At 68.2% G+C, this 56,263-nt stretch carries 52 protein-coding genes (1 of these 52 cut by a window edge); 31 read left to right on the top strand and 21 right to left on the bottom strand.

Annotated features, from left to right (window positions below):
* Together ABIC51_RS14660 and ABIC51_RS14665 are read right to left on the bottom strand one after the other, a co-directional pair.
* Window positions 1-1,679, bottom strand: a 1,679-nt coding sequence (locus tag ABIC51_RS14660) for a DUF802 domain-containing protein (RefSeq protein WP_354006531.1), incomplete at its 3' end; no start/stop codon positions are given.
* 10 nt (window positions 1,680-1,689) lie between these two features.
* Entirely contained in the window at window positions 1,690-2,481 is a 792-nt protein-coding gene (locus tag ABIC51_RS14665) for a DUF3348 domain-containing protein (RefSeq protein WP_027790871.1), read from the bottom strand.
* 338 nt (window positions 2,482-2,819) lie between these two features.
* Between ABIC51_RS14665 and ABIC51_RS14670 the strand changes: the two genes are divergently transcribed.
* Complete coding sequence (locus ABIC51_RS14670; protein ID WP_027790870.1) at window positions 2,820-4,031, top strand: DUF1444 domain-containing protein; 1,212 nt, start codon at window positions 2,820-2,822, stop codon at window positions 4,029-4,031.
* Between the two features lie 79 nt (window positions 4,032-4,110).
* Here the strand turns inward: ABIC51_RS14670 and ABIC51_RS14675 are convergent, their stop codons facing one another.
* Entirely contained in the window at window positions 4,111-4,749 is a 639-nt protein-coding gene (locus ABIC51_RS14675; protein WP_027790869.1) for a LysE family translocator, read from the bottom strand.
* A 273-nt stretch (window positions 4,750-5,022) separates the two neighbouring features.
* Between ABIC51_RS14675 and ABIC51_RS14680 the strand changes: the two genes are divergently transcribed.
* The gene (locus tag ABIC51_RS14680) at window positions 5,023-5,601 is read left to right on the top strand and encodes a hypothetical protein (RefSeq protein WP_146252522.1); all 579 of its coding nucleotides are present in this window, start codon (window positions 5,023-5,025) and stop codon (window positions 5,599-5,601) included.
* A gap of 107 nt (window positions 5,602-5,708) precedes the next feature.
* On the opposite strand, the gene ABIC51_RS14685 is transcribed toward ABIC51_RS14680, so the two are convergent.
* Complete coding sequence (locus ABIC51_RS14685) at window positions 5,709-8,003, bottom strand: Hint domain-containing protein (protein WP_034196023.1); 2,295 nt, start codon at window positions 8,001-8,003, stop codon at window positions 5,709-5,711.
* A gap of 73 nt (window positions 8,004-8,076) precedes the next feature.
* Window positions 8,077-10,554 carry a phage tail family protein gene (locus tag ABIC51_RS14690; RefSeq protein ID WP_027790865.1) on the bottom strand — a complete coding sequence of 826 codons (2,478 nt, stop codon included), beginning with the start codon at window positions 10,552-10,554 and terminating at the stop codon, window positions 8,077-8,079.
* 212 nt (window positions 10,555-10,766) lie between these two features.
* Here ABIC51_RS14690 and ABIC51_RS14695 point away from each other — a divergent pair, with 212 nt between their 5' ends.
* The 3 genes from ABIC51_RS14695 (at window position 10,767) to ABIC51_RS14705 (ending at window position 12,820) form a co-directional block, all read left to right on the top strand.
* Window positions 10,767-11,135, top strand: a complete 369-nt coding sequence (locus ABIC51_RS14695) for a hypothetical protein (RefSeq protein ID WP_175899402.1) — start codon at window positions 10,767-10,769, stop codon at window positions 11,133-11,135.
* A 172-nt stretch (window positions 11,136-11,307) separates the two neighbouring features.
* Complete coding sequence (locus ABIC51_RS14700) at window positions 11,308-12,687, top strand: FAD-containing oxidoreductase (protein WP_175899400.1); 1,380 nt, start codon at window positions 11,308-11,310, stop codon at window positions 12,685-12,687.
* A 37-nt stretch (window positions 12,688-12,724) separates the two neighbouring features.
* Entirely contained in the window at window positions 12,725-12,820 is a 96-nt protein-coding gene (locus tag ABIC51_RS14705; RefSeq protein ID WP_370448776.1) for a zinc-binding dehydrogenase, read from the top strand.
* A 59-nt stretch (window positions 12,821-12,879) separates the two neighbouring features.
* Here ABIC51_RS14705 and ABIC51_RS14710 read toward each other — a convergent pair whose 3' ends face one another.
* Window positions 12,880-13,773 carry an SDR family oxidoreductase gene (locus ABIC51_RS14710; RefSeq protein ID WP_060317093.1) on the bottom strand — a complete coding sequence of 298 codons (894 nt, stop codon included), beginning with the start codon at window positions 13,771-13,773 and terminating at the stop codon, window positions 12,880-12,882.
* A gap of 95 nt (window positions 13,774-13,868) precedes the next feature.
* Between ABIC51_RS14710 and ABIC51_RS14715 the strand changes: the two genes are divergently transcribed.
* From ABIC51_RS14715 to ABIC51_RS14725, 3 genes are all read left to right on the top strand, one after another.
* Window positions 13,869-14,708, top strand: coding sequence for a helix-turn-helix transcriptional regulator (locus ABIC51_RS14715; RefSeq protein WP_027790862.1), 840 nt, complete (start codon window positions 13,869-13,871; stop codon window positions 14,706-14,708).
* Window positions 14,709-15,017: 309 nt separating this feature from the next.
* The gene (locus ABIC51_RS14720) at window positions 15,018-16,247 is read left to right on the top strand and encodes a cyanate transporter (RefSeq protein WP_175899398.1); all 1,230 of its coding nucleotides are present in this window, start codon (window positions 15,018-15,020) and stop codon (window positions 16,245-16,247) included.
* Between the two features lie 144 nt (window positions 16,248-16,391).
* Window positions 16,392-17,162 (top strand): ABC transporter substrate-binding protein, encoded by a 771-nt coding sequence (locus tag ABIC51_RS14725; RefSeq protein ID WP_175899396.1) that lies wholly within the window; start codon window positions 16,392-16,394, stop codon window positions 17,160-17,162.
* 78 nt (window positions 17,163-17,240) lie between these two features.
* On the opposite strand, the gene ABIC51_RS14730 is transcribed toward ABIC51_RS14725, so the two are convergent.
* Window positions 17,241-17,624 carry a hypothetical protein gene (locus ABIC51_RS14730; protein WP_027790859.1) on the bottom strand — a complete coding sequence of 128 codons (384 nt, stop codon included), beginning with the start codon at window positions 17,622-17,624 and terminating at the stop codon, window positions 17,241-17,243.
* 223 nt (window positions 17,625-17,847) lie between these two features.
* On the opposite strand from ABIC51_RS14730, the gene ABIC51_RS14735 reads away from it, so the two are divergent.
* Complete coding sequence (locus tag ABIC51_RS14735) at window positions 17,848-18,369, top strand: GNAT family N-acetyltransferase (RefSeq protein ID WP_027790858.1); 522 nt, start codon at window positions 17,848-17,850, stop codon at window positions 18,367-18,369.
* Between the two features lie 36 nt (window positions 18,370-18,405).
* Here the strand turns inward: ABIC51_RS14735 and ABIC51_RS14740 are convergent, their stop codons facing one another.
* A complete protein-coding gene (locus ABIC51_RS14740) occupies window positions 18,406-19,068 on the bottom strand; it encodes a hypothetical protein (protein WP_138143386.1) in 663 nt (220 codons plus the stop codon).
* Between the two features lie 258 nt (window positions 19,069-19,326).
* On the opposite strand from ABIC51_RS14740, the gene ABIC51_RS14745 reads away from it, so the two are divergent.
* Window positions 19,327-20,406, top strand: coding sequence for a DUF1176 domain-containing protein (locus tag ABIC51_RS14745; protein ID WP_027790856.1), 1,080 nt, complete (start codon window positions 19,327-19,329; stop codon window positions 20,404-20,406).
* A gap of 158 nt (window positions 20,407-20,564) precedes the next feature.
* Here ABIC51_RS14745 and ABIC51_RS14750 read toward each other — a convergent pair whose 3' ends face one another.
* The 5 genes from ABIC51_RS14750 to ABIC51_RS14770 all read right to left on the bottom strand — a co-directional run bounded on the left by ABIC51_RS14750 (window position 20,565) and on the right by ABIC51_RS14770 (window position 26,233).
* Window positions 20,565-22,022, bottom strand: coding sequence for an amidohydrolase family protein (locus ABIC51_RS14750; RefSeq protein WP_027790855.1), 1,458 nt, complete (start codon window positions 22,020-22,022; stop codon window positions 20,565-20,567).
* A 150-nt stretch (window positions 22,023-22,172) separates the two neighbouring features.
* Entirely contained in the window at window positions 22,173-23,651 is a 1,479-nt protein-coding gene (locus tag ABIC51_RS14755; protein WP_146252516.1) for a sodium:solute symporter family protein, read from the bottom strand.
* Window positions 23,648-23,878, bottom strand: coding sequence for a DUF3311 domain-containing protein (locus ABIC51_RS14760; protein ID WP_027790853.1), 231 nt, complete (start codon window positions 23,876-23,878; stop codon window positions 23,648-23,650). The genes ABIC51_RS14755 and ABIC51_RS14760 overlap by 4 nt, the downstream gene beginning before the upstream one ends.
* 39 nt (window positions 23,879-23,917) lie before the next feature.
* Entirely contained in the window at window positions 23,918-25,042 is a 1,125-nt protein-coding gene (locus ABIC51_RS14765) for a porin (RefSeq protein WP_175862834.1), read from the bottom strand.
* A gap of 303 nt (window positions 25,043-25,345) precedes the next feature.
* Entirely contained in the window at window positions 25,346-26,233 is an 888-nt protein-coding gene (locus ABIC51_RS14770) for an IclR family transcriptional regulator (RefSeq protein ID WP_027790851.1), read from the bottom strand.
* Between the two features lie 294 nt (window positions 26,234-26,527).
* Between ABIC51_RS14770 and ABIC51_RS14775 the strand changes: the two genes are divergently transcribed.
* From ABIC51_RS14775 to ABIC51_RS14810, 8 genes are all read left to right on the top strand, one after another.
* A complete protein-coding gene (locus ABIC51_RS14775; RefSeq protein WP_027790850.1) occupies window positions 26,528-27,610 on the top strand; it encodes an ABC transporter ATP-binding protein in 1,083 nt (360 codons plus the stop codon).
* On the top strand, window positions 27,611-28,594 hold the full coding sequence (locus tag ABIC51_RS14780; RefSeq protein ID WP_027790849.1) for an ABC transporter permease: 984 nt from the start codon (window positions 27,611-27,613) through the stop codon (window positions 28,592-28,594).
* On the top strand, window positions 28,591-29,385 hold the full coding sequence (locus ABIC51_RS14785; RefSeq protein ID WP_027790848.1) for an ABC transporter permease: 795 nt from the start codon (window positions 28,591-28,593) through the stop codon (window positions 29,383-29,385). Before ABIC51_RS14780 ends, ABIC51_RS14785 begins: the two co-directional genes overlap by 4 nt.
* On the top strand, window positions 29,385-29,732 hold the full coding sequence (locus ABIC51_RS14790; protein ID WP_027790847.1) for a (2Fe-2S)-binding protein: 348 nt from the start codon (window positions 29,385-29,387) through the stop codon (window positions 29,730-29,732). The genes ABIC51_RS14785 and ABIC51_RS14790 overlap by 1 nt, the downstream gene beginning before the upstream one ends.
* Window positions 29,729-31,162: an FAD/NAD(P)-dependent oxidoreductase gene (locus ABIC51_RS14795; RefSeq protein ID WP_060373500.1), complete on the top strand. Its 1,434-nt coding sequence runs from the start codon at window positions 29,729-29,731 to the stop codon at window positions 31,160-31,162. The genes ABIC51_RS14790 and ABIC51_RS14795 overlap by 4 nt, the downstream gene beginning before the upstream one ends.
* Window positions 31,155-32,306, top strand: a complete 1,152-nt coding sequence (locus ABIC51_RS14800) for an NAD(P)/FAD-dependent oxidoreductase (RefSeq protein ID WP_027790845.1) — start codon at window positions 31,155-31,157, stop codon at window positions 32,304-32,306. The genes ABIC51_RS14795 and ABIC51_RS14800 overlap by 8 nt, the downstream gene beginning before the upstream one ends.
* Window positions 32,303-33,349: an ABC transporter substrate-binding protein gene (locus ABIC51_RS14805; protein WP_175899394.1), complete on the top strand. Its 1,047-nt coding sequence runs from the start codon at window positions 32,303-32,305 to the stop codon at window positions 33,347-33,349. The genes ABIC51_RS14800 and ABIC51_RS14805 overlap by 4 nt, the downstream gene beginning before the upstream one ends.
* 164 nt (window positions 33,350-33,513) lie before the next feature.
* Window positions 33,514-34,878, top strand: coding sequence for an MFS transporter (locus ABIC51_RS14810; RefSeq protein WP_175899392.1), 1,365 nt, complete (start codon window positions 33,514-33,516; stop codon window positions 34,876-34,878).
* Window positions 34,879-35,000: 122 nt separating this feature from the next.
* Here the strand turns inward: ABIC51_RS14810 and ABIC51_RS14815 are convergent, their stop codons facing one another.
* Both ABIC51_RS14815 and ABIC51_RS14820 read right to left on the bottom strand, forming a co-directional pair.
* The gene (locus ABIC51_RS14815) at window positions 35,001-36,011 is read right to left on the bottom strand and encodes a 3-hydroxybutyryl-CoA dehydrogenase (protein ID WP_175899390.1); all 1,011 of its coding nucleotides are present in this window, start codon (window positions 36,009-36,011) and stop codon (window positions 35,001-35,003) included.
* Window positions 36,008-37,114: an NAD/NADP-dependent octopine/nopaline dehydrogenase family protein gene (locus ABIC51_RS14820; protein ID WP_175899388.1), complete on the bottom strand. Its 1,107-nt coding sequence runs from the start codon at window positions 37,112-37,114 to the stop codon at window positions 36,008-36,010. The genes ABIC51_RS14815 and ABIC51_RS14820 overlap by 4 nt, the downstream gene beginning before the upstream one ends.
* 149 nt (window positions 37,115-37,263) lie before the next feature.
* Between ABIC51_RS14820 and ABIC51_RS14825 the strand changes: the two genes are divergently transcribed.
* Together ABIC51_RS14825 and ABIC51_RS14830 are read left to right on the top strand one after the other, a co-directional pair.
* Window positions 37,264-38,238 (top strand): AraC family transcriptional regulator, encoded by a 975-nt coding sequence (locus ABIC51_RS14825; protein ID WP_175899386.1) that lies wholly within the window; start codon window positions 37,264-37,266, stop codon window positions 38,236-38,238.
* Window positions 38,235-39,269, top strand: coding sequence for a LysR family transcriptional regulator (locus ABIC51_RS14830; RefSeq protein ID WP_175899383.1), 1,035 nt, complete (start codon window positions 38,235-38,237; stop codon window positions 39,267-39,269). Before ABIC51_RS14825 ends, ABIC51_RS14830 begins: the two co-directional genes overlap by 4 nt.
* A 38-nt stretch (window positions 39,270-39,307) precedes the next feature.
* Here ABIC51_RS14830 and ABIC51_RS14835 read toward each other — a convergent pair whose 3' ends face one another.
* Window positions 39,308-40,426 (bottom strand): porin, encoded by a 1,119-nt coding sequence (locus tag ABIC51_RS14835; protein WP_146252503.1) that lies wholly within the window; start codon window positions 40,424-40,426, stop codon window positions 39,308-39,310.
* 411 nt (window positions 40,427-40,837) lie between these two features.
* On the opposite strand from ABIC51_RS14835, the gene ABIC51_RS14840 reads away from it, so the two are divergent.
* Window positions 40,838-42,235 carry a spinster family MFS transporter gene (locus ABIC51_RS14840; RefSeq protein ID WP_175899381.1) on the top strand — a complete coding sequence of 466 codons (1,398 nt, stop codon included), beginning with the start codon at window positions 40,838-40,840 and terminating at the stop codon, window positions 42,233-42,235.
* A gap of 156 nt (window positions 42,236-42,391) precedes the next feature.
* Window positions 42,392-43,366 (top strand): PDR/VanB family oxidoreductase, encoded by a 975-nt coding sequence (locus ABIC51_RS14845; RefSeq protein ID WP_175899380.1) that lies wholly within the window; start codon window positions 42,392-42,394, stop codon window positions 43,364-43,366.
* 25 nt (window positions 43,367-43,391) lie between these two features.
* Here ABIC51_RS14845 and ABIC51_RS14850 read toward each other — a convergent pair whose 3' ends face one another.
* Window positions 43,392-44,312: a LysR family transcriptional regulator gene (locus tag ABIC51_RS14850; protein WP_027790835.1), complete on the bottom strand. Its 921-nt coding sequence runs from the start codon at window positions 44,310-44,312 to the stop codon at window positions 43,392-43,394.
* Window positions 44,313-44,450: 138 nt separating this feature from the next.
* Between ABIC51_RS14850 and ABIC51_RS14855 the strand changes: the two genes are divergently transcribed.
* The 3 genes from ABIC51_RS14855 (at window position 44,451) to ABIC51_RS14865 (ending at window position 46,686) form a co-directional block, all read left to right on the top strand.
* Window positions 44,451-45,734, top strand: a complete 1,284-nt coding sequence (locus ABIC51_RS14855; RefSeq protein ID WP_027790834.1) for an aromatic ring-hydroxylating oxygenase subunit alpha — start codon at window positions 44,451-44,453, stop codon at window positions 45,732-45,734.
* Window positions 45,731-46,234, top strand: coding sequence for an aromatic-ring-hydroxylating dioxygenase subunit beta (locus ABIC51_RS14860; RefSeq protein ID WP_027790833.1), 504 nt, complete (start codon window positions 45,731-45,733; stop codon window positions 46,232-46,234). The genes ABIC51_RS14855 and ABIC51_RS14860 overlap by 4 nt, the downstream gene beginning before the upstream one ends.
* 65 nt (window positions 46,235-46,299) lie before the next feature.
* Window positions 46,300-46,686 carry a 2-hydroxymuconate tautomerase family protein gene (locus tag ABIC51_RS14865; RefSeq protein WP_044845361.1) on the top strand — a complete coding sequence of 129 codons (387 nt, stop codon included), beginning with the start codon at window positions 46,300-46,302 and terminating at the stop codon, window positions 46,684-46,686.
* 92 nt (window positions 46,687-46,778) lie between these two features.
* On the opposite strand, the gene ABIC51_RS14870 is transcribed toward ABIC51_RS14865, so the two are convergent.
* On the bottom strand, window positions 46,779-48,326 hold the full coding sequence (locus tag ABIC51_RS14870) for an ATP-binding protein (RefSeq protein ID WP_146252500.1): 1,548 nt from the start codon (window positions 48,324-48,326) through the stop codon (window positions 46,779-46,781).
* A 166-nt stretch (window positions 48,327-48,492) separates the two neighbouring features.
* Here ABIC51_RS14870 and ABIC51_RS14875 point away from each other — a divergent pair, with 166 nt between their 5' ends.
* The 5 genes from ABIC51_RS14875 to ABIC51_RS14895 all read left to right on the top strand — a co-directional run bounded on the left by ABIC51_RS14875 (window position 48,493) and on the right by ABIC51_RS14895 (window position 52,666).
* A complete protein-coding gene (locus ABIC51_RS14875) occupies window positions 48,493-49,686 on the top strand; it encodes an acyl-CoA dehydrogenase family protein (RefSeq protein WP_175899378.1) in 1,194 nt (397 codons plus the stop codon).
* 113 nt (window positions 49,687-49,799) lie between these two features.
* Window positions 49,800-50,177, top strand: a complete 378-nt coding sequence (locus ABIC51_RS14880) for a hypothetical protein (protein ID WP_175852258.1) — start codon at window positions 49,800-49,802, stop codon at window positions 50,175-50,177.
* 8 nt (window positions 50,178-50,185) lie between these two features.
* On the top strand, window positions 50,186-50,707 hold the full coding sequence (locus tag ABIC51_RS14885; protein ID WP_175899375.1) for a nuclear transport factor 2 family protein: 522 nt from the start codon (window positions 50,186-50,188) through the stop codon (window positions 50,705-50,707).
* A 31-nt stretch (window positions 50,708-50,738) separates the two neighbouring features.
* Window positions 50,739-51,863 carry an amidase gene (locus ABIC51_RS14890; protein ID WP_175899373.1) on the top strand — a complete coding sequence of 375 codons (1,125 nt, stop codon included), beginning with the start codon at window positions 50,739-50,741 and terminating at the stop codon, window positions 51,861-51,863.
* 59 nt (window positions 51,864-51,922) lie between these two features.
* Window positions 51,923-52,666, top strand: coding sequence for an SDR family NAD(P)-dependent oxidoreductase (locus ABIC51_RS14895; protein ID WP_021161076.1), 744 nt, complete (start codon window positions 51,923-51,925; stop codon window positions 52,664-52,666).
* A gap of 97 nt (window positions 52,667-52,763) precedes the next feature.
* Here ABIC51_RS14895 and ABIC51_RS14900 read toward each other — a convergent pair whose 3' ends face one another.
* Entirely contained in the window at window positions 52,764-53,396 is a 633-nt protein-coding gene (locus ABIC51_RS14900; RefSeq protein ID WP_027790826.1) for a response regulator transcription factor, read from the bottom strand.
* A gap of 353 nt (window positions 53,397-53,749) precedes the next feature.
* Here ABIC51_RS14900 and hpaC point away from each other — a divergent pair, with 353 nt between their 5' ends.
* Complete coding sequence (gene hpaC, locus ABIC51_RS14905) at window positions 53,750-54,295, top strand: 4-hydroxyphenylacetate 3-monooxygenase, reductase component (RefSeq protein WP_027790825.1); 546 nt, start codon at window positions 53,750-53,752, stop codon at window positions 54,293-54,295.
* Between the two features lie 11 nt (window positions 54,296-54,306).
* Here hpaC and ABIC51_RS14910 read toward each other — a convergent pair whose 3' ends face one another.
* Together ABIC51_RS14910 and ABIC51_RS14915 are read right to left on the bottom strand one after the other, a co-directional pair.
* Window positions 54,307-55,575, bottom strand: a complete 1,269-nt coding sequence (locus ABIC51_RS14910) for a YbfB/YjiJ family MFS transporter (protein ID WP_175862826.1) — start codon at window positions 55,573-55,575, stop codon at window positions 54,307-54,309.
* Window positions 55,576-55,759: 184 nt separating this feature from the next.
* On the bottom strand, window positions 55,760-56,263 hold the 3' portion of the coding sequence (locus ABIC51_RS14915; RefSeq protein WP_146252495.1) for an RBBP9/YdeN family alpha/beta hydrolase. The gene runs 42 nt beyond the window's last position; only the last 504 of its 546 coding nucleotides appear in the window; the start codon falls outside the window, past its right edge — the gene reads right to left on this strand; it ends in the stop codon at window positions 55,760-55,762.

Genomic DNA, 56,263 nt, shown 5'->3' on the forward strand with positions numbered 1-56,263 from the left:
TGCTGACGGCCCGCGCTGTGCTCGCCTGCGCGTTGCCATTCGTCGCCCAGCTTCGCGGCCATCGCGGCGAGCGATTCGTTCCACGCGGTGAGGCGTTCTTCGTCACGCGCCGCCAGTTGCGTCTGCAGGCCCGTGTGCGACTCGCGAATCGTCGACAGCAGGTCGTTCGAGCGCTGTTCGAAAGCCGAAGCCTGCGCGGACAGGTCGCGCGTCGTTTGCGCCAGTGCATCGCAGATTTCCTGCTGACGGCCCGCGCTGTGCTCGCCTGCGCGTTGCCATTCGTCGCCCAGCTTCGCGGCCATCGCGGCGAGCGATTCGTTCCACGCGGTGAGGCGCCGTTCGTCGCGCGCGGCCAGCTCGGTCTGCAGCCCCGCGTGCGACTCGCGCATCGCGGCAAGCGTCGCGCCCGAATGGCGTTCGAACGTCGCGGCGGCCTCGCCCAGCGCACGCGCATGCTGGCCGGCCAGCGTCTCGCCGACCTGCTCCTGGCGCGCCAGCGCATCGCGCCAGGCATCCGACAGGCGGCTTTCGGTCGATTCGAGGCGCGTCGCGACGCCGTCGAGCAGGTCCGTCGAACGCTGCGCGAAGGTCTCGGTGAACTGGCCGAGCGTCGTCTGCAACTGCTGCGCGACGGCGTCGCCCGCGCGGCGCTGTTCGTCGAGCGCGCGGCTCCAGACGGCCGTCACGTTGCCGGTGGTCTTCTCGAAGCCGTCCGTCAGCCCGTCGAGCTGACGCTGCACGGCGCCCGTCACGGTGTCGCGCAGCGCGGCCATCTCCTGCGCGAGCCCCGTCATCGTCGCGGCGACGACCGGCTGCAGCGCGGCACCGGCCACGCGCGCGCTTTCGGCGGCGCTTTCCTTCAGTGCGTCCCCGACATTCGACGCGAGGCCCGCATACGCACGCTCGGTCCGATCGAAAAACGCTTGCTGGCTTTCGATCTGGCGATCGTGCAGCGCGACGCTGCGCGCCTCGAGCGACGTCATCATCGTCTGCAGGCGGTCGACCAGCGCCGGCATCACGTCGGCCTGGCGCTGCAGCAGCCGGAACGACTCGTCGCGCTGATGCGCGGACGAGTGCACACGCAGCGTCGTCGCGATCTTCGCGTCGAGCTGCTGGGCCGCGTCGATCCGCTCGCGGCGCACGAGCGCGGACAGCAGGCCGAGCATCGCGGACGCCGCGACGCCGGCAATCGACGTGCCGAATGCGAAGCCGAGGCCCTTCACCGGCGCGATCAGCGACGCGCGGATCGCGTCGAGATCGGTCGCGCTTTCGAGCGCGGCGCCCGTGCCCTTCAGCGTGACGACCATCCCGAGCAACGTGCCGAGCATGCCGAGCAGCACGAGCAGGCCGACGAGATAAGGCGTGAGCGACGGGCCCGGCAGCGCGACGCGCGCGCCTTCGACCCGCGCGCGCACGGCGCCGCGCAGGCCCGGGTGCAGCGTATCGAGCCACGTGTCGAGCTTCGCGGGCGCCTCGGTCAGGCCGGCGACCGCGTGCGACAGCGTGGCGGTGGCCTGCCGGTAGCGCAGCAGTTCCCATGCGCCGGCGACGTAGCACGCGGCGATCAGCAGCGTGACGGCCGACGCCAGCGGGTTCGACGCGACATAGCCGACGCCGATCCAGCCCACAGCGAGCAGACCGGCGACGAAGACAACGAGATCAAGGCGAATTCTGGACATAGCGTGTTGATTAGCAGGTGCGAAGGGCCGCGAGCAGCCCGTCTACCGTTTGAAACCGGACTTCGAGTTCGGCAAGCAGGATGCTTTGCATCTCGTCGCGAAACGTATCGAGCCATGCGCCGGGCACGATCGCCGCGACGGCCGGGCTGTTGACGATCGCCGCGCCGTCATCGGCGGGATCGGCCGTGGCCGCGGATTCCGCTGCGGCTGCGGCCGCGGCTTCGGCATCGGCCAGCGCCTGCCGCTCCGCGTCGCGCAGCCGCCCGAAGCGCGTACCGAGCAGCGCGGGCACGGCCGACAGCAGGCTGCGCTCGCGCGCGCCGAGCACGCGCTCCATGATCGCGTCGAGCGTCGCGAGCCGCGCCATCCCGGACGAGCACGCGGCGAGCGCGACCCGCAGGCGCCCACGCAACTGGCCGATCGCCGTTTCCATGTCCTGCTGCAGGGACAGGTAACGCTGGCGGAAGTCCGCGAAATCGGCCGTGTCGGCGGCCGGCGGCGGCGGATCGCCGGGCCGGCGCCGCGCACGCGGCCGGTTGGCGGCCGTGATCGCCTGCGCGAGCTCGTGGCGCACGCGCGCGCAGTCGCGCTCCGCGTCGTAACCGCGCACGCCGGCCGCGACGCCGGGCGGACTCGCATTCAGCGCGGACGACAGCGTGATCGCATCGGTCCAGCCGAGCCACTGGCTCAGCCGGTCGGACAGCGTCTGCCGGGATTCCGCGACGTCGGCATCGGCCAGGCGCGCGAGCAGCCGGACGAGCGCCGGGCCGCTCAGCGCCGGGCGCGAAGGTGCTTGCACCATGCTGCAAACCGTCAAAAAAGGCAGCAGTTTACACGTCGCCGGGAGGTCGACCGCCAGAATCGGGGAAGCGCCACCGCCCGGTGGCGCGTGCGGCACTCGCGAACGCCCGCCACACAAGGCTTGGCGGGCGGCCGAGGGCTGCTGCCGCGACGGTTCTGCCGCCCTTGCCCGCCGCCGCATCGCCCGCCGGTTGCGAATTCGGGCCGCCGAGACCCGCCGCGTTGCGCTACCATCGCAGCACCCGTCGGGCCACGCGTGCCGGCCGCGGGCTGCGCCCCCGAGACCGGGTGCCACCGACCCACAACGAACAACAAACGGGCCCGGCCCGACCGCACACGATGCTTGCCAACCTCGTCACGCGCCTGCGCGACCGTTTCGGCAAACCGCCGACCCCGCAGGCCTTCGCCGAACGCCTGATCGCCACGCTGCGCGCATCGGGCGACACGCGCACCTGGCGCCACGAGGACGAGAAGGGCTGTCTCGTCCAGTCGGATGCTCCGTCGACCATCATCAACCTGCACAACCTGTTCCGCGACTACGCGGCCGCGAAGCCGTCCGAGCGCGACACCGTGCTGAAACGGCAAGCGAGCGCGATGATGCAGCACGAGATCCCCGAGGATTTCGCCGCGGCACGCGCGAAGCTGCGGCCCGTGATCCGCAGCGCGACCGAGCGCGGCGTGACCGCGCTGCAACTGGCCGGGCAGCCCGGCGTAACGGAACTGGCATTCCGGCCGCTGTGCGAGAACATCGAAATCGGCATCGCGTACGACGGCGAGTTCAACATCGCGCGCCTGCCGACCTCGACGCTCGACGAATGGGGCATCTCGTTCGACGACGCATGCGAGATCGCGATCGACAACCTGCGGGCCGAATCGTCGGCGCCGTGGGCCGCGCTGCCGAACGGGGTGTTCCTGTCGCAATTCAACGATTCCTACGACGCGGCGCGGCTGCTGCTGACCGACCTGCTCCACCGGCAGCCGATCGCCGGCGCGCCGGTCGTAATGGCACCGAACCGCGCGGTGCTGCTGCTCACCGGCGACCGCAATCCGGCCGGGCTCGCCGCCATGGTCGACCTCGCCGAACAGGCGCAGGCGCAGCCGCGCCCGCTGCCGCCGCTGATGCTGCGCTGGGACGGCACCGCGTGGCGGCGTTTCGTGCCGGAAGGGCTCGAAACGAAGCTGGCCGCGCTGCGCATCGGCGAGCTCGCGGGCGACTACCAGGATCAGCGGATGCTCCTCGACGACGTGCATGAACGCGACGGCACCGACGTTTTCGTGGCGACCTACTCGGTGTACAAGCGCCAGGACGGCAGCCTGTTCAGCGTCGGCGTATGGAGCGACGGCGTGCACACGCTGCTGCCCGAGACGGATATCGTCGCGCTCCATCGCGAGTCGACCGGACAGTCGGCCTACGTGCCGATGGCCGAGCTGCTGAACACGTGCGGCGACCTGATGACGGCCACCGGGCATCGCCCGGTGCGTTATGAAGTGAAGGTGTTTCCCGACGACGCGCGGTTCGCGGCGCTGCTGGAGCGGTTCAGCGAAGCCTGATGCCGACGCGCGATGCGCGCCGGCGGCCGGCCGCTGGAATGGCCGGCCGCCGTGCGATGCAGAACAGGAATGGAAGCGCTCAGATTCCCGCTTTCGGCGCGTTCAGGATCAGCCGCAGCCCGAGCAGCGTGATCGCGCCGGCCGCGACGCGGTCGACCCACTTCTTCGCGCGCAGGTAGAGCTCGCGCGGCCGGCGCGTGGAGAAGCACAGCGCGACGATCGTGTACCAGCCGAACTCGACGCCGAACACGAGCGGCGGCAGCGCCAGATAGCACCACAGCGGCGGATGCTGCGGGAGCAGCGCCGCGAAGATGCTGCCGTACCAGATCGCCGTCTTCGGGTTGCTGAGCTGGGTCGTGAGGCCCGTCCAGAACGACTTGCGCGCGCTGCCGCCGCCCATCGCCTGCGGATCGTCCATCGCGATCGGCCGGTCGGCGCCGCGCCAGATCTTCGACGCCATGTAGATCAGGTACGCGCCGCCCGCCACCTTGAGGCCCACGTACAGCCATTCGACGGCCTGCAGCAGCGTGTAGAGCCCGGCCAGCGCGACGCCGCCGAACACGATGCCGCCGATGCCCATGCCGAGCGCGGTGGCCAGCCCGTCGCGGCGCGACAGCCCGATCGCATTGCGTGCCACCAGCACGAAGCTCGGGCCCGGAATCATCGCGCCGAGAAACAGCGCAGCCAGGATGGCGAGTACGGCAGCCGATGCGGTCATCGAAGTCTCCTTGTCGAGCGACGCCGAAGCGCCGGCGCCTGCGTGTCGTGTCCGACGGTCGAGCCGCCGATTCTGGCACGCTTCGCGCATGGCCGAAAGCCGCCTTGCGCTGCTATGCTGGCCCTCTTTCCCGTCAGTCGCGCCGACCACCATGATCGAGATCCGCGCCGCCCGTCGCGTTCAATCCGGTGCCGGGCACCGCGTTTCGCGGGCGGGAGTTGTCGCCCCGTGCGATCGGCCACCCTCTTCCTCTTTTCGACCGGACACCCCGTCATGCGCGTTTTCCACCTGCCCATCGTGCTCGCCCCGCTGCTCGCCGTGCTTTCGCTCGACGCCCGCGCTGGCGACCTGCCGAAGTCGATCGCCGCGCAGCTGCCAGCCGGCTACCAGCCGCTGCTCGCGCAAGCCGGGCCGGATCTCGACAACGGACGGCACAGCTTCCTCGTCGTCGTGCACCGGGCGGTCGATACGCGCGAGCAGCCGTCGCCGCGCCCGCTGCTGATCTTCGAGGAGCAGGCCGACCACGCGTTCCGGCTCGCCGCGCGCAATGACCAGGTCGTGCTGCGCGCGAACGAAGGCGGCCAGTGCGATCCGTTCGATCCCGACGATGCCGCCGACAACGGCTTCGCGGTGAAAGGCCGCTATTTCACCGTGCAGAACTTCGTCGCGTGCGGACAGCACTGGACCGACTACGTGACGTTCCGCTACGACCCGCACACGCATGGCTGGGTGTTTTCGAACCGGATCGTCACCGAATCGTTTCCGCTCGACGACCAGCCCGATCACGTCACCGTCACGCGCGCAGACGCGCACCGGCCGGTGTCGTTCGGTCAGTGGAAGCGCAAGGACTGAGAACGGCGCGAACAGCGGAAGGTCGACTGCATGCCCGGCGCGCTCGCCTGCGCGCTCTGCCCGCGTTCCGCTCTGGAACGGACAGCATCAGCAATCCAGGAACTTCATCATCTGCCGGCCAAGCCTTCGAGCGTCGTGAGTATCGGCGCGACCATTGCTGTCCCGAGCGCGTTGGAATATGCCAGGGCTGCCTCCTCTGTCCAAAGACCGCTGTGTGCCAATTCGTCCTCGGCCGTCCGCCGCGTAAGCAAGCGAGTATCGAATCGGATCGTGCCGACGGCCGTTCCGGCCGCGTCGAAAAGCTGTGCCGACTGGAAGCAATGGGCTCGATCGCCGATGACGAGGGGAGCCGCACCTGACAACGCCGGAACGGAGGCGCCATCCATCACGACCGCGAAAGTCAGGCCGCCCGTCGCGCCCAGTTTGGCTCTGTCGAGGTGAATCAACTGATCGAAATAGTGATGAAAACGGGTGTTCGCCCTGCCGCTGCGGTTCCACATCGTCGTGGATGCGGATTCGCTCTGTCCTTGCGCGCGAACTTCCATCCGGATTTGGCTGGCGGTCTGGACAGGCGTGCCGGGCGCCAGCGCCATATCGAATATCGTGACCACGACGATCTCGCCGGAGGGCTCGGCCGGTTTTCTCCAGCCCAATGCCACCGATGCCGTCAGCCACGTGACGATGGTGGACATGAATCCGTCGAAGAATGCCGCGATCGCACTGGCGCCGACGACGTCGACCGAACCGAGATCCCGATACAGCTTGTCGATCCGCTCGAATAGTGGCCGCACGGGCGTCGGCGAGCCAAACGAGGGCACCGTGCGAAGTGCTGCGTCGAGCCCGGCATCGAAAATCGCCGCGCCAAATCGATGCACGAGTTCCCGCGTTGTCACCGGCCAACCGGAGAGCGTCGGGCCGCCCGCAGCAATCAGCCCCTCTAGCGCGGCAACCACCGCGACGGCAGCCGCGCCCGCCTGAGCCAGCACGGGGAATTCCGGCGACACGAGATAGAACCGGCCGTCCTTGCCGGCCCAGAATTCCTGTCTGGCGCCTGTCGTGACAAGAAGATTCAGGTCGTACAAGTAGTCGTCGCCAGTTCCCCGGGGCACCGGCTCTACCGTGGTCACGTCCACCGGAAACGACTCGCTTGACTCGGGACGACGGCCGGTCAACACACATCCCGTGGTCAGTTTTCCTATGCCGTCTTCGCTCAGTGTCGGTACCATCCAGGCCAGATGTGACGGATCGGCGGCAAGAATCGCGGGGGCCGTTGCACGGGAATCGGACGCGGACGCATTCAGGAAAGGATGCGTATCGGTAAACACGGGGCCACCGCCGTTGATCCGATAGAGTTTCCGTTCGCCGAGTTGAGGTCGAGCGACAAAAGCCACGACAGCCGCACCGTCACGCGTCATCACGGTATCGCCCGGTTTTACCTGATTCAGCGGCACCGGAACCCCTGCCCCCGAGAGGACTTCCGTGTCGCCGGTCAAGCAGCAACTGCTTGGCGGAGCCCGAAAGGGACTTCCCGGCTGACCACCGGCGGTGAACTCATAGCAGTTGCCATTCGGCATCCGTGCGGGCATGCCTCGACCATAGCTGGGAAGATAAGTGGTTTCCTGAATGGGTTTCGCCGTATCGCCGCCGACATCGTCGAGGTCGATATCGGGTTTGTCGCGCAGTGCTTCGGCATAGCCTCGCCAGTTGCTGCGATTGACCTGTGGCGGGATCGGCAGGCCCGCTGCAGTCAGTTCATCGATCAATGCATCCACTTGGGCGTCATCCGCGCCTAATGCGATGTATTTCGCATATTGGTTGAACATCTCCCAATCCGGGCTTGTCCACATACCCGCCTGGTACCACAGCTGCCGATTGATGACGTTGCCGAGCAACGCGTCGTGAAACTGCTGTCTGGCCGTTGCATGGTCGACCTGATTCAACAAATTGATCAACGGCGGAAAACTGGCTGCGAGGACGCGTGCGTAGGGCCGCGCGCAGCGGCCGCGCACCGTCGCGTTGAACGAAGCAACGTCATGATTGATTTTGTCCGCTCTCATTTGCCCTCGAATCCGACTGCCAAGATCCTGAATCGACTGGCACAGTACCGCGACAGAGAAATTCGCCCACCAGCCGTCATCGAGACCCATGTCGGACATGAGCGGCAGCAGTGGATCCGGTTGGTAATCGGCGAAGAAAATGCTGCGAAACGACGGCCCCGTTCCGAATATCTGTGAATAATTGCCGGGCAGCGCTCCCTTCAGCCGATTGACCAGTAGCGCATGCAGACGGCGGCCACCGCTGTAGTCAGGCAGTAAGTTGACCAATTGCTCGATAACGGAGTCGGGAGCCGAGTCGGAAGACCCGCTCAGCCGAATCGCGGTTCGTTGAACGGTAAGCAGCAAGGCAATCTCCTGGCAACGTGCGATTGAAAGAGAGTGGGGGTCGAGCCGCCGTGCGGGGGCTCGACACTTGCCGTTACGCGGAAACAGCGAACCCTTGGTTGACCATCGGGCCGTTGACGAACTCGGTGATCGGATCCGGTGCCGGGGTAGGCGGTTCGATCAGGTTCCAGATGAACTGCACGAGGATGACAATGACGCCGACCACTGCAATGGCGAGACCCACCGGCCCTGCCCAGCCGACGCTGAACAACTCGAGTCCGATGAACACGACGTCCGCCAGCGCAAAAAACGTATTCAACGCTTCAAAGACAATCTCTCTCACCGCGCCCGATTTGATTGCGTCGTAAAGCATGAAGGACGACAGGATCATACCGACGACGGCCAACGCCGGCCCGATTCGCCGTGCCATGAATTCGGCGCTACTCTCTCCGAAAATGGTCACGAATGCTTTCCCGAGTTTGCCCTCGGGAACGATCTTCCCGCCCGCCTTGAACCATGTGGCAATGTCTCCGGCGAAAGCGCGAAACGCCCCGCCTTCCGCTGCCTTGGAAAAATTCTCGAGAAATCTTCCAACGCCAATGGACATCATCTTCTGCACGCCCTTGACCAATGTCGCGAGCGCAAGCAAGCCGAGATTGATTTTCTCGATGATTTCCTTCGGTGTAAGTGGCCTGCCGGGGTTGTCGGCAAGCGAGTAAATAAGGTATCCAGCCGAGGCGCCGTAAAACACGACTGTCAACACGCCGCCGACTTTGCCTTTCCTCGAGAGTTCGCCCCATGCCTTGTATTGCTGGCCGTCCAGCCTTTGACCAATCATTCCCTGCAGCTCGGGATCCTGCGCGATCCGTGATAGGGGCTGGTTTCCCTTCTTCAATTGGTACTCGGTAATCGCGGCGGCGATGCCGTCCACCAGATTGTGAATCGAATCCGTTGTCGTGATCAGCGTCTTGAGCAGTTCCTGATTTTCCAACGCCGCTTGTTGCTGGATCTGATCCATGAGTGTCGGATCGACCTTGCCGGCGATCGCTTGCTCGATGAGGCTCGTGAGGAATGGTTTCAGATCGTCGGACCAACGTGACTTCGAGTAATTGACACCGAGCAGCGCCGCATAAGCGATGGTCATGAAACGCTGGCCGTAATTGCCGTCCGGATCCAGAACCTGCAATTTCACGTACCACTCGTACATGCGCTGGCGGACGTTATCGAACATCTTGCTGGCGACCTGGATCGACCAGGTCAACAGGTTGGCCTCGTCCGAGAGCCACGCGAAGTAGTCCGCTGCCCACTTCTTGGGGTTGTCCTGCAAGTACGGTTGCATTTCCGGAACGCCGTCGCGATAGCCCTCGATGTAGAGCGCGTTGCTCGCCTCCTGATACGCGAGGCTCTCGTCTTTGTCGCCGCCCTTGGTATCGCCCAGCGATTTCCAGCTCTGCTTCATCGCATCGCCCTTGATGCGCTTTATCAGGTCGGCGTAAGTCGGACTGGTGCCCAGGTTGTCATACAGCATTTGCCCGGTGCCGAGGACTGCCTTCTTCTGGAAAAAGCTCTTCTTGTCGTTGAATACTTTCTGGACGCCGCCCGGAAGCGAATAGGCATGCCCGTATATCCCTTCAATCCACTTGCTGTCCAGCGCGTTGACCAGGCATTTGTTGAAGTATCCGCCGCAGGTCGTCTGCGCGTGATCGATGGTCATCCGGTTGCCGTCCTTGTCGGTGACGACAGTCAGTGACGATATGTTGTCGAGATCCTGCAGCGTGCGCGTGGCGGCATCGCCTTCGAGAGGCGTCGAGATGCGCGCAGTCGTTGCCAGCGCCGCAGCACCCTCGCGCACTTCCGCGAAAACCCTGGACCGCTGCTCGGATATCGATGGCGTGGAACTGCCGAACCAGCAATACGCTTCTTCGTCGTCAGACGTGTATTCGCCGCCAAAGGTTCGGTTTCCGGAGTAAAGCGTGATAACGAAGCTGTCTTGCGGTCCTGGTGGATCAAGTTGAGGAACCATCTCCAGCGTGGTTTCGCCTTTTTTGCGATCGACGGCTGTGACGCGAACCCGGTTGCTGACATCGACGTGGCCCAGTAAATAGGTAACGGTCAGAACATTGTCAATCCACTGCGCCTTGATGCTGAATTGATCCCAGGCAACAGACGGTGCATTCGGATCGCATTTGACAGCCGGATCGTCTTTGGTTTTCGGTTTGGGTCTGAGATACCGTTTCGTGTCGAAGACATTCGCGAGCGCAACGCCCCGGATTGCCTGAGGTGCGTCACCCGCAACCGCCAGCGTTCCCACGAAGGCCGAGCCGCATTCCGTCAGATTCAAGCGAGCGTTATAGCGTTGCCGACCGGTGCCGCCCTGCAATACCAATGAATGGTTGGAACCGTTGTACCCGATATTGTGCGCATGCACACCGTTGTGGGTCACCGCGTCTTCCAGAACAACCATCTGCCCATGCGCGACCCATGACGTGCCGTCGTAGATCTCGGTTTCGTAGATATTCTGATGGGCGCACTTGCAGTCACTTAACGAATGCTCGACTCTCGTGAGAAACATTGCAGTTCTCCTTCATTGTGAAGTGGCAAATGACGTGCGCGCAACCGTCCCTCGCGATGTTTCAGTCGCACTCACGGGAACGACGCAAAAACCCGTCGAGGTTTTGCGTCGAAACATACGCGTGAATCAATGCTGCTTTTTCAGAAATCGGGAAATCAGGGGAGTCGGAAGGCGACTCGAGAAAGGCGGGCAAGACAAAGGAAGGGCACCCCGTGGAACCCTCGTTTGAATCCATCCTCGATTATTTAATTGTCGCAATTATGCGGAACGGAATGTCCGGGCAATTGTTGTATCGTGCCGAGAAAAAGTCAATCGAAGTCGTCGCGAAATGCATTTCCCCATGCGAATCGTCATGCGTTGATGCGAGCGTCACGATTATGGCAACGGTCTGGATGATTCATGCATTTTCGGAAACTGAATTTCAAACATCCGCCGCACCTTGCCAATCGTCGTCATCGCTATCATCCCTCGACAACCAGCCTGAAAAACAGGCAGGACAGGTTGATTGCCCGGCTCGATTTGCAGTCGGCGTGAGCAAGACCGCGCCGACGCGAAAGAAAGCCGGGCGGTCGAAGAATTGACACCCCGCCGCCCCGGGCGATCGATGCGGGGACGCATCGCGCGAATCGGGACCGCTCGCGACGCCCCGTCAACAGGTCTACCATAGGCGCTCGTCGCCCGTCGGGCGACCGCCGGCACGGCATACACCCTGCGCCCGCCCCTTCCCTCGCTGCACCCGCACAGGAGGACGTCATGACGCAACACTTCGACGCGATCGTCATCGGCACCGGGCAAGCCGGGCCGCCACTCGCCGCGCGGCTGTCCGCCGCTGGAATGAAGGTCGCGATCATCGAGCGCGGCCGCTTCGGCGGCACCTGCGTGAACACCGGCTGCATCCCGACCAAGACGCTGATCGCGAGCGCGTACGCCGCGCACCTCGCGCGGCGGGCCGGCGAATACGGCGTGTCGGTCGGCGGCCGCGTCACCGTCGACATGAAAGCCGTGAAGGCGCGCAAGGACCAGATCTCCGGCCGCTCGAACCACGGCGTCGAGCAATGGGTGCGCGGACTCGCGAACACCACCGTGTTTCAGGGTCACGCCCGCTTCGAGCGCGCCGATGCGGTGCGCGTGGGCGACGCGCTGCTCGAGGCGGAACGCATCTTCATCAACGTCGGCGGGCGCGCGCAGGTGCCCGCGATGCCGGGCCTCGACACGGTGCCGTACCTGACCAACTCGACGATGATGGACGTCGACTTCCTGCCCGCGCACCTCGTGATCGTCGGCGGCAGCTACGTCGGGCTCGAATTCGGCCAGATGTATCGCCGCTTCGGGTCGCGAGTCACGATCGTCGAGAAGGGCCCGCGCCTGATCCGCCGCGAGGACGAGGACGTGTCGCAGGCCGTGCGCGAGATCCTCGAAGGCGAAGGGATCGACGTGCAGCTCGATGCGACCTGCCTGAGCGCACGGCGCGACGGCGACGGCATCGCGGTCGGCCTCGACTGCGCGGGCGGCGGCCGCGAAGTCGCGGGCTCGCACCTGCTGCTCGCGGTCGGACGCGTGCCGAATACTGACGATCTCGGGCTCGACCGTGCGGGCGTCGCGACCGATGCACGCGGTTATATCGAGGTCGACGAGCAGTTGCGCACGAACGTGCCCGGCATCTGGGCGCTCGGCGACTGCAACGGGCGCGGCGCGTTCACGCATACCGCATACAACGACTATGAGATCGTCGCGGCCAACCTGCTCGATAACGACCCGCGCAAGGTGTCCGACCGCATCACGGCGTACGCGATGTATGTCGATCCGCCGCTCGGCCGCGTCGGCATGACGCTCGCGGAAGCGAAGCAGACGGGCCGCCGGCTGCTCGTCGGCACGCGCCCGATGACACGCGTCGGCCGCGCGGTGGAAAAAGGCGAAAGCCTGGGGTTCATGAAGGTGATCGTCGACGCGGACAGCCATGCGATCCTCGGCGCGACGATCCTCGGCGTGACGGGCGACGAAGTCGTGCACGGGATGCTCGACGTAATGGCCGCGGGCGCGCCGTACACGACCATCAGCCGCGCGATGCACATCCATCCGACCGTGTCGGAGCTCGTGCCGACACTGCTTCAGGATCTGCATCCGGTCGAATGATGCGCGACCCGGCGGGCGGCCGCGCAAGCTGAAGCCGCTGATCGATCGCACGTTCGCGTTCGACGACATCGTGCACGCGCATCGATACGGGGAAGCCGGCGTGCAGGCCGGGAAGATCGTCGTCGCGGTCTGAAAGGGGTCACGCGGGCGGCAAGCGCGGCCGTTGCAAACGGCCGCACGACCGCCGCCGGCTCAGCCTTCGAAATACCGCGGCCGGTCGATATCGGCCAGCAGCCCCGGCTGCGTCGGTGCCCAGCCGAGCGATGCGCGCGTGCGCTCGCTCGTTGCCGGCGCATCCATCCCCGCGAACATCGCGAACCAGCCGAAGTGCTCGCCGGCTTCGGCCGCCGTTTTCGCGACGACCGGCACGTCGAGCCGCCGGCCGATCACGTCCGCGATGTCGCGGAACGGCACGCCCGTATCGTCGACCGCGTGATAACGCGCGCCGGCCGCGCCGCGTTCGACCGCGAGCCGGTACACGCGCGCCGCATCGAGCCGGTGCACGGCAGGCCAGCGGTTGCCGCCATCGCCGACAAAGGCCGATACCCCCTTCTCCCTCGCGAACGCGATCAGGCGCGGCACGAAGGCGTGATCGCCGTCGCCGTGCACCGACGGCGGCAGACGCACGACCGATGCGTGCACGCCGCTCGCCTCCAGTGCGACCGCGGCCGCTTCCGACGCACGCGGATAGACCGACGACACCGGCACGTGCGGATCGTCTTCCGTCGCCGCACGGCCGGGCGCGACGAGCGCGAGGCCCGACGTGACGACCAGCGGCCGCGCCGAGCCCGCGAGTGCCGCGCCGATCGTCTCGATTGCGCGACGGTCGAGTTCGCAGTTCTGCGCGAAGCGCGAGAAGTCGTGATTGAATCCCGTGTGGATCACCGCATCGGCGGCTTCGGCGCCGCGCGTGAGGCTGTCGAGATCCTCCAGCGACCCGCGATGGACGTCGGCCCCCGCCGCCGCAACCGACGCGGCAGCCGCGTCGGACCGCGCGAGACCGAGCACCGAGTGCCCGGCGGCCACGAGTTCGGCAACCACGGCAGAGCCGACGAATCCCGACGCTCCAGTAACAAAGACACGCATGTTCAGTACCTCCGGATGGCATGGAGGCTTACTATCTGTCGACGGCCGCTCGCGGTGAAGTCGTGACGGTTTACCGGTAAACGAACTAACAGGATATGGCTGACGCCCCCGACAACCTGCTCGGCGCGTACCTGCGGGACCGCCGCGAGAAACTCGACCCCGCCGCGCTCGGGCTGCCGGCCACGCGGCGCCGCACGCCGGGCCTGCGGCGCGAGGAAGTCGCGCAGCGCGCGCATGTGAGTGCCGCGTGGTACACGTGGCTCGAACAGGGGCGCGGCGGCGCGCCGTCGGCCGACGTGCTCGACCGGCTCGCCCGCGCGCTGCTGCTGAACGACGCCGAACGCGAGCACCTGTTCCTGATCGGTGTCGGACATCCGCCCGAGGTGCGCTATCACGCGACCGACCACGTGTCGCCGCGCGTGCAGCACGTGCTCGATTCGCTCGATGCGAGCCCCGCGATCGTGCGCTCGGCGACGTGGGACGTCGTCGCGTGGAACAACGCGGCGGCCGCGACGCTGACCGACTACGCGACGCTATCGCCGGAACGGCGCAACATCCTGCGGCTCATCTTCGTCGATCCGCACGTGCGCGGCGTGCAAGCGAATTGGGCACGCGTCGCGCAGTTCGCGGTGGGCGCGTTTCGCGCCGACGTCGCGCGCGGCGGCGCGACGCAGGCCGTGCAGGCATTCGTGGACGAGATGCGCGCGACGAGCGCCGAGTTCGACGCGCTGTGGCGCGACCACGATATCCGCTCGCACGAGGAGGGGACCAAGGAGATCCACCATCCTGCCGTCGGGCGAATCGCGCTCGAATACTCGGCGTTCGCCGTGAGCGGCCGGCCCGACCAGACGCTCGTGATCTTTACGCCGGAGACGGCGGACGATCGCGCGCGCATTCGGGCGCTTGTCGCGGCCCGCGAGAAATACGAAATTTAGCGATCCGCGTAACAATCGCCCTCTTCAACAAACGACGAATCTCCTTGATTGTGCGACGCGCCGTCACTATCGGCGCGTCGATTGTCAGCCTCGGGGCTGCGATCCCGGGTTCTGACGGGCAACACCTCCAACGCCAAAGCCAACGCCAAAGCCAATCGAGCCTCGATGACCGACGGCAAGCCCACTCCGCCTGGCCATCGCATTCCGCACTGATTCCCAGTCGAATATTTAATTTTCACCTGGCGTAGCGCGCGCTTACCCTTTCGGCATCGCATCACAGGGCCAACGGCCCCTCCCTGGAGCATCCCGATGTCCGACCCCGGCACCGCGCAAGCTGTCCGCCGCCCGCATGCGGCTTCCGTGTCCTATGGCGCGCTCGCGCTGCTGGTGCTGGCCGGCCTCAACCTGCGTCCGTTCCTGACCGCGTTCGGCCCCGTGCTCGACGTCGTGCGCGCCGACACCGGCCTCGGCTTTCGCGCGGCCGCGCTGCTGACCACGCTGCCGTTCGTGCTGATGGGTATCGTCGCCGGAGTCGGTGTCGGGCTCGCGCGACGCGTCGGCGAGCAGCGTGCGCTGACCGTCGCGCTGGCGCTGATCGCGGCAGGCTGCACGGCGCGCCTGTGGACGGACGGCAGCGCCGGCCTGATCGCGACCGCCATCGTCGCGGGCGCCGGCGTCGCCGTGATCCAGGCGCTCGTGCCCGGCCTCGCGAAGCGCTGGTTCGCCGGCCGGCTGCCGCTCGCGATGGGCCTCTATTCGGCCGCGCTGGTGGGCGGCGGCGCCTTCGGCGCGGTCGCGAGCCCGTGGCTCGCCGCGCACGGCGGCTGGCATCTCGCGCTCGCCGTGTGGGCCGTGCCCGCGCTCGTCACGCTCGCGCTGTGGCGCGCGAAGGCACCGCGCGACGCCGTGCACACGACGGCCGCGACAGCGCCGCTCACCGCGTTCGCCCGCATTCCGCGCGCGTGGCAGCTCGCGCTGTTCTTCGGGCTCAGCAACAGCGGCTACGCCAGCCTCGTCGCATGGCTGCCCGCGTTCTACCGCAGCATCGGCATGAGCCCGCAAGCGAGCGGCAACCTGCTCGCGTGGATGGCGCTGTTCCAGGCAACCGGCGCGCTCGCGATGCCGCTGCTCGCCAAAGGTTCGCCCGACCGCCGCGCCGTGCTGTGGCTCACGCTCGCGCTGCAGGCGGCCGGCTTCGCCGGGTTCGCGACGCTGCCGGCGTTCGCGCCGTGGTTCTGGGTCGCATGCGTCGGCCTCGGTCTCGGCGGTTTCTTCTCGATGAGCCTGATCGTCACGCTCGACCACCTGCCCGATGCGCGGCTCGCGGGCGCGCTCGCCGCGTTCGTGCAGGGCATCGGCTTCCTGACCGTCGCGGCGAGCCCCTGGCTGATCGGCTGGCTGCGCGACGCGGGCGGCGGCTTCGCGACCGCCTGGTGGATGCATCTCGGCGTGATCGTCGCGATGGCCGCGCTGAACGCCGCGTTCTCGCCCGCCGGCTACCGGCACAGCATGGCGCGCCTCACCGGCGCCGCCCGCTAAAGCCCCCTTTCGAATCCGGACGCTTCGCCGGCCGCTTCCGGCAAAGCGTCCAGCCGCCCGCGCGTGGCCGGGCGCGGGCAGTCACGCCTGTCGGCCGCCAGTTCGCTTCACCACATACAACATCGACCGGTATTGGAGACAATCATGAAAAAGCTCGTTCTCGCCATTGCGCTCGCGCTGACGGCAGGCGCCGCCGCCGCGAAGGACCCGGCAGTCCTGCGCCTCGGCGTCGACCCCAGTTATGCGCCGTTCGAATCGCTCGCGCCCGACGGCAAGCTCGTCGGTTTCGACATCGATCTCGGCAATGCGATCTGCGAACGGATGAAGGTGCGCTGCGTGTGGGTCGAGAACGCGTTCGACGGGATGATCCCGGCGCTGAAGGCGCGCAAGTTCGACGGCGTGCTGTCGTCGATGAGCGTGACCGAGAAGCGCCTCGCGCAGATCGCATTCACCGACAAGATCAACAACGTTCCGCCCCGGCTCGTCGCGCGGCGCGGCTCGAACCTGCAGCCGACGCCCGAATCGCTGCGGGGCAAGAGCGTCGGCGTCGAGCAGGGTTCGACGCAGGAGACTTACGCGCGCACGTACTGGGAGCCGAAGGGCGTGATCGTCCGCACGTACCAGACGCAGGATCTCGTCTACCAGGACCTGCTGTCGGGACGGCTCGATGCATCGCTGCAATCGTCGGTGCAGGCCGACCTCGGTTTCCTGAAAACCGCGAAGGGCGCGAACTTCGAATTCGCGGGGCCGCCGCTGCACGACCCGAAGACGCTCGGCGTGGGTTCCGCGATCGGCGTGCGCAAGGATGACGACGCGCTGCGTATGCAGATCAACCAGGCACTCGCGAGCCTGATCCAGGACGGGACGTACCAGCGGATCGCGAAGAAGTATTTCTCGTTCGATATCTACAACTGACGGACGCGTAGCGGACAACACGAAGAGGCGTCACGCATGAATGCGCACGCCTCTTCTTCGTTAACCGAACGATATCGACTACGCCGCTCGCTGCAACAAATCCGTCGCGAAAGACCTCGCATGCTCGACGGCTTCCTGCGCGTCGCCGAACACACCGAGCTGATCCCAGTGTTCCTCGGCCGCATACGTCCCCTTCACGGCAAGCGCCCGCTGAACGCTCAGCTGCGCTGCGTACTTGCCATCCTCAAGCGGTCGAGCCGTCGCCACCACCTTGTGCGGCGGGCTCGCGCGCTCCGGCTGAATCAGTTCGACAGCACCGCCGGCCGTGTCGACGTACATCAACTCGTTCCTGGCTTTGCAGTCCGGGCAGTAGAAGCACCAGCCCGCGTCCTCCTGACGGGGCCTGACCTGCCCGCGAGCGAGCACGGCGCGGCATTCAACGTTTTCGCAGATGAACGGCATGGCAGTCTCCGAGGTTGTTTGCGGAAAATCCTAGCATGTCCGCCGAAGGTCAACCACCGTCTTCGTCATCGACATGGCCACGGAGCATGTGACGCGGATCGCCGAGACGGTCAGGCTCCCCCCAACCTTTCACACGCCGTACACGCGGGTCGACCGGATGCGCGCGAGCCCGACGTCACCCGGGCTAAACTGTCTGCCCGACCAACGAACCGAGCCATCCTTCATGTTGATCCGCGTTGCAACCCTGTCCGATGCCATCCCGCTTGCCGAATTGAAGCGCGACACGTTCCGCGAAACCTTTCTTCAGGACGGGTTCGGCATCGACTACCCGCCGAACGACCTGGCTGCGTACGAGGCTCGAACCTACTCGGTAGAAACGATCACGGACCAGCTCAACGATCCCGAATGCCGCACATGGGTCGCTGAAAGCGACGACGGCACGCTGGTGGGCTATGCGCACGCGGGGCCGTGCAAGCTCCCGCACCCGGACGTCGCAGAAGGTTCGGGCGAGATCCATCAGATCTACCTTCGGCGGGGTACGCAAGGAACCGGCGCCGGGCGCGCCCTGTTCGACTCCGCGCTGGACTATCTGGCAACGGAACGGCCCGGCCCGGTATGGCTGGGCGTGTGGTCCGGCAACGCGAAGGCGATTGCCTTCTATGAGAAGGCAGGGTTCACGCGTGTCGGTACGTACGATTTCAAGGTCGGGGAATCGACCGATCTGGAATTCATCTATCGGCGCTGAGGCGGTGGATCGAGACGCGGTGCGATTGACGCGCCTTCAGTAACCGCGCGGATAAGGCGCCGGCGTCATTCGCGGATCGTCGATAGGCATGTCGACATTCAGCAAGGACAGAAGCTGCCGATCAAGGCAATGCTGCGGAAAGAAGTGATTGAAATAGGAAACGTCCTCGCGTCGGTCCGCCCTCTGGAACATCGCTTCGATCGGCCCCCAGTAGTATTGCCAGGACAACCTGTCCATCTCGCGTTGTCGATCGCCCGGAAGTGCATCGATCGCAATCGTGCGCAGCCCGTCATGCGTGAATTGATAGACACGCCAGAGCCGGTCGCTCAGGAAATTCGGCGCACTCGGCGAAAACGCGACATAGTCCGCACCGGCTTCGTCCCGATACCCCGCAATGCGGGTGAATGCCTGAAAGGACGGAATGCCGGCCATGCTGTCCGGATCGCGTAATTCGAGCTGGTAGAAATAGAACAGCGTCTCCGTGGCTTCGTCGTACCGGATCACCAGTTTGTTGCCGGGATGGTGATACCACCCGGTTGCCGGATCCACGAATCCGCCCTGACTGTCCGGCTGCAGCCCCGGCTTACCACCCAGGATGCATCGAACATCGTCGATCAGCGCATCACCCCAGTCGGCATAGAATCGGCTCAACTGTGTCCTGCCAATCGATACAGAAGCATAGATACCTACCGGCTCCATGGGTTTGCTCCGTCAGGGTTGCTCCGATTCATCACCGCGCATGTTACAACCGGCCCCGGCTCGGGCGTGCCGGCGCGTTGTAATCAATCGAACGGTATCCGGAGTTTGCGACGTAACCGGAACGAGAAATGGGCAGGCGCACGTGTGTAAAACGATTCGACCTTTGCGTCGACTCAGGCAGCACCACTCCGGGATGCTTTCATTTCCGGCGCATCACTTGCGTTACGATTCACGTCATCGTCAACTCCGCGGAAGCACATGAAGACTCGTGCTATTGCGCCGAGCGCAGCACTCGTTGCGCTTTTCGCCAGCGCAACCGTACCGCTCGCCGCCAGCGCAGCGCCTGCCCAGGCACCCGGCGCGCCCAGCTACGACACCTACAAGTCATGGCTGGTCGCCTGCGACAACGGTTTGACCTGCGAGGCGAAGGGTCTCGCGAACGGTGGCGAGACCGGCGCAGACTTGCGCTTCATTCGCTCAGCCGGGCCGAACGGCGCGCTCACGGTACGGCTGAGCGTCGCCACCAACACCAGCATCAATCTCGATGACCTGCGCGTCGACGACGCGCCGCTGCGGCTGGACGACTCGGCCTGGAGCGAGAAATTCGACGACGGGATAGCGACTTTGTCGACCACGCGACCGGCAGCCGTGGCGGCCTTCGTCTCACGGCTTCGCAACGGCACGAAGCTTCAGTTCGGCGAGGATGCAGACGCTTATGTTCCGCTCGATGGCATGGTCGCCGCGCTGCTGCGTATCGATGACCGGCAAGGGCGCATCGGGGGAACTACCGCGTTGATCCGCAAGGGGCCTGCCCCTGCGTCGCAGGTCACACCTGCTCCGTCACTGCCCGTCGTACCGAAGCGGAAGATCACGTCGCAGTTGTCCGATCAAGAAGAAGAACACCTGATCGCGCGCGTGAAACGAATCCGGGATGCCAGCAGTTGCGAGGAGAATGCGTCGCGCTATCTCCATGAAGCAGCGTATGCACTCGACAAGCACAACGCGCTCGTGTTTCTTCCATGCATCATGGGCGCCTACCAGGGTTCGTCGGATGTGTTCATCGCCCCGCGTATCGGCGGCGGAAAACCGGAGCCCGTCAAGCTGCCGATTCCTGAAGGGGGCTTTTCAGACCCTTCATTGGTCGAACCGGACTTCGACCCGGCTACCGGCACGCTGTCCACCTTCGGCAAGGGACGCGGGCTGGCCGATTGCGGCTTTCAGGCCAGCTGGATCTGGGACGGCCATGCGTTCCGGATGTCGACTGTGTCGCAGCAGAAAACGTGTGGCGGCGTTCAAGGAGGCGACTGGCCGACGCTCTATCGGTCGCGAACGAAGTAGGCCAACGATCGCTCTCGATGGCGCAGGTTCCATGCGGTCGTTATTTCAACCACACTGGAGTCGGCCAACCCGGGCATCGCCAACGATTCGGCGGCGTTGCCGAACGAACAGGCCGGCCACGCCGGCCCGCCACCGCACGACAACGCCCACCTGCCCGCTCAATAGCGGCTGCGCCCCCACAGCGTCTTCGGCTCCTCGAGCAAATGACGCAACCCGCTGCGCTCGATCGTGATTGCCGCGACTTCGTTCACCCGTTCGAGCACCGCGTTCTCGTCGACCGACAACACGCGCCGATCCTCCATCAGCACCCGTCCGCCCACCATCGTCATGCACACGTCGGCCGCGTTCGCGAAGCAGGTCACGCGATACACGGGCATGTTCATCGGCATCATGTGCGGCCGGAACAGGTCGACGAGGATGAGGTCCGCGAGCTTGCCGGCTTCGAGCGAACCGGCCTCGTGCTCGATCGACAGCGCCTTCGCCGCGTCGATCGTCACCATCTCCAGCACCTTGCCGTGCGGCAGCACGTCCGGGTCGCGGAAATGCCGGCGGTGGTAATGCATGCACTGCCACATGTGACGGAACATGTCATAGCCGCGATCGGGCGCCGCACCGTCCGACGCGATCGCCACCGTCACGCCCGCATCGATCAGCTCGGGCACCGGGCAGCGCCCGATGATCGACATGATCGCGCTCGGGTTGTGGACGATCGCGGTGCCCGTCTCGACGCACGCCGCGATGTCGTCGTCGGTCAGGTCGATGCTGTGCGACATGAACGACGTCGGGCCGAGCAAGCCGAGCTCGCGATGCGCGAACGCGAGCGTGCCCGCGCGGTGGCCGTCCTGCGTGAACGTCAGCCCGCGCTCGCGTGCGAGCGCGCCGTAGCGTGCGGCCTGGTCGCGAAAGTCGTGCTCGTACCGCGCAAGCTCGGGATCGTGTTCGGGCCCGTACACGGGCAGCGTGAGCGCGATGCGGATCCGGCCGTCGGCATCGCCGTGGCATTCGTCGACGATGCGCTCGCATACGTCGAACATCGTGTCGAAACCGATGTCGCGCGTGTCGCTGCCCTCCGGCGTGTGGCGCGTATAGGCACGCGGCGCGGGCGGCCGCGACGGGCCGACCGCGACGATCGAGCGCGTACCGGTGCGCACGACCGCGTCGCAATGGCGCCGCGCGTAGACCGGATCGTCGACGCGCATGATCGAATTGCCGCCGCCGAGCAGCGACACGCCGGTCGTCACGCCGGCCTTCAGGCGTTCGAGCGCGGCGAGATGCGATTCGGCTTCCCAGAACGCCTCGTCGGACGCGCGCGTGTAGATCGTCTCGGCCGCGGCCGACCACGCATCGCCGTCCGCGCCGCCGATCGTGCGCAGCATCGCGTGGCCCGCGTGCGCATGCGCATCGATCAGGCCCGGCAGCACGGCCTTGCGGCGCGCATCGATCGTGCGCGCGGCACGGTAACGCGCCTGCAGTTCATCGGTGCCGCCCACGGCGACGATGCGCTCGCCCTTGACCGCGACCGCGCCGTTCTCGATCACGCGCCGCTGCGGGTCCATCGTAATCACGCAGCCGTTCGCGATCAGCGTATCGATCGCTTCGCGGTCGTCCTCTCGCATGCCCTCTCGCTTGCCCTCGTTAATCATTGTTCAGTGTCCTGTTGTGGTTCGATTGGCCTTGCTGCCATCCAGTGGCCGAGAGTGGCCGAGCGGCCGGGCCGCCGGGCAAAACCCCGGCGGCCCGGCGACGGCGTCATGCACGAAAAACCGTCACGCCGAACCGACCGGCGCGGCGACCCGCGCCTTCAGCTTGCGCTGCACCGCGCTGATCACGACGAACACCACCGCGTTCACCGCGAGCGCGACGAGCCCCGGGTTGATCGACGTCAGCGTGTTCGATGCGCCCGGGAACAGCGACGCGAGCGTCACGCCATAGTAGTTCGTCATCGCGATCACGATCGCGCCGGCGACGATGCCCGCGAACGCGCCTTCGCGCGTGCCGAACGGCCGCTTCAGGAAGCTCGAGGCGAGCATCGGCACGAGCTGCGTGAGCAGGCTCGACGAGAAGATCGCGAGCGTGACGAAGGTCGCGCCGCCGCGCAGCACGAAGTAGACGACCACCAGCGTGAAGATCGGCAGCGCGATGCGCGCGACGCGCGTCACCTCGCGGTCGGTCGCGTTCGGCGCGAAGCCTTCGCGGTAGATGTTGCGCGCGATCGTCGTCGATGCGTTCAGCATGATCAGCGACCCCGGCACCAGTGCGGTGAGCAGCCCCGTGCCGCCGACGATGCCGACGAACCACGCAGGGAACGTCTGCTTCACGAGCCGCAGCAAAGCGAGATCGGTCTGCGCGCCTTCGAGTCCGTGCACGGTCATCACGGCCGCGAAGCCGACGAGGAACAGGAACGCGATCAGCACCTGGTACAGCGGCATCAGGATCACGTTGCGGCGCAGCGCGCGCTCGTCCTTCGCGACGTAGATCGCGGTGAAGCCGTGCGGATACAGGTAGTAGCCGAGCGACGTGAGCAGGATCGTCGAGTTGTACCAGCTCAGGTTGAAGCCGTGCTCCGGCATGCGCAGCAGTTCGGGATGCGCGGCGTCGATCTTCGCGAACATCTCGCCGAGCCCGCCGTAGTAGTGCATCGGCAGGTACAGGCCGAGGAAGATCGCGATCGCGAGGATCAGAACGTCCTTGAAGATCGCGATGCTCGCCGAGCCGTGGATGCCCGACACGACCATGTACACGGCCATCAGCGTCGCGGCGATCCAGATCGCGGCCGCCTGCGGAATCAGCCCGTACGACATCTCCGACACGATCACGCCGAGCCCGCGCAACTGGATCATCAGCAGCGACACCATCGCGAACACTGCGACGATCGACACCAGCACGCCGATCGCGCGGCTGTCGTACTTCGACGCGAAGTAGTCGGCGAACGACACGAGCCCGCGCGCCTTCGCGTAACGCCAGATCGCCGGCAACATCCAGTAGCCGATCACGAACGCGAGGCAGCCGTATGACAGGATGTAGAACGCGGGCACGCCCTTGCTGTAGGTCCAGCCGCTCGCGCCGAGGAACGAGAACGTCGAGAACGCCTCGCCGGCCATCAGCAGGAACGTGAGCAGCGAGCCGAAGCCGCGCCCGCCGACCGCCCACTGCTCGAGCGTGAGCTTGCGGCCGCGGCGCGCCATCACGCCGATGGCGAGCGCGAACACGGCGAACGCCGCGATGATGACGATCGACGCGTTCATCGCGCGTCTCCCGAACGGCCGGCGCGGGCCGCGTCGCGCGCGTCTCGCTCATCGCGCTCGTCGAGATGGAACAGGATCGCGAGAATCGCGGCCGTGGCCGCCATCCAGACCAGGTTCCAGACGAGCAGGAACGGCAGCCCGAACAGCAGCGGACGCGCCTCGGCAAGCGAGCCGCCCGCATACATCCCGACGAACGGCAACGCCGCCAGCAACAGTTTCAGTTTCATGAGTGCCTCCTCCGGAAGACGCGCGTGTGCGTCAGAACATCAGAACTTCTGGCGGATGCCGACCACCACCGCCACCTGCGACGTCGTCGTCGACGCGCTGTCGGTGCCGTCGATCCATGCCTGGCCGACACCCGACGACGCCTTCTGGTAGAAGCCGTTCACGTACACGTCGGTGCGCTTGGACAGCAGGTACTGCACGCCGGCCGATACCTGGTGGTAATGGCCGCTTTCGCCGGCACGCGCGACCTGTGTATAGGTGTAGCCGGCCGCCGCCATCAGCGCGGGCGTGACCATGTAGCGCAGGCTGCCTTCGTAGTTGTTGAAACGCAGCGCGCCGCCCGTCGCCTGGCCGAAGTTCGAGCCCGTATACAGCAGGCCGAGCGTTGCCGGCCCGATCGCGTAGCTGCCGCCCGCCCCCCAGATCTGCTGGCGGATCGCGCTCCCGAGGCGCGCACCGAACACCGATGCCGACGCCGGATAGTAGTTATCCGAAGCAACTGCGCCGCTCGCGCTGACCGCCGGATGGTTCACGCGCGCATACGCGGCGCCCGCGTTGAGCGGCCCGTTCACGTACGTGACGCCCGCGCTCCAGCTGTTGTCGTTCGCGAAGCCGGTCGAGTTCGAGAAGCCGTACACGAGGTTCGCCTGCAGGCCCGCGATCGTCGGCGACACGTACTTCACCGCGTTGTTGAGACGGAACGTGTTGTTGATGTCGTCGTTGTCGAACGGGTGCGTCGAGTACTGCGCAAGGAAGCTGCTCATCTGCAGCGAACCGAGGATATCCTGCGTCGAGTTGTACTGGCGGCCGAGCGTCACCGCGCCCCAGTTCGCGCCGCTCAGGCCGACCCACGCCGAACGCCCGAACATCCGGCCGCCCTGCCCGAGCGCGCCGTTCGCGACGTTGAAGCCGTTCTCGAGGCGGAAGTTCACCTTCAGGCCGCCGCCGAGATCCTCGGAGCCGATCAAGCCCCAGCGCGGCCCCGATTCGTTGCCGCCCGTGAACTGCCACAGCGAATGGCCCTTCGCGTTGTTCGTGTAGGTCACGCCCGCGTCGACGATCCCGTACAACGTCACCGTCGACTGCGCGTGCGCGGCGCCGACGAGCAGCATTGCGATCGCGGCGCCCGTCGCCACCCCCGTCTTCCCACCCTTCATTCGCACCATCTCCGTCATCTCCTCTCCAAACCTGCTCATCGATGTTGTGTTTTGTTGGTCCTGCCCATGCATCCCGACCGGGTTGTATAGACAGTCGCTGGATGGTATCCAGCCGCAATCACATCAAGAAATGAAATGTTCAACTGGCCGGCAGTTGAAAATCGAATGAGAGGCGATGGAGGGGAAATGAGCGGGGGTCGCGCGACCCCGCAAGGGAAACGAAAGCACGCAGGCCCGCTGGACGCGGTACGTTTTGATCGGACGTGAATGGCTTGCGTAAGCAAGCTGACGAAACGGCGACGCGCGAGGCGGCTATACGGTTTTCCCTGATAGCCCGTGCATCGGCCGCCGCAACGCGGCATCGAACGGATTGGTACGTGGCCCGATCGCGTCGGCCTGGCGCCGCAGCAGTTCGACGACCATCGGCATCCGGTCGTCACCGAGGCGTGACGCGAGCGTGCCGACGCTCAACGCGCCGACCGGATAGCCAGTGCGATCGAGGATCGGCACCGCGACACCGGCCATCCCGTCGAGCACGCCGCTGTTGCGGCCCGCGTAGCCGAGCTGCCGCACGCGTTCGATCTCGGTACGCAGGTACACCTCGTCGAGCACACCGTAGCCGCGAATGCGCGGCACGTTGAAGCGGATCACTTCCTCGCGTTCGGCTTCCGGCAGGAACGCGAGGATCGCAAGGCTGCCTTGTCCGACACCGAGCGCGATGCGGCCGCCGATGTCACCGGTAAACGAACGGATCGGAAACGGCCCTTCGCACAGGTCGAGACACACGGCGTCGAAGCCGCTCTTCACCAGCAGGAAGATGGTCTCGCCGAGGCTTGCGCACAGCCTCAGCAGCGCGGGACGGCACAACGTGCGCATGCTGCTCGGGTTGCCGGCCTGCGCGGCGAGCGCGAAGAAATCGACACTCAGGCGGTACAGCTTCGACTGCTCGTCCTGTTCGACCATCCCTTCCGCGATCAGCGATTGCAGGATCCGGTGCGCGGTGCCCTGCGTGAGGCCGACGGCCTTTGCCAGATGCGTGACGCGCACGCCGTCCTGCTGCATGCCGGCCAGCGCGCGCAGGATCGCGAACGCGCGCTGCAGCATGCCGGTGCCCGGTGCGCCGGCCGCATCGACGGCGTCCTCGTCCGGGCGCGGCGCGCGTGCGACCGGCGACGTTCCGGTCGAATGGGATTCCTGCATGCCGGCTCTCCTCGATGATTTCATTGAACGGAATACGGTAGCCGCCATTGTCGTCCCGCCGAAATTCCACGGGCATCCGGGTGTGCACGGGATTGACGCGTGCATTTCGCGGCTCGACCACGCCTCATTCAACGGAACGATCCGCCCGCGATTTCACCAACCGTTCCGGTCAATGGAATTTTTCCGAAATTCCTCCCGTTCATCAGAATTCGAAATTGACGCGCCGAAATATGGCTGGCTAGAGTCCGCCACATCGGTACACCGGCCACGCGGTGTGCGAACCCGGAGCTTCCCATGTCGTTTCTCACGCTTACGGATCTGACGAAAACCTTCGGCGAGCTCACCGCCGTCGCCGACGTCAACCTGTCGGTCGAACAAGGCGAATTCGTGTCGCTGCTCGGGCCGTCCGGCTGCGGCAAGACCACCACGCTGCAGATGATCGCGGGCTTCGTCGACGTCACGCGCGGCCGCATCGCGCTCGACGGGCAGGACATCACGCACCTGAAGCCGAACCGGCGCGGGCTCGGCATCGTGTTCCAGAGCTATGCGCTGTTTCCGCACATGAGCGTCGCCGAGAACGTCGGCTTCGGCCTCGACATGCGCGGCGTCGACAAGGCCGAGCGTGCCGAGCGCATCCGCGCGGCCCTCGCGCTCGTGCGTCTCGACGCGCTCGCGCCTCGCTTCCCGCGCGAGCTGTCGGGCGGCCAGCGGCAGCGCGTCGCGATCGCGCGCGCGGTCGTGATCGAGCCGCCGGTGCTGCTGCTCGACGAACCGATGTCGAACCTCGACGCGAAGCTGCGCGAGGACATGCAGTTCGAGCTGCGCGCGATCCAGCGCAAGATCGGAACGACGACGATCATGGTCACGCACGATCAGTCGGAAGCGCTGTCGATCAGCGATCGCGTGGTCGTGATGGAAGCCGGCCGCATCACGCAGACCGATACGCCGTATCGCGCGTACGAGCGCCCGGAGAACCGTTTCGTGTCGCAGTTCATCGGCAAGGCGAACCTGCTGCCCGGCACGATCGTCGCGCACGACGGCGATGCGATCCGCATCGACCTCGGTCACGATCTCGCCGAGACCGGCCGCACCGCGCATCTGCCGCCGCGCGAGCGCGACGTGCGCGTGGGCGATGCGGTGTCGGTCTGCATCCGCCCCGAAAAGCTGCGGCTCTGCGCGCCCGACGCGGGCCGCTTCGCCGCGACCGTCACGAGCCGCTTCTTCCTCGGCAGCCAGTGGCTGTACCGCGTCGACAGCGCGCTCGGCGAAGTGCTCGTGTGCTGCCAGAACGAAGGGGCGGAGCCGCTCGCGGAAGGCGCGCCGGTCGGGATCGACTGGCACAGCGACGCGGTGCGCGTGATGCGCCGGGAGGCCTGAATGGGACAGCCTACCCGTCCGCTCCCGACCGACGGCGCGCCGGCCGCGCTCGCCCGCCCGGTCGCGGTTTCCGCTGACGCCGCACCGGCACGCGCCGCCGCCGCGCACACGATGCGCGCGACGTGGCGCGCGCATGCGCCGCTGTGGCTGATGTGCGCGCCCGCGTTCGCGCTGTTTGCCGCGCTCGTGCTCGTGCCGCTCGCGATGACGTTCATGCTGACGTTCTACCGCTTCGATCCGGCCACCGGCCCGATCGCCGCGTTCCAGTTCGGCAACTACGCGGAAGTGCTCGGCTCGTCGTACTTCCACACGATCTTCGCGCGCACGTTCGGCATCGCCGCGCTGACCACCGCGATCTGCGTCGCGATCGGCACGCCGGAGGCGTACGTGCTGTCGAAAATGCGTGACCCGTGGCGCTCGCTGTTCCTGCTCGCGATCCTCGCGCCGCTGCTGGTGTCGGTCGTCGTGCGCGCGTTCGGTTGGAGCATGTTGCTGAACACGAGCGGGCTCGTGAACCAGGCGCTCGGGCTCGTCGGCCTCGGGCCGTACAAGCTCGAATACACGACCTTCGCGATCGTGATCGCGCTGGTGCACGTGATGCTGCCGTTCATGGTGATCCCGGTGTGGACCGCGCTGCAGCGGCTCGATCCGCAGACCGAGCATGCGGCGCTGTCGCTCGGCGCATCGCCGTTCACGACGCTGCGCCGCATCGTGCTGCCGCAGCTGATGCCGGGCGTGCTGTCGGGCAGCCTGATGGTGTTCGGGCTGTCGGCGAGCGCGTTCGCGATTCCCGGCCTGCTCGGCGGACGCCGGCTGAAGGTCGCGGCCACGGCCGTCTACGACGAATTCCTCGGCTCGCTGAACTGGCCGCTCGGCGCGACGATCGCCGTGCTGCTGCTGGTCGCGAACCTCGTCGTGATGCTCACTTACTACCGCGTGCTCGAACGCCGCTACGCGCGCAGCCTCGGAGGCGCATCGCGATGAGAAAGAACGGCCCCTTTGCCCTCGCCTTCCACACGCTCGTGATCCTGTTCGTGCTCGCGCCGCTCGTGATCGTCGTGCTCGTCGCGTTCACGCCCGACGAAACGCTGACACTGCCGACACACGGGTTGTCGCTGCGCTGGTTCCGCGCGATCCTCGACTATCCCGACTTCGTCACCGCGTTCTTCAACAGCGTGAAGCTCGCGTTCGCGTCGGCGACGCTGTCGCTCGCGATCGCGCTGCCGGCGGGCCTCGCCATCGGCCGCGCGACGTTTCCCGGCCGCGCGTTCCTGAACGGGCTGCTGCTGTCGCCGCTCGTGATTCCCGGCCTCGTGCTCGGCATCGCGCTGCTGCGCTTCTTCGCGCTGATCGGCGCGACCGGCTCGTTCGCATGGCTCGTGCTCGCGCACATGGTCGTCATCACGCCGTTCGTGATGCGGCTCGTGCTCGCGTCCGTCGCGGGCCTCGACCGCAGCATCGAGCAAGCCGCATGCTCGCTCGGCGCGGACCCGTGGACGACCTTCCGCCGCATCACGCTGCCGATGATCGTGCCCGGCATCACCGGCGGCTGGCTGCTCGCGTTCATCAACAGCTTCGACGAACTGACGATGTCGATCTTCGTCACGTCGCCGCAGACGGTCACGCTGCCGGTGCGCATGTACATGTATGCGACCGAGTCGATCGACCCGATGATGGCGTCGGTGTCGGCGCTCGTCATCTTCATCACCGCCGGCGCGATGCTGCTGCTCGATCGCGTGTACGGCCTGAACCGCATCCTGATCGGCCAACACTGATGACGACTTCCGTTTCCCGTTCCACCGGCATCCCGGACGACGGCGCGCAGTTCGTGCGCGTCGCCGAACGCGAACGTGCCGCCGTCGCGTTCACGCTGGACGGCCGCCCCGCGCTCGCGCTCGCCGGCGACACCGTGCTCACCGCGATCCTCGTTGCGCAGCGCCGCGTGCGCGTGAGCGAATTCAGCGGCCAGCCGCGCGCGGGCTTCTGCCTGATCGGCGCGTGCCAGGACTGCTGGGTGCGCACCGAAACCGGTGCGCGCGTGCGCGCATGCTCGACGCCGATCGCCGAAGGCATGCGGATTCTCACGTCCGCCCGGCCGGCCGCGACCGGAGACGCATCGTGACCGCCGCACTGCAACCGGTGATCGTCGGCGCGGGGCCGGCCGGCGTACGCGCGGCCGAAGCGCTGGTCGACGCGGGGCTGCGCCCGGTCGTGATCGACGAGAACGCGCGCTGGGGCGGACAGATCTACCGGCAGCCGCCGGCCGACGGCGCCTTCGCGCGCGGCAAGCGCACGCTGTACGGCTTCGAGGCCGCGAAGGCCGACGCCGTGCACCGGACGATGGCCGCGCTGCTGCCGCATGTCGACTACCGGCCGAATACGCTTGCCTGGTCATGCGGTGCAGGCCGCGTCGACACGCTGCAGGATGGCCGCGAAGTGACGGTGCCCTACTCGCACCTGATCATTGCGAGCGGCGCGACCGACCGCCTGTTGCCCGTGCCGGGCTGGACGCTCGCGGGCGTCTATACGCTCGGCGGCGCGCAAGTGGCGCTGAAGGCGCAGGGCTGCGCGATCGGCCGGCGCATCGTGTTCGCGGGCACGGGCCCGCTGCTTTACCTCGTCGCTTACCAGTATGCGAAGGCCGGCGCGCAGGTCGCGGCCGTGCTCGACACGAGCCCGCTGCGCCGCCAGGCCGCTGCCGCGCCCGCGCTGCTGCGCATGCCGTCGACCTTCGCGAAGGGGCTCTATTACATCGGCTGGCTGCGCGCGCACGGCGTCGCGATCGAAACGGGCGTCACGCTCGAGCGCGTGCTCGGCGACCCGCACGTGACGGGAATCGCATGGCGCGCCGCCGGTGACGGCGCACCGCCGCGCCTGCTCGACTGCGACGCGCTCGGTCTCGGCTTCGGCCTGCGCTCCGAAACGCAGCTGGCCGATCTCGCCGGCTGCCGGTTCGGGTTCGACCCGCTCAACCGCGCATGGCTGCCCGAGCGCGACGCGGCCGGCCGTACGTCGGTGCGCGGCCTCTACGTCGCCGGCGACGGCGCGGGCATCGCGGGCGCCGACGCGGCCGAGGCATCGGGCCGGCGCGCGGCACTCGCGTTGCTCGACGACGCCGGCATCGCGTCGCCCGCGCCCGCCGGCAAACCCGACGGGGCGACGCTCGAACGCACGCTCGCGCGCGTCGGCGCATTCCGGGCGGGCCTCGAAGCGGCGTTCGCGCCGCCGGTCGAGCAGGCCGCACGCTGCGCGGACGACACGATCGTGTGCCGCTGCGAGGAGGTCGATGCAGGGACGCTGCGCCGCTGCGTCCGCGACGGCGCGGCAACCGAGCTGAACCGGCTGAAGGCGCTGACGCGCGTCGGAATGGGCCGCTGCCAGGGCCGCATGTGCGGCGACGCGGCCGCGCTCTTGCTGGCCGCCGAAACCGGTCGCCCGCTCGCCGACGTCGGCCGGTTGCGTGCGCAACCGCCCGTGAAGCCGTTCCCGATCTCGGCCGCGCTGGCGGGCGACGATGTCGCGGCGATTCCCGACGAGGCACGCGATGAATGAGACCCGGCATTACGACGTCGCGATCGTCGGCGGCGGCCTCGTCGGCGCGTCGGCCGCACTCGCGCTGACGCGACGCGGCTTGCGCACCGGGCTGTTCGAGCGGCGCGATTGCGGTGCGCAGGCGAGCGGCGTGAACTACGGTGGCGTGCGCTGCCAGGGCCGGCCCGCCGAGCAGCTGCCGCTCGCGCTGCGTGCGCGGCGCATCTGGGATCGCCTGCCCGAACTGATCGGCATCGACGGCGAATTCGTCGTGTCGGGCCACCTGCGGCTCGCGCGCAGCGACGCCGATCTCGACGCGCTCGATGCCTACGCGACGCTCGCCGGCGAATACGGTCTGCCGCTGCAGGTGATGCGCGGCGATGCGTTCCGGCGCCGCTACCCGTGGCTCGGCCGTGCGGCGCTCGGCGGCTCGCTGTGCGAGACCGACGGTCACGCCAACCCGCGCCTCGTGTCGCCCGCGTTCGCGCGCGCGGCCCGCGCGGCGGGCGCGGACGTGTTCGAGCACACCCCCGTCGACGACGTTCACCACGACGGCACGCGCTTTCACTTTCAGGCAGGCGGCCGCGCCTGCACCGCGACGTGGCTGATCAACTCGGCCGGCGCGTGGGCGAACACGATCGCCGAACGCTTCGGCGAAGCCGTGCCGATGGAGCCGATCTACCCGAACATGTGGGTGACCGAACCGCTGCCGCCGTTCATCACGCACAACCTCGGCGTGTACGGCGGCGGCGTGTATGCGCGGCAAGTCGCGCGCGGCAACTGCGTGATCGGCGGCGGGCGCGGCCGCGGCGACGGCGAATTCGGCCAGCCGTCGGTCGATACGACGCGCGCGGTGATGCGCGATGCCTGCGCGCTGCTGCCTGCGCTGCGTGACGCACTGCTGATCCGCACGTGGAGCGGCGTCGAAGGCTGCACGCCCGACCACAACCCGATCATCGGCGCGAGCCGCACGACGCCGCGCCTGCTTCATGCGTTCGGCTTTTCCGGCGGCGGCTTCCTGCTCGCGCCGGGCGTCGGCGACGTGCTCGCCGATCTCGTCACGACCGGCGAAACCGCCACCCCGCTCGATGCATTCTCGATCGGCCGCTTCTTCCGCGAAGCCGAGCCGACCGCCCCTTTCCGTCAAGAGGAGACCCACAAATGAAACTGCCCGCAACGATCGCGGCGGCCGCCGCCCTCTGCATCGCAGGTGCCGGCTCGCCCGCGTTCGCGCAAACGAAGACGATCTACGTCGGCATGAATGGCGGCCCGATGGAGAAGGCCTACACGAGCCAGGTGCTGCCCGACTTCGAGAAGGCGAACAACGTGAAGGTCGTCGTCGTGCCCGGCACGTCGTCGGACGTGCTCGCGAAACTGCTCGCGAACCGCAACAAGCCGCAGATCCACGTCGCGTTCCTCGACGACGGCGTGATGGCGCGCGCGGTCAGCCTCGGCGTGTGCCAGAAGCTCGACGATTCGCCGGTGCTGAAGGAGTTGTATCCGTTCGCGCGGATGAAGGACGACGTCGGCGCGGGCGTGCAGCTCGGGATGACCGGCATCGCGTACAACAGGAAGCTGTTCGCCGAGAAAGGCTGGACGCCGCCGACGTCGTGGATGGATTTCGCCGATCCGAAATACAAGGGCAAGGTCGTGTTCCAGTCGGCGTCGAGCAGCACGTTCGGGCTGCACGGCTTCCTCGCGATCAACCGGCTGCTCGGCGGCAACGAGCAGAACGTCGAGCCCGGCTTCAGCAAGTGGGCAAGCACGGTCGGGCCGAACGTCGTCGAGTACATCCCGAACTCGGCGAAGATCTCGGAGATGGTGCAGACCGGCGAAGCCGGCCTGTTCCCGCTCACGCCGACCGGCGTCGGCGACCTGCAGGACAAGGGCATCCCCGTCGCCTACGCGAACCCGAAGGAAGGCCCCGTGCTGCTGCTCGTCGACCTGTGCGTGGTCGCGAACAATCCCGATCCGCAGCTCGCGCAGAAGCTCGCGCAGTTCCTGCTGTCCGCGCCCGCGCAGACGAAGGCGGCCGAGGCCGGCAAGCAGATTCCGACCAACCGTCTCGCGAAGATGCCCGCCGCGATGCAACAGAGCCTCGGCAATGTCGACGATCTCGTGCGCAAGGTGACCGTGGTCGACTGGACCGCGATCAACGCGCGCCGCGCGCAGTGGGATACGCGCTGGAACCGGCAGATCGAGCGGTGACGGCATGCCGGGCGCGCGGGCACGGCCGCGCGCCGCATGACCATCATTTGCGGGAGTGATGACACTCCCCTTTTTCTGCGGATTTGACCGGGGACACGGGGCCGACAACACTAGCCCGCAGTGCCGCAAAGACGGCACGCGCCCGCCCCCCTTCAGAGTCCGCCATGTACCCGACCGACACCGTGCAATCCCCGAGCGCCGCCCGGCCGCTCGCCGACCGGCAGCTGCGCCGGATCGTCATCGCCTCCGTCGCCGGCAACGCGATGGAGTGGTACGACTTCTTCGTGTACGGCACGGCCGCGGCGCTCGTGTTCGGCCACGTGTTCTTTCCGCCCGGCGCGTCGCCGCTCGCGGGCAGCCTCGCCGCATTCGCGGCGTTCGCACTCGGCTTCGTCGCGCGGCCGCTCGGCGGGATCGTGTTCGGCCACGTCGGCGATCGTTACGGGCGCAAGGCATCGCTCGTGTGGACGCTGCTGATCATGGGCGCGTCGACCTTCGCGATCGGCCTGCTGCCGACCTATGCGCAGGTCGGCCTGTGGGCGCCGGCGGCGCTCGTCGTGCTGCGCCTGCTGCAAGGCATCGCGTCCGGCGGCGAATGGGGCGGCGGCGTGCTGATGATCAGCGAGAACGCGCCGCCCGAGCAGCGCGGCTACTACGCGGCGTGGAGCCAGCTCGGCGTGGGCGGCGGCTTCGTGCTGTCGTCGGCCGCGTTTCTCGCCGCACAGGCGCTGCCGGACGATATGTTCCGCACCTGGGGCTGGCGGCTGCCGTTCCTCGCGAGCATCGCGATCTTCGCGATCGGCATCTATATCCGCCGTCATCTGCCCGAAAGCCGCGACTTCGAGCAGGCCGGCCGGCGCGGCGCGCACACGCATCTGCCGATCGTCGAGTGCATCCGCCGCCATCCGAAGGAAATCCTGCTCGCGATGGGGCTGCGCGTGGCCGAGAACGGCGGCGCCTACATCTTTCTCGCGTTCTCGCTGGTCTACGGCAAATACGTCGGCATCCCGAACGGCGTGATGCTGACCGGCGTGATGATCGCGATGATCGTCGAGATGGGCGCGATGCTCGCGTGGGGCCGGCTGTCCGACCGAATCGGCCGCAAGCCCGTGTATCTGATCGGCGCGCTGAGCCTCGTCGCGTGCGCATTCCCGTTCTTCTGGCTGCTCGACACGCGCGCGACGCCGCTCGTGTGGCTCGCGCTGACGATCGGCACGGCCGTCAGCCACGGCGCGATGATCGGCACGCTGCCCGCGCTCGTCGGCGAGCTGTTCAGCACCGAGGTGCGTTACTCCGGCGTCGCACTCGGGCATGAAGTCGCGTCGATCTTCGCCGGCGGGATGTCGCCGCTGATCGCCACCGCGCTGCTCGCGCGCTATCACGCATCGTGGCCCGTGTCGCTGTTTCTCGTCGCGCTCGGCCTCGTCACCGTCGCGACGCTGTGCGTGATGCGCGAAACGCGGATCGTGAGGGCCGCTTCCGCTGCTCCCGCCGCTCCCGCTACCGGCACGCGCGGCGACACGGCGTGACCACCACGCTGCGATCCGCGCAAGCGGGCCGATCCGCACCGGCAGGCGGCGAACACGGCGGCGGCCGGCGCGGCCGTTCCGGGCGCGTGCCACCGGCCGCGCCCGCCAACCCGGCGCGCCGCCTAGTTGCCGCCCTCCCGCCGCGCGCCGTCGAACGCCGGCGCCAGCCCCAGGTGATCGAGCAGCCGCCCGAATTCGCCGAGCCGCTGCCGCATGTACGCGGGCACGTCGACCGCCGCGTAGTCGTGGAAGCCCACGCCCGTGCGCACGCCGTCGCGCCCGGCTTCCATGTTGCGCACGACGCTCGCGGCCGGCGCGAAGCGCGGGCCGATCTCGCCGGCCAGGTACCGCGACGCGTAGTACAGGATGTCGCAGCCGCCCCAGTCGATGAATTCGAGCAACCCGAGCACCGCGAAGCGCGGGCCGAAACCGGTGCGGATCGCCGTGTCGATGTCCGCCGCGCTCGCGACGCCCTCCTCGACCATCCGCGCGGCTTCGTTCATCGCGAGCGCCTGGATGCGCGGCACGATATAACCGGGCGCCGGCCCGCAGATCACCGGCTTCTTGCCGACACGTTCGAGCAACGCGGCGAGCGACTCGACGACGGCCGGATCGGTCGCATCGCTGCGGCTGATCTCGACGAGCGGCATCAGCAGCGCGGGGTTCAGCCAGTGCGCATTCAGCATCCGCGCCGGATGCGCGACGTGGCGCTGCAGCTCGGTGACGACGAACGTCGACGTCGTCGACGCGATCGTTGCATGCGCACCGACATGCGCGCCGAGCCAGCGCAGCGCGTCGGCCTTCGCATCGAGCACTTCGGGCAACGCCTCGAACACGATGCCGGCCTGCCGCACCGCATCGGCCGCACCGTCCCGGGCGACGAGCGCGATGCGCGCGACCACGGCTTCGGCCTGCGCGGCGTCGATGCGGCCGAGCGCGACCTGCGCGTGCAGCGGCCTCTCGATCTCGTCGCGCGTGCGTGCCTCGAAGGCGCGCCATCCGGCCGCGTCGCGCGGCTTGAAGTCGACCAGCGTCACGTCGAGCCCCGCGAACGCGAACACGAGCGCGATCCCCTGCCCCATGCGCCCCGCGCCGAGCACGTGGACGCGCGTCACATCGGCGCCCGCCTTCATGCCGCGTACCCCGCGTCGAGCAGCGCGCGCATCGCGTCCTTCGACAGCGCGGCGAGCCCGAGCCGCTCCAGCGTGCGGCCTTCCGCATACAGGTCGCGCACCGCAACCGCGCTCGCAATGCTCAGCAGCCCCTGCGCGACAGGCGTCGGCACACCGGCCCGGCGCCCGCACGACACGATGAACGACAGCCCGAGCCGGGTGTCTTCGAGCATGTAGCGATGCGTGCGCAGATCGATCTTCTCGCGCCAGTCGCCGCTATCGGTCAGCTTGCCGTGCGCGCCGCGCCCGTACATCCATTCGTCGCCGTCGGTCGCGTAGTGATCGGCGAGCGGGAAATGCGGCGCCGGGTAACCGAGCGCTTCGCGCACCGCGATGCGTTCGGCGTCGAGCCCGTTCGTCACGCGGCGGATCGACGGCTGCGTGCCTTCGTTGTGGATGTCCCATGCGTCGAAGTGTTCGAGCGGCCCGGCGTTCATCAGGATCAGCGGCGGATGAATCACGGGGCCCGCGTTCATCAACGCGCCGGACAACGCGTCCTCGACCGGTTCGACCGACGGATAACCCGCGCGCAGCACGTCGAACGCCCAGCCGGCCGCGTTCGCCGGAAATACGCCGGTCGGCAGCCGCGTCGCGTACGCGCTGATCACGACGTCGTTGTCGCCGTGCCTGCGCACGAGATACGGCAGCGTGCCCGTCTCGGCGAAGGCGACCCGCGAACGGTTGCCGGCATCGGCCGCCGCGCGCGCGAACACGATGCTGCCGAACGTGCCGGGCGGCAGGAACACGACCTGGCCGTCCTCCAGCAGCGGCGCGACCTGCGCGGCGAGCGCGTCGTGCGAGGTGGCCGGCAGCGGCACCACGACGAGCCGCGCGCCGCGCAGCGCGGCCGCGAGATCGCCGCTCAGGCGGATCGCGCCGGGCGCGTCGCCGAGCGGCACCGTCCGCTTGCCGCGATAGTCGGTCACGTTCAGCACGCCAAGCTCGCGCAGCCGCGCGTGCGGCTCGCGGTCGCGCCGCCACCACGTCACGTCGTGGCCCTTCTCGAACAGGTCGATGGCCGCCGCATGGCAGCCGTGGCCGCCGCCCAGAACACATACCTTCATCGTCTTCTCCCGGTGAATGAGTGCTTCCGAGACTACGCGTCCGCCCCCGCCGCGTCGCTTCAAAACGCGCAACGGCACGCCCGTTCGCGCAACGCAATCGGGGCGGCACGCACGAAACCGCGCCCCTGCATCCGATACGAGGTCCGTGAATGGATATCGCCCTTTCCCGCCATGCGCCGAACCGGCTCGGCACGCTGCACGCCCCCGACGAAGTCGAACGCGCGGTCGCACACCGGCTCGGGCCGCACCGGATGGCCGCGCGCGGCCGCGATCCGTTTCATGCGGAGCTGTACGAAGTGCCGCTGCATCACGGTGCGCTGCTCGAACTCTGCTACGGCCGCGAAACGCGCATCGATTTCGGCGACGATGCCGGTCACTTCCTGTTCAGGCTGACGCTCGCCGGTGCCTGCGAACTGCAGGCCGGCAGCGTCGTCGCGCGCGCCGGCCCGGGCGAGCTGACCGTATCGTCGCCCGCGCTCGCCAGCCGCCTGAGCACGAGCCCCGATTGCCGCAACCTCGTGCTGCGGCTCGAACGCGGCGCGCTCGAACGCAAGCTGCAGCACATGCTGCGGGCAACGCTCACGCGGCCGTTGCAGTTCGATCTCGCGGCCGGCGGCACCGGCACGGGCGCCGCGCTCGTGCTGCCGACCTTCGAATACCTGTGCAAGCTCGGCGCACAACCGCGCATCGGCACGGCCTCGCCCCTCTTCGGCGCCGATCTCACCGCATGGCTGATGTCGCTGCTGCTCACGCACCTGCCGCACTCGTACAGCGACGCGCTCGCGCGCGGCACGCAGCCGTTGCCGGCGCACGTGCGCCGCGCGTGCGATCACGTCGACGCGCACCTCGGCGAGCCGCTCGTGCTCGCCGCGCTGGCGGCCGTCGCGGGCGTCGCGCCCCGCACGCTGCAGCACGCGTTTCGCGCGTTCCTGCACACCACGCCGGCCGCCTACGTGCGCGAGCGCCGGCTCGCCGCCGTGCACGCGGCGCTGCAACGCGGCGGCACGTGCAGCGTGACCGACGTGCTGATCGCGCACGGCATCCATGGCTTCGGCCATTTCGCGAAGGCGTATGCGCGGCGTTACGGCCATGCGCCTTCCGTCACCGCGAGGCAATCCCGATGACGCACGCCGCAACCGGCCGCCCGGCGGCCCCGACCCGCGCCGAATCCGCGCCGCACGACAGCGACCTGTCCGAACTGCGCGTGCAGGATCTCGACCTCAACCTGCTGAAGACGTTTCGCGCGGTCTACGAGGAGCGGCATGTCGGCCGCGCGGCGCTGCGGCTCGGCGTCACGCAGCCGTCCGTCAGCCATGCGCTCGGCCGGCTGCGGCTGATGTTCCGCGACGCGCTGTTCGTGCGCACCGGCACCGGCGTCGAGCCGACGCCGCGCGCGCAGCGGCTGGCGATCTCGGTCGACAAGGCGCTCGCGATCCTGCAGGACGTGCTCGACGAAGGGTCGCGCTTCACGCCCGACAGTACGCAGCGCGTGTTCCGCCTGCACATGAGCGATTTCGCCGCGAGCGCGTTCCTGCCGACACTGCTCGCCGCGTTCGACCGCCGCGCGCCAGGCGCGGTGATCGAGACGCTGCACGTCGACGAATGCCAGCTCAACGTCGCGCTCGAATCGGGGCGCATCGACTTCGCGCTCGGACATTTCGCCGACGCGTCGAGCCACTTCCAGCGCACCGCGCTGCTGCACGAGCGCTGCGTGCTGCTGATGCCGCGCCGCACCGCGCAGCGCGTCGCGCTCCCCGACGATTACGTGCTCGATGGCGCGGCGCCCGATACATTGCGCTTCGTCGCGGTCACGTCGCATCCGCAATCGATGCAGCTGCTGGAGCGGCACGGGCTGATGCCGCTCGTGCGCGCGGCGCTACCGGATTTCATGGTGGTGCCCGCGCTGCTGCGGGACGGCGACTATGCGCTGATCCTGCCGGAGACGATCGCGATCACGTTCGCGGCGCGGCAGCCGTGCGCACTGTACGAGATCGCCGGTGCCGGCGAATGGGCCGTCAACGCGTACTGGCACCGGCGCTTCGACGCGGACCCCGGCCATCGCTGGTTGCGCGCGCTGCTGCTCGAGCTGTTCCACATCGGCGAGTTGGCGCCGTTCGACGCATGGCTCGCGCCGCAACCGCCCGCCTGCGCATGACGATGCGAGCGGCGCAAGCGGGCAGCGGCGCGCGCCGCTCAGAACGACGTGAGGATGCCCGCGACGATCGAGCTCGCGGTCGCGCCCGGCTTGGCGACCGCGACGCCGCCGCCCGCCGCGCCGTTGACGACGAAGCGCGCATGCGCGCCGTTGCGCACCATCGCGGCGCCCGTGTACAGCACCGTGCGCTTCGACAGCGGATAGTCGAAGCGGATGCCGTACGAATCGGCGTTGCCGTCGCTGTCCGCGACCTTGCGGTAATGGCCGACGCTCAGCAGCAGCGACGCACGCCCGATCGGCACCGTCGCGCTCAGCTCCATGATGTCGCTGTGCGGATACGCGCTCTGGCTGTCGATCGCGGTCGCGATGTCGGGGCCGCCGCGATGGCGCAGGTACAGCGCGGCGACCTTCACGACATTGAAATCGTACGAAATCGCGCCGAGCGTGTAGTTGCCGTTCGCGGCCGGGCTCGTGTCGCCGAGCGCGGCTGCGGCCACCGGGCTGAACTTCTGCTGCATGTAGTCGATGTCGACCGACAGGCCGCCGCGCACGTAGTTGAGCCCCGCGCCGTACGTATCGCCAAGCGTCGCCGGCTGCCCGGCCGCGCCGTTGGTGCCGCGCGCGGCCATCGCGCGCAACATGAGGCCCGCATAGCGCGGCGACGTATAGCGCATCGAGTTGCGCACGCGCAGGAACGCGGGCCCGACGAAGTTGTTCGTCGCGTTGCCCCACGCGAGCCCCGCGCCGAGTCCGGGCAGGCTGTACGTGACGAGCGTCGTGTGCAGGATCGTGTAAAGCTCGCCGAACTGCACGCCGCCGAACGGCCCCGTGATGCCGACCCACGCTTCGCGGCCGAACAGCGCGCTGCTGTTCGACAGCGCGCCGCTGGCCGCGTTGAAGCCGTCCTCCAGCTTGAAGATCGTCGCGTAGCCGCCGCCGAGATCCTCGACGCCCTTCAGCCCCCATTGCGACGCGAACAGGTTGCCGCTGCCCATGCGCGTCACGTGGTTCGGCCCGGCGTTCGCGTATTCGATCGCGGTGTCGACGCGGCCGTAGAGCGTCACGCTCGATTGCGCGAATGCGGGCAGCGCCGCGCAGGCCAGCAGCGCGGCAAGCGGTACGGCAAGCCGGTCGGCCCGCCCGTTCGGTTGAGTCATCGTCGTCGTCCCGTAGAGGTTCCGGCGCCTGTCGGTATCGCGCCGGCTGGTGTGAAGCGCGTTCGCCGCGAAGGGCCAACGCAGCCGATCAAAAACGGGCCGAGTCTAGGAACGACAATTTCGGACGTCGACGCAATGCGCTCTATAACGCTTATAGATGTGCCGCATGATGCGCGCGCGCCCCGCTGCAAGCGCGCCGCGCGGCGGCCGGCGCGCGTCACCCTGGTGTTTTCTTTATCCGGGTCGGTAGATGCCCGTGTGGCGCGGCTGTCACTCCGGCTATGGCGGCCGGATTTGGCCGACTACGCTGCGTCTCCGACACGTGCCCCCCGCACGCTTTCGCGCCGCGACGGCGCCCGGCCCGCCAGGCCGCTGCCGCGCATCCCCACCGCCCGCTCCTGGAGAATCCGCATGTCCGCATCCACGGCCCGCGCTGCCGACGGCAAGCGCTATACGTACGAATGGTATGTCGTCGTCATCTGCATGCTCGCGTACGTCTTTTCGTTCGTCGACCGCCAGGTCCTCGTGCTGATGATCGAGCCGATCAAGCGCGACCTGCGCCTGTCCGACACGCAGTTCAGCCTGCTCAACGGCTTCGCGTTCTCGCTGTTCTATGCGGTGATGGGGCTGCCGGTCGCGTATCTCGCCGATCGCTACGCGCGCCCGCGGATCATCTCGCTCGGCATCGCGCTGTGGAGCGTCGCGACCGCCGCGTGCGGGCTCAGCCAGCATTTCGTGCAGATGTTCATCGCGCGCATGGGCGTGGGCGTCGGCGAGGCCGCGCTGTCGCCCGGCGCGTATTCGATGCTCGCCGACTACTTCCCGAAGGAGAAGCTCGGGCGCGCGATCGCCGTGTATTCGCTCGGTTCGTTCATCGGCGGCGGCGTCGCGTTCCTGATCGGCGGTTACGTGATCGCGCTGCTCAAGCATGCGAGCGCGTTCACGCTGCCGGTGGTCGGGCAGGTGCATGCGTGGCAGGTCACGTTCCTGATCGTCGGGCTGCCGGGGCTGCTGGTCGCGCTGCTGTTCGCGGCGACGGTGCGCGACCCGCAGCGCAAGGGGCTCGCGCAGGATCGCTCGGGCGCCGTGCGGCGCGTGTCGATGCGCGATTCGCTGCGCTTCGTCGGCACGCATCGCGCGACCTTCGCGTGCCACTACCTTGGCTTCTCGTTCTACGCGATGGCGCTGTACTGCCTGCTGAGCTGGACGCCCGCGTTCTATATCCGCCGCTTCGGGATGACGGCCGTCGAAGCCGGCTACACGCTCGGCATCGTGCTGCTGGTCGCGAACACGGCCGGCGTGTTCTGCGGCGGCTGGCTCAACGACTGGCTGCTGCGGCGCGGCCGCAGCGATGCGCCGATGCGCGCCGGCGCGATCGGCGCCGCGTGCATGGTGATTCCCGCGACGCTGTTCACGCAACTCGACTCGCTGCCCGCTTCGCTCGCGATGCTCGTCGTCGCGATGTTCTTCGCGTCGTTTCCGATGCCGACGTCGACCGCCGCGATGCAGACGCTCGCGCCGAACCAGATGCGCGCGCAGATCTCCGCGCTGTTCCTGCTCGTGTCGAACCTGATCGCGCTCGGCATCGGTACGACCGTCGTCGCGCTGTTCACCGATCGCGTGTTCGGCGCGCCGGCGGCGGTCGGCCATTCGATGTCGATCGTCAATGTCGCGGCGGCCACGCTCGCCGCGCTGCTGCTCGCCGCCGGTTGCCGGCACTATCGTCGCAGCCTCGATCGCGAACGCGGCCATGCGTCGGCAGCGGCACCGCAGGCGGCCGAGGCGGGCAACGCAATCGCCGCACGCTGAACGACGGGCGCGCTCCGTCGCCGACCATCATCCGCCCCACTGATTCAGGCATCGCTTTTTAATCGATTTGATTTATGCAATGCCCGTCCCTATTCTCGATCGCATGACGGCGCGGTGTCTGCCGCGCCGCTTTCCTCGTACCCCACGGAATTTCCCATGCAAGCGAATCGCCACCAGGTCCGGATCGACGCGCTGATCGACGCGGCGCAGGACATCCGCTGTTTCCGGGTTTCGCGCATCGACGGCCAGCCGTTCGACGCGTACGAACCCGGCGCCCATATCGACGTCACCGCGCCGTCAGGCGTCACGCGGCAATACTCGCTGTGCGGCAACCCCGACGAACGCGGCAGCTACCTGTTCGCGGTGAAGAAGGAGGCGCAGTCGCGCGGCGGCTCGCGTTCGCTGCACGACGATGTGCAGGTCGGCGCCGAGCTGTCGATCGGCACGCCGCGCAACCTGTTTCGTCTGACTGAGGACGCGAGCGAGCATGTGCTGATCGCGGCCGGCATCGGCATCACGCCGCTGCTGTCGATGGCGTATGCGCTGCACCGGCGCGGCGCGCGCTACCGGTTGCATTACTTCGCGCGCAGCCGCGAGCACGCGGCCTTCGTCGACGAACTGTCGGCCGAGCCGTTCGCGTCGCACGTGACGTTCCACTACGGCGTCGAGCCCGACGCGCTCGCGGCCGCGCTGGGCCGCTGCGTCGAATCGGTCGACGCACACGCGCACGTCTACACGTGCGGCCCGGGGCCGTTCATGGAGGCAGTCGTCGCGGCAGCCGCGACGCGCTTGCCCGAAGACTCGATCCATCTCGAACGTTTCGCGGCGGAACCGGTCGCCGCCGATGCCGACCCCACCCCTGCCGATGGGTTCGAAGTGCGCCTGCAACGCAGCGGGCAATCGGTACGCGTCACGCCCGACACGTCGATCGTCGACGCGCTCGCGCGCATCGGCGTCGAGGTCGACACGTCGTGCGGCGAAGGCGTGTGCGGCACCTGCATGGTGCCCGTCGTCGACGGCGAGCCCGATCATCGCGACCACTGCCTCAGCAAGGCCGAGCGCGCGAGCAACACGGTGATCTGCTGCTGCGTGTCGCGCGCGCGCTCGGCGGTGCTGGTGCTCGATCTCTGACGCATCCCGCACGCGCCGGCCGCCGTCACGCGTTGTCGAACCCCTCGACAAGCTCGGCCAGCAGCGTGCGCATCCACGCGTTGCCTTCGTCTTCATGGAAATGCTCGTGCCAGTGCATCGTCACCGGCGCGGGCGGCAGCGTGACGGGCAGGTCGTACAGGCGGAACGCGTTGTCGCGGTTCAGGATCCGCGCGAGCCGCTTCGGCAGCGTCGCGTAGAGATCCGTGACCGACAGCACGCTCGGCAGCGCGACGAAGTGCGGCACCTCGAGCGCGATGTTGCGGCCCACACCCTGCGCGCGCAACGCGTCGTCGAGCGCGTGGTGGCTGTGCTCGACCGATTTCACGTTGACGTGCGCGGCGCGCACGAATTGCTCGAGGCTCAGCGCGCCGCCGCTCGGCAACCCGCGCCGGCGGCCCGTCATGCACACATACGTTTCCTCGAACAGCACCTGGTGGCGCGTACGCGGCATCAGTTCCGGCAGGTTGCCGATCGCGAAATCGAGCCGGCTCGCGCGCAGCGCTTCCTCGATCTCCTCCACCGGCAGCGGCTGCACGCTCAGCGTCACGCGCGGCGCGCGCTCGCGCAGTGCCTGGCAGATCGCCGGCAGGTACGCCATCTCGCCGGCATCCGACAACGACAGCCGGAACGTGCGCGTGCTCGTGGCCGGATCGAAGCGCTCCGCGTAGCGCAGCGCCACGCGCACCATGTCGAGCGCCTTGCCGACGATGCCCGCGAGTTCGAGCGCGACCGGCGTCGGCTGCATGCCCGAGCGCGTGCGCACGAACAGCGGATCGTCGAACAGCGTGCGCAGCCGGCCGAGCGAATAGCTGACGGCCGGCTGCGACAACGCGAGCCGCTCGCCGGCCTTCGTCAGGCTGCGTTCCTCGACGATCGCCTGGAATACGCGCAACAGGTTCAGATCGAGATGATCGACCGACGTCATCGTAGCCTCCATCATTTGCCGCATTTATTGAGTTGCCAATTTTAGATCAATTTGACGGATATGTAGCAGGGGACGAGACTGGGTACTCGATACCGTGCGCTGCGCGGCCCGATTTCGCGACTCTTCCCCACGACAACGATGAGCGACATTCCCTACCAGACGATCGACACCCGTGCGTTGCACGGCCTCGCGCAACCCGACCGCATCGCGCCGGCGATGTATCACGATCCCGCGCTGTTCGAAGCCGAGCTCGAGCGCATCTTCTACCGCACCTGGATCTGGGTCGCGCACGAGAGCGAGCTGCCGAATCCGGGCGACTTCATCACGACGACGATCGGCCGCCAGCCGGTGATCGTCGTGCGCGACAAGACCGGCGCAATCAACGTGCTGCAGAACCGCTGCCGCCATCGCGGAGCGACCGTCTGCGAATCGCACAAGGGCAACGCAAAGGGCTTCACGTGCCCGTATCACAGCTGGTCGTACGCGCTCGACGGCACGTTGCGCGCGCTGCCGTACGGCGACGGCTACGAAGGCGTGTGCGAGAAAGGCGACCTGCCGCTCGTGAAGCTGCGCGTCGGCGTGTATCAGGGGCTGGTCTTCGCGAGCTTCAACGACACGATCGAGCCGCTCGAGGATTTCCTCGGCGGTGCGAAGCCTTGGATCGACCTGTTCATGAAACAGGGTGCCGGCTACCCGATCAAGGCGAACGGCGAGCACAAGTTCAAGTTCAAGGGCAACTGGAAGATCCAGCTCGAGAACACGACCGACCTCTATCACTTCCCGGTCGTGCACAAGTCGTGGATGAAGTCGATCGACGACGAGACGGCCGCCGCGATCACGAGCTTCATGACGAGCGAGGACGCGTTCTGCCGCGGGCTCGGCAACGGCCACAGCCTCGCGGTGCTAATGCCCGAGCTGATCGATCTCGACGAAGACGACGGCGCGCCCCTGCCCGAGCGCTTCGCGCCGCTCGCGGCGAAGCTCGCCGAGCGCCACTCGCCCGACGAAGTGCGTCGCATCGTGCGCTCGCTGATGGGTGTCGGCTTCAACCTGAACCTGTTCCCGAACCTCGCGCTGTCGATGGCGTTCTTCCGCGTGCTGCGGCCGATCGCGGCGAACGAGACCGAGATCCGCCACGTCGCGCTCGCGATGGACGGCGGCCCCGACGAAGCGAACCGCGAGCGGCTGCGCATTCACGAGCACTTCCAGGGCCCGTTCGGCTTCGGGAGCCCCGACGACGCGGAAGCGTGGGAGCGCGTGCAGCGCGGCGCGCACGCGGGCCCCGACGTGCCGATCCTCGTGAATCGCGGGCTGAACCGCGAGACGACCGCCGCGAACGGCGAAAAGACCGCCCATGCGACCGACGAAACCGGGATGCGCGAGGCCTACCAGCAATGGCGCAAGATGATGGAGCAGCAATGATGGACGACCGCAACGCCCTCTTTTCCGAGCAGACCTTCGCCCGCGCGGTCGAATTCGTGTGGCGCGAAGCCGAGATGCTCGACCGCCGCGACTATCGCGCATGGCTCGACCTGTGGGATCCGGCCGGCCATTACGTGGTGCCGATCGATCCCGACACGACCGATTTCGCCGCGACGCTGAACTACGTGTTCGACGACCAGGACATGCGCGAGAAGCGCGTGCAGCGGATGGTGTCCGGCTACTCGGCGTCGGCCGCCGACGCGGCGCGCACGGTGCGCACCGTGTCGCGCTTCACGCTGGAAAGCGGCAGCGCCGGCACCGTCGAGCTGAAATCGGCGCAGGTCGTCGTCGCGTACAAGCGCGGCGTCGCGACGCTGTTCGCGGCCGACGTCACGCACACGCTGCACGTCGATGCCGAAGGCGAGATGCGGATTGCCGAAAAGGTCGTGCGCCTGATCGACTCGACCGAAGCGCTCAGCGCGATCGGCTTCCTGCTGTGAGCCGTGGCCGGTTCGCCGCTGCAAGCGCAAAGGTGAGCCGGCAACCTTCACCTTTCCGGACGACCATGCCCACACTCGAAGTATTCCTGCCCGCCGGCCATGACGATGCACGCAAGGCCGAACTGATCGCGCGGCTCAGCGGTGCGACCGTCGATGCGATCGGTGCACCGCTCGAATCGGTGCGCGTGCTGCTCACCGAATTGCCCGCCACGCATATCGGCCTTGGCGGGCGCACCGCCGCCGACGGCGCGCCGCCGTCGCTGCCCGTGATCGTCGCGATCCTGATCGCCGGCCGCACCGATGAACAAAAGCGCGCGCTGATCGCCGCGTTGTCCGACGCGGGCGCGAACGTGCTCGATGCACCGCTGCAGGCCACGCGCGTGATCATCAAGGACATCCCGAACACCGACTTCGGCATCGGCGGCCAGACCGCGCGGGCGCTGGGGCGCTGACCATGAGCCGTGCGTCGCTCCATCATGCGCCGCGGGCGCGCCGTGATGTCCGTGATGTCCATTGCGGCCTTAACGCGATGCAGCGGCTACGACTACGCGCCCGAGAGCGGCAGCGTCACGCGGCAGTCGAGCCCGCCGCCCTCGGCCGGGCTCGCGCCGATCCGGCCGCCGTGGCGCGTCACGATGCTCTTGCACAGCGACAGTCCGATCCCGTTGCCGCCGGCCTTCGACGACGAGAAGCCGTCGAACAGCCGGCCGTGCGCACCGGCCGCGATGCCCGGGCCGTTGTCGATCGCGCGCAGCTCGGCGTGCCCGGCCACGTTCGCGGTGCCGAGCGTCAGCATGCGCGGCGCGCGATCGCAACCGGCGAACGCCTCGATCGCATTGAACGCGAGATTCAGGATCACCTGCCCGATCAGCACGCGCTCGCAACGGATCGGCAGCGGCGCATCGGCCTGCACGATCGCGACCGTCACGCCGGCATCCTTCGCACGCAGCTCGATGAAATACGCGACGTCCGCGAGGATGTCGCGCAGGTCGGCGAGCGCGACGACCGGCTCGCGCTTCACGATGAATTCGCGCACGCTCTTGATGATCAGCGCCGCGTGCTCGGCCTGGCGGTCCGCGCTGCGCAGCCCCCAGATCGCGTCGTCGATGGCGCCGCGCCCGTTCAGCCGCTGCACCGCCCCTTCGATGAAATTGCGCACGGCCGCGAGCGGCTGGCTCAGCTCGTGCGCGATCACGCTCGCCATCTCGCCCATCGCGTTGTAGCGGCCCGCGTGTTCGAGCATGCGCGCTTCGGCGCGGCGTGCGTCCTCGATCGCGACTTCGTCGCTCACGTCGCGAAACTGCACGAGCAGCCCGTCGAGGTCGCCCTCGATCTCGACCTGCCGGCACAGGATGCGCAGCCAGCACGGCGAGCCGTCGCGCCGCACGATCCGGTAGCGCTGCGGCGCCGACGGGCACGCGGACGGCGCATCGTGCAATTGCGCGACGAGCCGGTCGCGATCGGCCTCGGAGCAGTAGTCGAGCACCTCGCCGAGCGCTTCGTCGGGCGCGAGCCCGAGCACGCGGCGGCCCGACTCGCTGATGAACTGCACGCCGCCGCGCGGCGTGACGACCGCGATACCTTCGTCGAGATCCTGCATGAATTCGCGCAGCCGCGCCTCGTAGCGGCGCAACTGCCGGCGCACCGCCTCTTCCGCGCTGATGTCGCGGAACTGCACCATCACGACGTCGCGCCCGCGCAGCGGCACGTAGGTGGCGGTCGCCTCGGACAGCATGTCGACGCCCGTGCGCGACCGGTAGCACCATTCGTACACCTGCGGCCCGTCGACGAGCGCGCGATCCCACGCGCTCACGGCGATCTCGCGCTGGTATTTCGGCTCGGGACGCGTCATGTCCGGCGCCTTCAGCGGCAGCAGTTCCTCGACGGAAAAACCGAGCGCGATGCACGCGGCGCGGTTCGCCCACACGATCGCCTTCGTCTGCGCGTCGTGCAGCAGCACGCAGGTGGTCAGCGCGTCGAGCAGCCGGTGGAAATCGTCTTCGTCAGGGAAACTCATGATCGGCTTCGGATGAAGGCGCGCGGCGTCGCGCGGCCGGAAAGCCAACATAGCACCGGCGCGCGCCGATCGCATCTGAAGATTTCTTTAGGCCGGCACGGAACCTCACCAGTCGCGCGGCCCAACGCACCAATTGCTGCGTGTTTTCGGCGTTTCTAGACTGGTCGCATCGTCGTGTTGCCACCCGAGACAGCACGCATGCCGCCCCGCATCCGAACCCCTATCCGTCCAGGAGACCACCATGCCGCAAGCCGCCCTCGCCATCGAACCCGCGCCGTCCTCCCAGCCCGTGGCAGGCACCGCGGCCGCGCCGTTGTCGCCGCTCGACGCCGTGATCGAAACCGTCGCCGCGCGCCGCGACGAATTCGATCGCCTGTCGCACGTGCCGCGTGACGTGATCGCGCTGTTCAGGCAGGCCGGCATCTATCGCGCGGGCACGCCGCGCCGCTTCGGCGGCGACGCGCTCGCGCCGACCGCCTTCCTCGACATGGTCGAACGGATCGCGACCGCCGACGGCTCGGCCGCATGGGTCGCGAGCTTCGGCTCCGCGAACGTCTATCTCGCCGCGCTGCCGCTCGAGACCCAGGCCGAGCTGTACGCGAGCGGCCCCGACCAGGTGTTCGCGGGCGGCCTGTTCCCGGTGCAGCCGGCGCAGGCGGCGCCGGGCGGCTGGCGCGTGAACGGCACGTGGAAATTCGCGAGCGGCTGCAAGGGTGCCGACTGGCTCGGCGTCGGCATCGCCGTGCCCGGCGCGCAGGACGCCGCGCCGAACAAGCCGCGCACGGCCGTGTTCCGCGCGGCCGACGTCGAGATCGTCGAGAACTGGAGCGTGGTCGGCATGCAGGGCACCGGCAGCCACGACCTGCGCGTCGACGACCGCTTCGTGCCCGAAGCGTGGACCTTCGTGCGCGGCGGCGAGCCGACCGTCGACGAACCGTTGTACCGCTACCCGACCGTCGCGTATGCGGCGCAGGTGCTGGCCGTCGTCAATCTCGGCCTCGCGCGCGCGGCGCTCGACGTCGCGAACCGCATGTCGGGCGGCCGGCAGACGACGACCGGCGCGCCACGCCTCGCCGATCGCGCGTATTTCCGCATCGAGTTCGCGAAGGCCGAAGCGCAACTGCGCTCGGCACGCGCGTTCTTCTACGACGCAACCGACACGGTGTGGCAATCGATCCTCGCGGGCAATCCCGTGACGCCCGACCAGGTCAGCCTGCTGCGGCTCGCGGCCACGCATGTCGCACGCGAAGGCGCGAGCGTCGTCGAACGCGCGTACCGCCTCGGCGGCACGGCGGCGATCTATCGCACGCATCCGCTTCAGCGGCTGCTGCGCGACGCGATGGTCGTCACGCAGCATGCGTTTCTCGCGGAAGGCAACTTCGACGGCGCGGGCGCGGTGTTCACCGGCGTCACGCCGTTTCCCGGCTACCTGTAACCCGCGCAACCCGCGCCCGGGCGGCGCTGTTTCCCGAACGTGCATGGCGCCGATGCCGAAGCACCGCTACCGGCCGGCGCATGCGCCCAACCGTTTCCCCTGGAGAACCCGAGATGTCCGATTCGAATCCGCTGCCGCTGCGTGTCCTGTTCTGCTGCGGCGTGTCGCAGAACTTCTTCGACCTGCCGCGCGAGAAGATCGGCGAAGTGTGGCAGGCGTACGGCGCGATGCTCGCCGCCGTCGAGGCGATGCCCGGCGTGCGCGTGCTCGGCGTGATGGACGACGATCGCCTCGTGGTCGGCCAGGCCGACGGCGCGCCGTGGACTTTCTACATCATGGCCGACGTCGCCGATTTCGACACGACGGTCGCCGTGTGCAACCTGTATCGCACGACGCCGGTCGGCGAATACAACCTGTGGCGCTACGGCAAGATCGAAGCGCGGGTCGGCCGCGCGCTGACCGTGCCGCCAGTCGTGAAGCCCGCGTCGTGAGGCGCGCGATGAACGACCTGTCCCCCGGCCCGATCGACGCACTCGCGCGGCGCGTGGCGGCGCTCGACGCCGAGCGCGCGGTGCGCGCGACGATGACGCGCTACATGGCGCTGTGCGACGTGCCGGAGGATGCCGGCGACGGCCCGCGGCTCGCCGGCCTGTTCACACCCGACGCCGTGTGGGAAGGCATCGGCCCGCAGTACGCGCAGAAGTTCGGCCGCCTCGAGGGCACGGCCGCGATCATCGCGATGCTGGGCCGCTACCTGCCGCCCGATCCGCATTTCTCGGCGAACCTGCACTTCCTGACGTCGGAGTCGATCGAGATCGGCGCCGGCAACGCAAGCGCGCGCGGCCGCTGGATCATGCTGCAGGCGTCGCGCTACGCGAACGGCACGGCCGAGCTGATCGCCGCGCGGCTGACCGTCGATTTCACGCCGGCCGGCGACGGGGCGACCTGGCTGATCCAGCACTTTCGCACCGAACGCGTGCTCGACGGCCCGTGGCCGCTCGCTGCCGCGCCACGGCCCTGATGCTTTCCACCGCTTCCGCACGATATCGACCATGACAGGCTTCATCGACACCTTCACGCTCGGCGGCCCGGGCCCCACGATCGCGATCAAGGACACGATCGACATCGCGGGCCATCCGACCCACGCGGCGAGCCGCGCGCTCGCCGATGCACCGCCGGCCGCGCAACACGCGGACGTCGTCCGCCTGCTGCTCGACGCGGGCTGGCAGATCGCCGGCAAGGCGAACATGCACGAGCTCGCGTTCGGCATGACCGGCATCAACGACTACACGGGCACACCCGTCAATCCGCAGGACGCGACGCGCATCCCGGGCGGCTCGTCGAGCGGTTCCGCTTCGCTCGTCGGGCTCGGCGCGGTCGACGCGGCGCTCGGCACCGACACCGGCGGCTCGATTCGCGGGCCGGCCGCGTGCTGCGGCGTGGCCGGGCTGAAGCCGACGTTCGGCCGCGTGTCGCGTCGCGGCGTCGCGCCGGCCGATACCACGCTCGATTGCGTCGGGCCGTTCGCTCGCGATATCCGCACGCTGGCCGCGGTGATGGCCGCGATCGCGCCGGGCTTCGATCGTGCGCAAGCGGCGACCTCCGCGGAGGGCTGCACGATCGGGCAGATCCGCGTCGAAGCCGATCCGGCGATCGCCGCCGCACTCGATGCGGCCGTGCGCGCGTCGGGTCTGCGTTCGCACGCGCTCGTGCTCGACGAAATGCCGGCGTCGTTCGCGGCGGGGCTCACCGTGATCAACGCGGAAACGTCGCGCGCGTTCGGCCATCTGGTCGACACCGGCAAGCTCGGCGCCGATCTCGACGCGCGGCTGCGCACCGCCGCGACGACGACACCCGCCGCCCTCGCGGAAGCCGAAGCCGTACGCGCACGCTTCACCGCGCAGGTCGACGCCGCGCTCGAACTCGCGGACGTGCTCGTGCTGCCCACGCTGCCCGCGTTGCCGATCACGCTGCAGCAGGCGCGCGACGGTGTATCGGTGATCGCGATGTCGTCGCTGATCCGGCCGTTCAACCTGAGCGGCCATCCGGCGCTCAGCCTGCCGCTGCCGCTGGCCGGTTCGCCGCTGAAGGCGGGCCTGCAGATCGTCGGGCGCAAGGGCGCGGACGAGCGGGTCTGCGCGATCGCGGCACACTTCGAAGCGGCCCTCGCCGCATGAACCACGAAGCGGGCGCGGCTTCACCCTTCACGCGCCCGCGAACCAGGGAATCACGCACCATGTCAGACCGAGTCGTCCTCGTTACCGGCGCCGCACGCGGGCTCGGCGCCGTCATCGCCGACCGTTTCCATGCGGCCGGCTATCGCGTCGCGCTGGCCGACATCGCCGCCGACGCCATTCATGCGCATGCGCGCGAACTCGACCCGGGCGGCGAACGCGCGATCGCGCTGCCGCTCGACGTCACGTCGAAACGCGATTTCGAAGCGGCGCGCGATGCGCTCGTCGCGCGCTGGGGCACGATCGACGTGCTCGTGAACAACGCGGGCGCATCGAAGGTCGTGCCCGCGATGGAGATCACGGCCGAGCAGTTCGACCAGGTGATCGACGTGAACCTGCGCAGCGTGCTGTTCGGCTGCCAGGTGTTCGGCCAGTATTTCGCGGAACGTGGTGCCGGCCGCATCGTCAACATCGCATCGCTCGCCGGCCAGAACGGCGGCTCGGCAACGGGCGCGCACTACGCGGCCGCGAAGGGCGGCACGCTGACGCTGACCAAGGTGTTCGCGCGCGATCTCGCCGCGCGGGGCGTGACCGTCAACGCGATCTCGCCGGGCCCGCTCGACCTGCCGATCGTGCATGAAAGCGTCGCACCGGAGAAGCTGCGCCAGGTGCTCGCGAGCCTGCCGGGCGGCAAGCTCGGGTCGGCCGGTTTCGTGGCGGATGCGGCCGTGCTGCTCGCGTCGGGCGACGCGCACTTCGCGAACGGCGCATGTTGGGACATCAACGGCGGGTTGTACATGCGCTGAGCGGCGGGCTGCATCGCGTGCGCTGTCGCCTGGTGCCCCGCGCAGGACACGTGTGAGACTCGTGCGGGCAGGCGGACGTCCGCGTGCCTGCGCCCCCCTATCGCGACGACTCCCCGTCGTCGCCCCACACGACCATCACGTCCCGCACGAGCGCGGCGATCGACGTCGCGCCGAGCTTCTCCTTGATGCTCGCGCGATGCACGTCGACGGTCTTCACGCTGATCGACAGATCCGACGCGATCTGCTTGCTGCCCTTGCCGTCCACCACGCCGCGCAGCACTTCCTTCTCGCGCGCGGTCAGCGCATCGAGCCGCTGGCGCAGCTCGCGGTGGCGCTGGCTCACCGCGTGCCGCTGCTGCGCGAGCCGCAGTGCGCGCTGCACGCGCTCGAGCATCTGCTGCGAGTTGTACGGCTTCTCGACGAAATCGATCGCGCCGTTCTGCAGCGCGCGCACGGACATCGGGATATCGCCGTGCCCGCTGACGAAGATCACCGGCAGCGTCGCGCCCCGCGCGTTCAGTTCGGCCTGCACGTCGAAGCCGCTCTTCTCCGGCATCCGCACGTCGAGCACCAGGCACGCGGGCAGGTTCACGTCGAAGCGCGCGAGAAAATCCGCGGCGTTCGCGAATCCCTCGGACGCGATGCCGACCGATTCGAGCAGCCAGGCGAGCGATGTCCGCATGCCGCCGTCGTCGTCGACGATGTATACGATCGGTGCGGGTGACGTCATCGCGGGGGTCTCGCTGAATATCGGTATGGGTATCGCACGCGCCGCATACGGGGCCGGTTGCCGGCGCGTCGCGCACGTCGATCGCTGGGGATGCGCGGCACATCATAACGAGCCGAAAACCCGCTGAAAACCCCTTCACGGGCCGCACGAACGCACATTCCCGGTTTTTTTCGCGCGCCGCGCCGCGTCCCTAGGTAGAACCTTTAGACGCGTTGGCGAGAACGCCATCTCCATCGTCAATCGTGCGAATGGTCGCCAGCCTTTTCGCGACGTACGCTTGGGTCATCGTCGGCGATCAGGCGCTGCACCCGCAGCGCCGCACGATCGCCGCTCTCGTCCAACCAGGAGCGCCCATGTCTTCCACGACCGATATCCAGCCACCGGCACGCGTCGAGCCGACCGACGCGCAGAAGGCCTTCCGGCAAGCGATGGCCCACCTCGGCGCGGCCGTCAACGTGATCACCACCGCCGGGCCGCACGGCCGCTGCGGGATCACCGCGAGCGCCGTGTGCTCCGTCACCGACACGCCGCCGACGCTGCTCGTGTGCCTCAACCGGTCGAGCGCGATGCATGCGACGTTCGAACGCAATCGCCACGTCTGCATCAACGTGCTGCCGGCCGAACACGAACAGCTCGCGCGGCACTTCGCGGGGCTCACCGAGCTGCCGATGGACCGGCGCTTCGAACTGCCCGGGTGGGATCGCGGCGAGCAGGACGTGCCCGTGCTGCGCGATGCGCTCGCGAGCCTGCAGGGCACGATCGCCGACATGAAGGAAGTCGGCTCGCATTCGGTGATGTTCATCGAGGCGACGTCGATCCGCGTGCGCGACGACGGCGACAGCCTGATCTACTTCGGCCGTGCGTTTCATCGCGTGTCGCGCACGGCGTGCGTGCGGTGAACCGCGCGTGACTACGCGGCGGCCCGCAACGCGCGCTGCCCGGCCGCGAGCGCGGCACCCGCGAACAGCGTCAGCGCCGAATACACGAGCCCGCGCGCGAGCCCCGCGCTGTCCGACACCCAGCCGATCGCGACCGGCCCGGCGATCTGCCCGAATGCAAAGACCGTCGTGAACGCGCTGATCCCTTTCGCCCAGCCGTCGGGCGGCAGGTTGTGGCGCACGAAGGCCGTCGTCGACGCGACGGCCGACAGGAACGTCGCGCCGAACAGCACGCCCGACGCGAACGCGGCAACCGGATGCACGAACATCGCCGGCATCAGCGTCGCGATGCCGAGCAGCGCATTGAGCACGGCCAGCGCCTGGCCGCCGCGCATCCGGTCGAGCAGCCCCGACCACAGCCGTGCCGAGACGACGGTCGCGACGCCGAGCATCACGTAGAACGCGGCGACCACCGTGCCGCTCATTCCCGCGCCGCGCAGCAGCGCGACGATGAACGTCATGTAGCCGATGTAGCCGACGCCGAACAGGCCGTAGCCGGCGAGCGCGAGGGCGAATCGCACGGGGCTCGCGGTCGCGGCCGGCACCGCACCGTCGCGCGGCGCGGCGGGTGCCGCGTGCACGCGCTCGATGCGGCGCGCGGCCGACACGGCCACCGCCGAGAACAGCACGCATGCGAACGCGAGCGCGAACCACGCGGGCTGCCAGCCGTGTACACCCTGCGCGAGCGTCGCCGGCACGAGCAGCGACGATGCGACGATGCCCCATCCGGTGCCGCCGTAGTAGAGGCCGAGCAGCAGGCCCGCGTCGCGCGGCGACGCCGACGCGAGCCGCGCGGCCAGCACGCCGCCGCTGATGAAGATCAGCGCGCTGCCGACGCCGGTCGCGAGCCGCTGCGCGAGCAGCGCGTGCATGCCGGACGTGAACCCGCACGCGGCCATCAGCAATGCGGTCAGCGCGCACCCGGCCGCAAGCAGCATGCCCGCGCGCCAGCGCCGCGACAGCAACGGAAACACGAGCGCACCGATCAGGTAGCCGGCCGCGTTCGCCGTGTTCAGCGCGCCGGCCTGCGCGAAGGTCCAGCCGAGATCGGCCTTCATCGGCGGCAGCAGCAGCGCATACGAAAAGCGCGCGAAGCCGAGCGCGATCGCGCTGCCGAGCGACAGGCCGATCGCGAGCCGCCACGCGGCCATGCGATCGGGGTCACGTTCGGGGGTGTGGCGGGTCGCGCCGGTGTCCGGCTGCGACGGGCCGGCAGGCTCCGGTTGCGGCGCTGCGCGCATCGCGTGTCTCCTTTGTCGTTCGAAGCCGAGGGGGAGCGGCGCGACGGAACCGGCGTTTCGCACGCACCGGTCCCGACTGTCCGTCGAGGCTTCCGATTCTGTCGACCGATCATACTTGAGCCGTCACGGCCAGGCACGCGCCGGCAGGTAGCACGCGCGAAACGACGGCAGCCGCTTGCCGGCGCTACCGCTGCAATCCGGCCACGAAGGCCGTCAGCAATACACGCCCCTCCGGCCATTGCGCCAATCCCGCTTCCGCATTCAGGTGGCCGCGCGGGCCGAGCCGCAGCGGCGTCGCGCCACGTTCGCTCGCCCATGCGATGCCGCGCCCGGACGGGTCGTACCCGTCGTCCGAACTGGCGATCGCCAGCACCGGCAAACCGCCGAAATCGCCGCCCGGCACGTTCGCGAACGCACGCGCCGCGGCCGGAAAACGCGGGCCGCCCGGATCGGGCACCGCAACGAGCCATGCGCCGCGCACGACGCGCGCCGACGCCGCGCGCCAGTGCGCGAACAACAAGCACCCCAGCGAATGGCAGATCAACACCGGCGGCGCTGCGGCTTGCGCGACGGCTTCATCCAGCGCCGCCATCCAGTCACGCAGGTCGGGGGCATCCCATGACGCAGGCGCCATGCGGATGGCGCCCGGAATCGCGGCCTCCCAGTGGCTCTGCCAATGATCCGGTCC

Source organism: Burkholderia sp. 572 (assembly GCF_040545135.1).
GTDB lineage: Bacteria > Pseudomonadota > Gammaproteobacteria > Burkholderiales > Burkholderiaceae > Burkholderia > Burkholderia cepacia.

Coding starts and splice junctions, on each gene's coding strand:
- ABIC51_RS14840 (WP_175899381.1), top strand. CDS start 40,838: ATGTCCGCATCCACGGCCCGCGCTGCCGACGGCAAGCGCTATACGTAC.
- ABIC51_RS14765 (WP_175862834.1), bottom strand. CDS start 25,042: ATGGTGCGAATGAAGGGTGGGAAGACGGGGGTGGCGACGGGCGCCGCG.
- ABIC51_RS14815 (WP_175899390.1), bottom strand. CDS start 36,011: ATGAAGGCGGGCGCCGATGTGACGCGCGTCCACGTGCTCGGCGCGGGG.
- ABIC51_RS14740 (WP_138143386.1), bottom strand. CDS start 19,068: ATGGAGCCGGTAGGTATCTATGCTTCTGTATCGATTGGCAGGACACAG.
- ABIC51_RS14850 (WP_027790835.1), bottom strand. CDS start 44,312: ATGACGTCGGTCGATCATCTCGATCTGAACCTGTTGCGCGTATTCCAG.
- ABIC51_RS14745 (WP_027790856.1), top strand. CDS start 19,327: ATGAAGACTCGTGCTATTGCGCCGAGCGCAGCACTCGTTGCGCTTTTC.
- ABIC51_RS14885 (WP_175899375.1), top strand. CDS start 50,186: ATGAACGACCTGTCCCCCGGCCCGATCGACGCACTCGCGCGGCGCGTG.
- ABIC51_RS14690 (WP_027790865.1), bottom strand. CDS start 10,554: ATGTTTCTCACGAGAGTCGAGCATTCGTTAAGTGACTGCAAGTGCGCC.
- ABIC51_RS14725 (WP_175899396.1), top strand. CDS start 16,392: ATGAAAAAGCTCGTTCTCGCCATTGCGCTCGCGCTGACGGCAGGCGCC.
- ABIC51_RS14800 (WP_027790845.1), top strand. CDS start 31,155: ATGAATGAGACCCGGCATTACGACGTCGCGATCGTCGGCGGCGGCCTC.
- ABIC51_RS14700 (WP_175899400.1), top strand. CDS start 11,308: ATGACGCAACACTTCGACGCGATCGTCATCGGCACCGGGCAAGCCGGG.
- ABIC51_RS14910 (WP_175862826.1), bottom strand. CDS start 55,575: ATGCGCGCAGCGCCGCAACCGGAGCCTGCCGGCCCGTCGCAGCCGGAC.
- ABIC51_RS14845 (WP_175899380.1), top strand. CDS start 42,392: ATGCAAGCGAATCGCCACCAGGTCCGGATCGACGCGCTGATCGACGCG.
- ABIC51_RS14760 (WP_027790853.1), bottom strand. CDS start 23,878: ATGAAACTGAAACTGTTGCTGGCGGCGTTGCCGTTCGTCGGGATGTAT.
- ABIC51_RS14860 (WP_027790833.1), top strand. CDS start 45,731: ATGATGGACGACCGCAACGCCCTCTTTTCCGAGCAGACCTTCGCCCGC.
- ABIC51_RS14730 (WP_027790859.1), bottom strand. CDS start 17,624: ATGCCGTTCATCTGCGAAAACGTTGAATGCCGCGCCGTGCTCGCTCGC.
- ABIC51_RS14855 (WP_027790834.1), top strand. CDS start 44,451: ATGAGCGACATTCCCTACCAGACGATCGACACCCGTGCGTTGCACGGC.
- ABIC51_RS14735 (WP_027790858.1), top strand. CDS start 17,848: ATGTTGATCCGCGTTGCAACCCTGTCCGATGCCATCCCGCTTGCCGAA.
- ABIC51_RS14665 (WP_027790871.1), bottom strand. CDS start 2,481: ATGGTGCAAGCACCTTCGCGCCCGGCGCTGAGCGGCCCGGCGCTCGTC.
- ABIC51_RS14810 (WP_175899392.1), top strand. CDS start 33,514: ATGTACCCGACCGACACCGTGCAATCCCCGAGCGCCGCCCGGCCGCTC.
- ABIC51_RS14720 (WP_175899398.1), top strand. CDS start 15,018: ATGTCCGACCCCGGCACCGCGCAAGCTGTCCGCCGCCCGCATGCGGCT.
- ABIC51_RS14755 (WP_146252516.1), bottom strand. CDS start 23,651: ATGAACGCGTCGATCGTCATCATCGCGGCGTTCGCCGTGTTCGCGCTC.
- ABIC51_RS14790 (WP_027790847.1), top strand. CDS start 29,385: ATGACGACTTCCGTTTCCCGTTCCACCGGCATCCCGGACGACGGCGCG.
- ABIC51_RS14875 (WP_175899378.1), top strand. CDS start 48,493: ATGCCGCAAGCCGCCCTCGCCATCGAACCCGCGCCGTCCTCCCAGCCC.
- hpaC (WP_027790825.1), top strand. CDS start 53,750: ATGTCTTCCACGACCGATATCCAGCCACCGGCACGCGTCGAGCCGACC.
- ABIC51_RS14770 (WP_027790851.1), bottom strand. CDS start 26,233: ATGCAGGAATCCCATTCGACCGGAACGTCGCCGGTCGCACGCGCGCCG.
- ABIC51_RS14820 (WP_175899388.1), bottom strand. CDS start 37,114: ATGAAGGTATGTGTTCTGGGCGGCGGCCACGGCTGCCATGCGGCGGCC.
- ABIC51_RS14900 (WP_027790826.1), bottom strand. CDS start 53,396: ATGACGTCACCCGCACCGATCGTATACATCGTCGACGACGACGGCGGC.
- ABIC51_RS14715 (WP_027790862.1), top strand. CDS start 13,869: ATGGCTGACGCCCCCGACAACCTGCTCGGCGCGTACCTGCGGGACCGC.
- ABIC51_RS14825 (WP_175899386.1), top strand. CDS start 37,264: ATGGATATCGCCCTTTCCCGCCATGCGCCGAACCGGCTCGGCACGCTG.
- ABIC51_RS14830 (WP_175899383.1), top strand. CDS start 38,235: ATGACGCACGCCGCAACCGGCCGCCCGGCGGCCCCGACCCGCGCCGAA.
- ABIC51_RS14865 (WP_044845361.1), top strand. CDS start 46,300: ATGCCCACACTCGAAGTATTCCTGCCCGCCGGCCATGACGATGCACGC.
- ABIC51_RS14710 (WP_060317093.1), bottom strand. CDS start 13,773: ATGCGTGTCTTTGTTACTGGAGCGTCGGGATTCGTCGGCTCTGCCGTG.
- ABIC51_RS14680 (WP_146252522.1), top strand. CDS start 5,023: ATGCGCGTTTTCCACCTGCCCATCGTGCTCGCCCCGCTGCTCGCCGTG.
- ABIC51_RS14775 (WP_027790850.1), top strand. CDS start 26,528: ATGTCGTTTCTCACGCTTACGGATCTGACGAAAACCTTCGGCGAGCTC.
- ABIC51_RS14890 (WP_175899373.1), top strand. CDS start 50,739: ATGACAGGCTTCATCGACACCTTCACGCTCGGCGGCCCGGGCCCCACG.
- ABIC51_RS14835 (WP_146252503.1), bottom strand. CDS start 40,426: ATGACTCAACCGAACGGGCGGGCCGACCGGCTTGCCGTACCGCTTGCC.
- ABIC51_RS14870 (WP_146252500.1), bottom strand. CDS start 48,326: ATGCGATCGGCGCGCGCCGGTGCTATGTTGGCTTTCCGGCCGCGCGAC.
- ABIC51_RS14785 (WP_027790848.1), top strand. CDS start 28,591: ATGAGAAAGAACGGCCCCTTTGCCCTCGCCTTCCACACGCTCGTGATC.
- ABIC51_RS14675 (WP_027790869.1), bottom strand. CDS start 4,749: ATGACCGCATCGGCTGCCGTACTCGCCATCCTGGCTGCGCTGTTTCTC.
- ABIC51_RS14805 (WP_175899394.1), top strand. CDS start 32,303: ATGAAACTGCCCGCAACGATCGCGGCGGCCGCCGCCCTCTGCATCGCA.
- ABIC51_RS14670 (WP_027790870.1), top strand. CDS start 2,820: ATGCTTGCCAACCTCGTCACGCGCCTGCGCGACCGTTTCGGCAAACCG.
- ABIC51_RS14880 (WP_175852258.1), top strand. CDS start 49,800: ATGTCCGATTCGAATCCGCTGCCGCTGCGTGTCCTGTTCTGCTGCGGC.
- ABIC51_RS14750 (WP_027790855.1), bottom strand. CDS start 22,022: ATGCGAGAGGACGACCGCGAAGCGATCGATACGCTGATCGCGAACGGC.
- ABIC51_RS14780 (WP_027790849.1), top strand. CDS start 27,611: ATGGGACAGCCTACCCGTCCGCTCCCGACCGACGGCGCGCCGGCCGCG.
- ABIC51_RS14895 (WP_021161076.1), top strand. CDS start 51,923: ATGTCAGACCGAGTCGTCCTCGTTACCGGCGCCGCACGCGGGCTCGGC.